The following is a 56533-nucleotide window of genomic DNA, read 5'->3' on the forward strand; positions in this document are numbered from 1 at the left end:
TCCTACAGAATCCATTAGATGCATAGTTTTTATTCCCGAGACCTCGAGCCCATCTCTTCCTGCATCTTCTATTATTTCGGGATCGAGTATATGAATTTCACCATATTGCCATTCCTTGAAGCTTTTCGCCATCCTTGTGACCAAGGTTTTGTCGCCAACTCTCACTCCATGTTTACGGTAGTGAATGCCGAATTGGTTTATTTTCAATTTATTATTGCTATTAGTAGAAACAAACCAGCCTACTGCGAGAGCGGGAGCACTTACGTCTTCAACTTTTAATTTACCATTGGTCATCATTGGCCTAAACTCTTTAAATATAAGATCATCGAATATTCCATTTGAACTTTGTGGGTCTCGTTTTATCTCATCTCCATTGACAAAAATTTTTGAACTTGAAATGATAATGTCATAGGCTGAGAGTCTGCTCTTTATTTTTTCTGCAAGGATAAAATCGTCATTAAACTCAAGTGGCATCGTACCTTCGAGGTATCTTGATATGCTGTCTGCTGAGAACATATTGAAAAGAGGAGGATATATTCCAGATAGCGTAATTTTTGTATATGCTCTAGAATCATCCTCTGGCGTTTGAGGTAGCTCTTCAATCTCCCCCGGAACTGCTTCTGTCAGTGCGTCTATTATTGATCGATTACGATCTATTCTAACCAACGGCTCACAAGAAATGGAAACGTGTAGCTTGGACCCATCTTTTTTTTTCGTTACTACATCAATATTTTTACATATAGCCGCACCACTCCATATGCCAATCCCTCTCCATCCTATGTTATTCTTCCCTTTGAATGAAATCCCCACACGAAGGGCGCCCTCCAACTCTTCAAAGGTCATGCCAACTCCGTTGTCCAGTATACTTACCGATGCGCCATCATTTAGAGCATCTATCCATATTTTTTTCGCTGACCCATCGATGGCATTTTGCACATACTCTCTAATGCAATTTAGATTGTTGGCATAAAGTCCTGAGGTAATCACTTCCATAATAGATGAACCTATATCTGCCCCATCAAACTTCATTTTTTCAACCCGTTTACAGTAGGTAATAGGGGGGTTTTTACTATATAAAGGGGTTCTTGATTATGTGCAGACGTCCATTCTCATGAATGTCCGCCACAGTGAGCGATAAAAGTGCTCACAAAGTAGGCGCACTGTAAATCTTCAACACAAATATTCGGATATTTCTGACCGGAAATCATGCAATAATACAAAAAATCAAAAACAAAGACTCCCCTCCATATATCATGAAGACTCTCTACACGGAAGGTCTCGACAGCGAAGGGTTCGTAAAACTATGTGAGGATATCTTCTCAGCTTTCTACAAATCAAAAACAAAACGTTCATTCCTTTTCGACGACGGCAACACCGACTTTGTTGTCCTAAGCAATAACAACATCGCCGTCGACTGCAAACATCCCGCCAAAGCCCCGGTGGGAAAGCCCGCCGTGGAGAAGTTCTCTCTCGCCATGAAAAAGAAAAAGGTGAAGGAAGGCATCATCGTAACATCCGGTCGCTTCGCGTCCACCGCTCAGAAATACATCGACGAGAACAATCTCCCCGTCACTCTGATGGATCTTGAAAGACTCGCTGCGATCGCGTTCAAGGCTGGCATAAAATTAGTTTACAAGAAAGAAGAGCCCGAAGCCTTCACTATAATATCCAACAGCGACAGGGAGTTCAAGGAACACCTCGCCAAAAAACTGAAACAGGATCTCCAGTGTTCAGAAGAGATAGGTCTGAACCTATCGATCAAGAGAAGGGACATATCGCTCGTATTATTCTACAAGATCGATTACAGAGTGGACGCCGAGTTCACCGCATCCGGTAAAGTCATACACAAGGAGACGGGAGAAGGTTCCTTCTACGTCAGCGAGAGAACGGGGAAGATCGAAGGAGAGGATTTCGCAAAGGTCTATGACATGGCCCCGAGGATGGCCTACGATCCGGAAGGAAAGGACGCGGCCCTCCTGAAGCCGAGGAAGCAGATATTGGACGCCCTGTACGATCGCGTGCAGGACGCCCACACCAAGTACGTTCCGTATATGGCCAAACCCGATAAACTCAGCACGAAGACCTGCTCCCCGTCGAAGAAGGACATCACCATCCAGAACATCATGTGCCTGTACCTCCCGTTATCTGACGTTGAATACGAAATGTTCGGAAAGAGCAGGACCATCCGGTCGCTGGAGAGCAGCTCGGCGGAGTTCAGCGTCATTGAACCAAAAGCATACAGTTGCGACATATGCGGCGGAAAGATCGCAAAGGACGGCGCCGTATGCGTCAAATGCGGTAACGTGACCGACGGAAAACACGGCGTGCGCTGCAGCCGGTGCAGCAAGACCCTGTGCACAAATTGCGCCCTAGCCATCAGTAAATTCCTTGGAAAGAAGGAACCGATCTGCGGCGAATGCGCGAACAAAGAGCCGGGTCTGAAGATAAAGGATTACAAGTGATCCGTTCATAGCTGGTACTGTAAAAAATCAATTAAAATAATGGTCATTATGACAATGAACATTATTTCAGACGGTTCACATGTCGTCAAGGGAAAGTATCCTGAATTCGACGTCGAACCCTTTCAACCCGTAAACTGTTTCGGATTTTTCCCTGAGTTTATGGACATCTGCTTTTTTAGGATCGCGTTTCACTTCCGCCACTACAGCTTTCATGTTCATATCGTTCACGGCAATGATGTCGATCTCGTTCTGCCCTTTCCTGTCCCAATATGATCCTATGCTCGTCAGTCTTTCCTCCTCGGACATCTTCTCTTTGAAGTAATTCTCAAGCACAAATCCGCTGTATTGCGAATAATCGCTTTCTATCATCTCTTTCAAAAGACCATATTCGCCCCTCTCTATGAGCGACCGGTTTCCGCCGATGAATCTGAAGTAAAATCTCATGTAGTTGTCCGAGATGTGCCATCTGATACCCCTGCTGTTCTCTTTGGAAAAGATCGGTTTGTTCCTTGTTATAAGATTATACTCCTTCTCCAGGTTATCCAGGTATGAAATTGATTCCTTTCCTATCGCATCGTTTATCTCTCGGAGGGTATTATTTCCGGTAGCGATCAATTCCAGGATCGAATAATATGTTCCGTAATCCTTTCCGAACTCGGATATGAGAAGATCCCTCCCTTCGGTTAAGAACAGAGAATTCGGGCGGCAGATGCGTTCCAGCATCTTATCAAAAGAGGTCGCTCCAGCATCCATCAGCAGTTCGATGTACATGGGGACGCCCCCGGTTACCATGTAGAGGAAGAGCAGATCATCCGGAGAATATTCGGGATTGTGATCTTTGAGTATTCTTTTCACCACGCTTGGTTTGAAGGGACGGATGTTGAACTTTGAAGTGGCTCTGCCGAAAAGCGGTTCTTTGTATCTGTCGAAGATCCTGACCATCATCGAGTATATGGATCCGCTGACTATCAGATTCACCATGGATGCGGATCTATACGCATCCCAATGTTTCTGTATGCTGCTCGTTATGGATTTATCGGCCCTGTCTAATTCCTGGAATTCATCTATCACGAAGGTGAAGTTGTTCTTTGTACCGTATTCCATCAGCTCTTCGAAAAGGTCGCTGAAGCTGTCGCCTGATATTTTTATACCCAAGTATTTTTTTGTGTCCCTGATCAGCTCTTTACAGAGCATCGCTTCGCTTTTGCGTTCTGCGAAGAAATAAAGGAAGCTGTTTCCCTTTTCGGACTCCAGTATCAGCGCAGTTTTGCCTATGCGTCTTCTTCCTGTTATCACTGTGAAAGTGCCGCCTTTTTTTGACATTTCGCGAGTCTCTTTGAGGATCTCCAGCTCTGTCTCTCTGTCATAGAATTTCATCCGCAATATCTCCCCAAGACCATAATTAACATAATGACCGTTATCATAATGACCATTATTATAAATAAATATTTTCTTGTCCAGCAATACCGAAGTGCGTGAAATGCGCGTGTGCGGCCGATGAGAAGCACAGCATACGTTGCAGCGGGTCATCGGGAAGAAGGAGCCTTGGCCGAAGGTAAGCGACTGCAAGTATTCTCTATACTGGCACTATCTGAATTCTGTTAATTTAATGGCTATTAAATTAATGACCATTAAATTAACGGCCATTAATTTGTTTGGAAAGGGATAGTGATATATCTCTGATTCCAATCTACTGTTAATTCATGATTACGCTCGGCATCGAAGGAACGGCCCACACGCTCGGTGTAGGTGTGGTTGATTCTGAGAAGAAGGTCCTATCGAACGTGATAGACATGTTCAGGCCGCAGGAGGGCGGACTGCACCCGAGAGAGGCCGCCAACCACCATTCCGATGTTGTCTCCGCAGTTATAACAAAGGCCGCGGAAGAGGCGGGCGTATCGCTTAAAGAAATCGACTTGATATCGTTCTCCATGGGGCCGGGGCTCGGCCCCTGTCTGAGAGTCGCGGCGACGGCCGCCCGTTCATTATCTTCAAGGTTAGGGATACCCATAATGGGCGTGAACCACTGCATAGCGCACATCGAGATCGGGAATGCGACAACCGGCTGCGGCGACCCCGCGATGCTGTACGCTTCCGGGGGAAACACTCAGGTCATTGCTTATTCCGACGGAAGATACCGCATTTTCGGAGAGACCCAGGACATCGGCGTCGGGAACATGCTGGATAAATTGGGCCGCGAACTGGGCCTCGGATTCTACGCCGGACCCGTGATAGAGAAGCTCGCCAAGGATGGGGATAGGCTTCTGGATCTTCCGTACTCGGTCAAAGGGATGGATGTCGCGTTCTCCGGGATAATGACCTCCGCTCTTCTTATGAGGAAGAAAGGCCACAGTCTGGAAGACATAGCGTACTCTGTGCAGGAAACGGCCTTCTCGATGCTCACGGAGGTCATGGAAAGGGCGATGGCCCACATCGGTAAGGATGAGGTCCTCCTGGGCGGCGGAGTGGCGCAGAACCTCCGTCTGCAGGATATGATAAGGATCATGGCCGAGGACCGCGGGGCCGAGATGTTCGTTCCCGACAGAAGATTATGCATCGACAACGGCGCGATGATCGCCTGGCTTGGTAATATCATGTACAATTCCCGGATAAGGATGAACATCGAAGATACCGCCGTTAGGCAGAGATTCAGGACCGATGAGGTAGAGGCCGTATGGAGAATGTCCTGATCAGCGGCCGCGCTGTTTCCCTATGATCTTATCCAGATTCAGAAGGAACTCGTCGCATCTCTCCTTCTGACAAGAACCGCCGCTGGCTATCCGGTGTCCGCCGCCCCTTCCCCCAACGGACGCACAGGCTTCTTTCAATGCCGTCGAGAGATCCACTCCCTTATCCAAAAGGTCGAATGTCGCTCTTGACGAGATCTTCGCCATGTCCTCGGAACGGTTGATCCCTATCGTAGGTTTCGAGGGATTTCCAATGAACTGCATCGCGATGCTGCATATCATCCCGGTGAATCCGGAGGCCGAACTGTCGAACCATTGGATGTTGTCCATTTGATTGAGCCCGGCTCTCTGCAGCGACAGCACGGCATCCATTATCTGTTCCTTTGAGGTGTTCTCAAGCTCAGCCGCCTTCGACATGCTCTTCGGGTCTCCCATGCCGGCGGAGACCCCGACGCCGCCGAGACCCATGCGCCCGCATCCGTTCAGAAGCGACCCTAATGTCTCAGCGTCCGTATCCCAATCCTTAAGCTGATATCTTGTGCGGGAGATCTCAAGCATTGTTTGCAGGGAGACTACCTGTTCGACAAGTTTCAAAGCGATCAGGGACGACAGTTTTCTTCTTTCCTTCTCTGTCAGATCCTTGTAGAACTTCTCCCTCCCGATCCCGGCCGCATCAAGCAGACCGGCGACACCCTCCGCGCTGCCGCTTATCCCCGCCAGGTACGGTTCCGTCGAAAGAAAGAGCTCGGAGGTGAGCTGCCCGGAAGGTATCATCGATCCGTCCAGCGTTTTGATATATCCCTTTTCCGATCCTCCTTCGTAAAGGTAGACGTTCAGCCCCTTCAGGCCGTTGATGTGCTGTTTGTCCCCGGCGATCCCGGCGAACGCCACCTGGACCAGGTCCCAATTCTTTTTGTTCATGGTTATCGAGAACAGGAAGGCCATGGTCGCTCCGCAGCCGTCCGTCATTCCGTCGATACCGTAAAGGTGCGGGTTCGCGTGGCATATTCTTTTTGCCTGCTGTTCGGGAGCGTGGTGGTCCAGTACTACAACATCGCAGCTCAAAGCGTCCAGCTGCTCCACGTACGACGCGCCGAGGTCCGTGAGGATGATGCACTCCGAGGGGGTGTTCCTTATCATCTCCATGTTCTGATCGTTCAGGCTTGTCAGAAGGGTCACTCTGAAGGCCTTTCCGGCCCTCAGAAGGGTCTTTGCTATTATTGAGGCCGCGGATATCCCGTCGGCGTCATAGTGAGAGTAGACCTGAATGAAATCGTGGCCGTTGACTATGCCTACGGCATCGGATAAAGTTGTAAGAAGTTTGGAAGGTAGGACGGTATCGTCCATAAGACCCTCACTTGAGCATTATCTCTGCGTTTGCGAGAGAGTATTTCCAGTTTGCGGGAAGAACGCCGTTCCTTTTGTAGTAGCGTTCCAGCCTCCTGATCTTAGCTTCGATCAGGTGCAGTCCCCTCAGGTTGGAGACGTCCCCTCTGTTGTTCTTGACGTGAACGTTAAGAGAGATCGCTCTTCTCATAAGATTTGAAAGGTCTTCCGGAAGATTGGGCATTACTCCCTTCTCCTTCATGATCTCGGTGACGGTCTTCCCCGTTGCCAATCTGACACTGGGTATCCCGTACTGATCCCTGAGTACCAGCCCGATCCTAGCAGAGGTCATTCCCTGCTCGGTGAACTGTACGATGAGGTCCTCTATCTCGGTGGCTGTAAGAGGTACCCACTCCGGGTTCTCGGTTATCATGGGGCGTTGCGAACTGGATCTGCCCTTTCTTCTTGCGTGCATTCTTGCCATATTTTGATTCTCCGATCATTATATATGCGGCGAGGCTAGACACTCCAATTAAGAAGGAGTATTAAAAGATTCACCCTTATATTCACTTTTTAAGGGAGCGTACGACGGAACGCGCCCATGGTACTACCGTATCGTACTCGGACCTTTCGAAAGCGATCCTGTCCGGGACCTCCGAGAAAAGTTCGGAGTCCATCTCAGGCGAGCCGTTCACTTTATCGAGGAGAAGGCAGGCGCAGACCCGGCAGTGGCCGATGTCTTTGATCTCCAGGACCCTGATGTCATATCCCGCCTCTTCCAGGAATTCCCTCTTTGCCGCTTCCTCCGCCGATTCTCCCTCATTGATGCTTCCTCCCGGCATCTCCCACCCTTCGCGTTTCTTGTTGAAGACCATAAGAAAACGGTCGTCATCGAAGGCTACGGCATAAACGGTGGCCAAGTCACTTCCTCTTGATGACCATCATGCTGTGGGCGTTCTCGTACGGCTCCAGGTCCCTGGAATCCAGTATCTCGAACCCTCTTTCCCTCAGCTTGTTCTCGGATGCTTTATAGACCTCGGAAGGCTCCGAAGCGACATCCTCCGACCTGGCCTTGATAGCCACCATTCCCATGTCCGCATTGAAGAAGTCCATGTTGTTCGCGATTATCTCCGCCTGCCGTTTCTGCGCGACGTCAGCATAAACGAGATCCAGCAGCCCGACGGCGAACTGATACCCCTCCGGGTCGGTCGCGTCCCCTAGGATAGGTATCATGTTCGGCCGGGCGGCGCAGGTGTTCACAAGGTCCCTGAACATCCTCGGCGCGAACTCCACGCAGTAGATCTTCCCGTCCACGGCGATGTCCGAGATATGAGACGCGGTTGTCCCGCTGGAAGCACCCAGATACAGGATCCTGCTGTCGCTTTTTATCGGAAAGACCTCGCCGCCAGCTTTGATGTAAGCGGCGAGCTTGCTCTTTCTGGGATTCCATTCCCTGTATTCCTGGCCGGAGACCTTCACAAGCTTCTCCCCGTACACCCTTACTTCGGGGTTCGACGACAGCGTATAGAGTTTGTTGTTCTCGGAATATACTGAACCGCCTGTGCTGCCTACGGGGATCATTGGTTTGTAATGGGACTATGATTTAATAATTACTGTGTATAGAGAAAACAAAAAGGAGTACCCTCAGACTTATATACAAACTATGTGGATTTTCAATAGGTGGACGTAATTCACACAAAGGAGGAAAAATAATGGTTGACTTTAAAGCAAGGACCTCGATATTTGCGCTTATAGTTCTGATAGGCGGCATTATCGGGGCCGTAAGCGTATTCTTGGCATGGATAGATTTCTTTGGCTTTACCCGCAGCGGCTGGGAAATGATAAAGGACATATCCGAAAGCGCATCGCTGAGCGGGATCTCAGATAACTATCCCATGTACATGCCGCTGGTCGTCCTGATATTCTCTATCGGCGGACTGCTCAGCGGACTGTTCACAGTCTTAAAACCGGGGAGAATAGGCGGAGGAGGAGCCACAGTATGCGGGCTTCTCGTGCTGATAGCGGTAATCGTGTACGTTTGGTACTTCAATGACAATAATATCATGGAGTTCTTAGGCACAGGAGCCTACGCCGCCCTCGCCGCCGGCCTGATAATGCTGATATTCGGAGCACTGGGCACGGCGTCGAAGACCGGTACCCGATGAAGGCTGAACAAACGGCGCTAACGAAACCCTTTACAACATTCTTTTAATCTCCAACTCCTACGTTCACTCATGCCCGATGAAAGTACGAAATTCGCCGCTGATCCGGATCTTTTCAAGATAATGATGCTGATCGGCGCCGTCATGGGGATAGGAAGCGTGTTCCTGGCGTGGTTCAGTCTGGATATGTTAGTAGCCAGGTTTGAGTATAACGGGTTCGATTTCTATCTTAAGGGCCTCGACCTCCCCGACGGTTATCCCTCCGCGGGATATTACGCGTACATGCCGCTGGCGGTATTTGCGGCAGCCGCGATCTCGGTGATCCCGGCCGCGCTGTCTTTCACCAAACGCGGGAAGAATGGTGCGGCAGCCGCGACCGTTCTGGGAGCCGTTATGCTGGCGGCGACGCTTCTTTACATCTTCTATCCTATGTCGAAGATGGCGCTCATCAGTTCCGGGGCGGACCTGATAGCCGACATAAGGCTGATGGATTACTTGGGAGCAGGCGTCTACCTGGCGGTCATCGCAAGCATGCTTCTGATCATAGGGGGCGCGATCGTAATGCTGCGCAATAAGGCCGATGCCGGCGTCCAAAAAAGCGAATAAATCAAAAGAACAATATATTGCGACCAACTCTTTCGGTCATGATGGATGTTCTGAGCGACATAGCCGATGCGGTAGAGGAAGCTATAAGGAAGATCCCCGACTCTAAATGCAGAGGAGAATGTTTAGGAATGGGCGCCGACGGGACGTCCACCTCTCAGATCGACAAGATAGCCGAGAACACCGTCCTTGCGTTCATCCAAAAGAACAACATCCCCTTGAACGTCCTGAGCGAGGAGATCGGGTTCGTCGACAACGGCGGTAAAGAGACGCTGGTCCTGGACCCCATAGACGGAACATCTAACGCGGTCGCCGGGATCCCGCTTTTCACGATATCGCTGGCCGTCGGCACAGGATCCCTTTCCGGCGTCCACACGGCATACCTCCGGAACCTTGCCACCGGCGACGTCATAACCGCCGAAAAAGGGAAGGGCGCATATAAGAACGGCATAAGGATCCACGTCAGAAAGGCGGAAATGGACGATCTGTTCCTGATGATCTATCTCGGGAACGGAGCGCACCCGGATTCGTTCGACCTCGCAAAGAGGGTCAAATCGTCGCGCTCGTTCGGCTGCGCGTCGTTGGAGATGGTCCTGGTCGCGGAGGGGGAAGCGGATGGTTTCATGATGCATTCCGAGCGATATTCACGTGCGATAAGGATAGTGGACATCGCGGCCAGCGCTCTCGTGCTGAGGGAGGCGGGAGGAGAGATCTATGATCTCGACGGAAACGTGCTGGATATGGACTTCGACATCGGATGTCATTCCAATTTCATCGCCTTCGGCGACCGGAGAGCGTATGATTTCATCGTCAAAGCGAAGAACGAGATACCCGAATCGCCGATCTACGGCATATGCGCGAACATCGGGATACCGGAGGCCAGAGAGTATGCGAGAAGGGTGATGAAAGCTCTGAGCGGCTGCGATTATGTCCTTGATGAGGGGATCGCCTCCGAACTGGGCATGAAAGGGTACCCCGTCGAGGATATGAAAGTGGACATCATGATAACGATCGGCGGGGACGGGACCATCCTCCGCACCTCTATGCAGAACAAAGCGCCGATGATAGGGATAAACGCTGGGGGAGTCGGATTCCTGGCAGAGGTCCATGTGAACGATATCGAAGAAGGGATCAGGAGGCTGCGCTGCGGGGAGTACGTGGTGGAGGAGAGGTTCAAGATCAGCTCGTGGTATGAGGGAGAATACCTCGCGGAAGCGGTGAACGAAGCCGTCGTACATACGGACTCCATCGCGAAGATAAGACATTTCAAAGTATACGTGAACGACAGGCTCATGACAGAGGTCCGCGCCGACGGGATAATCGTGTCGACGCCCACCGGCTCCACCTGCTATGCCATGAGCCTCGGAGCGCCGCTGATCGACCCCCGCGTCAACGCCGTGGTGGTCGTACCGATGGCCGCTTACAAGTTCGCGTCAAGGCCGTTCGTGGTCCCGGCGGACGCAAAGGTGACGGTGGAGACCGTGATGGACAGCGGATGCATGCTGGTCATTGACGGGCAGAAAGAATATGAGATAAAGGGTAAGACCCACATAGACTTCATCAGGTCGTCGGAGACTGTCAGGTTCATAAGGTTCAACACCGATTTCTATTCAAGGGTAAGGGAGAAACTGGTGAACGCGATATGAGCAGGATCTACGGGGTAAGCGTGGATTTCATCGACGGATTCAATGAATCTGCCAAGTCCACGTACCCGGATGAATTCATATGCTTCCACAGGGAATACGATGGTGTGATCTCCGAGATGATATTGGTGCCTGGGTCCGTATACGGGGAGAGCCACAGCTTCATAAACGATTGGATGTCGCCGGTGGATTTCCATAAATCCGGGTCGGCGCATTCCCACCCCGGGTACAGCAACGAGCCCTCCGACGCAGACCTGGATTTCTTCAATTACATGGGAGGGGTCCATTTTATAACATGCCAGCCCTATGACAGAAGGAGCTGGAAAGCCTACGACTCGAGAGGAAGGGTCGTCGATCTTGAGATCATATTCTGATCACATGCAGCTGCGCGCGATGTCCTTTGCCAGCTCCATCATGCTGACTGCGTATACTCTGTCCTTTGCCTCTGCCGTAATGTCGATGTATTCGGGATCGGCCGCGTTCCTGGAGATGGCGAACCATCCTCCGGTCATGCCGACCCTTCCGCCCTCGATCTCCCAGATATCTTCCGAATCCAGTTCTTTGAGCCTTTCGCCGAGTTTCCTGTAGAAGAGCTCGATGTTGCCCGGACCGTATATCGATTCTTTAAGGACGATATATCTGGGGAATGACGCAAGCAGGTCGCTTATGCTGTTCTCCCCCGACATCCTGGTGAGGATAACGGCGGCGTTTATGGCGTCGGGGCACATCGTCACATCGGGGAATATGAAGGTCCCGTCGGCCATCGCGCCCATTTCCGCATTGTTGTTCTTTATGGCTTCGGTTATCGATTCCAGGTCGTTGTCGGTCCGTATTATCCGTCTTTCGCTGTGAGCTTTCGCATCAGAGGAAAGACCTTCTCCGATCAGATCCCTGAACGCATCGTCCACCACCGCCGAGGCGTCGAAGGGCACCACCGCCGACGACGGCTTCAGGTAAAGCAGCAGCAGCGCAAGAATGCTTTCCGGATCGACATATTTTCCGTTCTCGTCGAAAAGCGCGAGCTTCGTCCCGTCGCCGTTGAGCGCTATCCCTATGCTCCCGAGTTCCATACCGACCACTTCGGCAAGGCCCGTGACGTCGTTCATGCCCACCCCCGGCGGTCTGGGGCTGTACCGCGGGTCGATCTGCGCGTTCATCGTCGTCAGGTCGGCGCCCGCCGACGCCAATATCGCCGGGGCGCACAAAGACGTGCTTCCGCAGCCGCAGTCCAATATCACGGGCGCGTCCACGCTATTCCCGTATTTCTCACGCATCGTTCGGTTATAGTCATCTGCGGCCGTGTCGCAGGCCCTCATGCTTCCGATATCCCTGTATCCCGGAAGAGGCTGGTCCCTCCTGCCGTCCGTTATGATCTGCCGCAGCTGCTCTTTTGTGAAGGCCGAGCCGTCGGGGTTCATGATCCGTATACCGCTGATCCTCCCCTGCTCGTCGGGTTCCCCGACCATCATTACGCAGTCGGAACCCCCGGACGCCAAGGCCGCCGCCGGCGCGGGAACGACGCCCGCATCGCTGACTTCCGCGCCAGCCGAAAGCAGCCCGCTTATAAGTGAGTTCTTTATCATTCTGCTGCTCGGACCGGCGTCGGACCCGACGCATACTGTTCTGCAGGACATCCCGACCGTCTGCCCGATCCTCAGAGCGTTCTCGGCGGTCATGTCTTCCTCAGTTACGGAGCGGAGCATCAGCGCGGGGGCGTTTTTCATCAATATCCTAAGAAATATTCCGGTTGATATTTCTTGTCATGCGGCCGCAATTGACCCAGCGTGAAAAATGCATTTGAGGCCGTTTTTGACCCAGTTTTTCCCCGATTTATTAAAAACTTTTAAATATTCCTCATCTGGATATTTATTCCACTATGCCAGATGGCTAGAGGGTGTGAAAGAGATGGTCATGGAGAAGATAGACATCGTAAAAGCAAAGCAGATCGCACAGAACAAGGGACTCAAGCCTGGAAAGGTAAAGGGGACTTCCGGAGTACAGTTCACCAAAGGGAGCAACGACAGATTATCCGTAATAACATGGGATGAGTTCGAAATGATCCTGAAACAGAGGAAGCTGTCCATATACGAGAGCGGCGGCTGGATGAAGATAATGAAGGCGTGAGCTTTCATATCCTCTTGCGTGCACATGCCTTTGTGTGCACGTACCTCTTTATATGAAAAAGTGAATCAGCCCGTTTAGGCAGGGGTAGTCAAGCCTGGCCAACGACGCTAGATTCAGGGTCTAGTCCTTAGTGGTCCAAGGGTTCAAATCCCTTCCCCTGCACTTATCATATCGATCCGTCCGCCTGTTTGCCGCAATTCAGCGGCAAACGGCCTCCCATATCCTATCCGTTGCCCGCACGGGCGTAAGGTCAGATCATATTGGTCGGGATCATATTTTCATTACCGTCGAGCGCCGGCCGGCCGCCATATGCGCAGACACGTCCTTTTTCCCTGAGCTTATGACGAACCAGAACGCCCCGATATTCTCCTTTTGGGATCGGAATTAAATTGGCTGTTTGTAACAACCCGCAGATGACAGAAGGCTCATATAAAGTGGTTAATTAATGGACGCAGGCGGGGTGAACCCCGCCCTTGTCCCGTTTGATCGTAGGCTTTACGGCCTTCTCGGGCGTATAACGAACATATACACTACCGCCAGAAGTACTACCGCCGCTATCGCGGCAATCGCGGCGATGAGCGTCGTGTTGCCGCCGCCGGGGGCAGGCTCCTCCGTTACCGCGCCGACGGAGATGATTATCATCTTGGTCTTTGCCGGGCTACTGCTGTCTTCCACCAGGATGACCGCCGTTGTCGCGGTTTGCTCCGCCGCTGGACGCTCGCCAGTGATCTCTCCCGTATCCTCGTCGATATCAAGCCATGAAGGGCCGGCGCTGATGTAGAAATAGTACGGGGCCGTCCCGCCCGATACGCCGCCCTGTACGGTTATCGGCTTAACGGTCGTCCCAAGTTTACCAGCTGGCACATTGAAGCCCGCATTGTTTGTAAAAGCAAGGGGCGCGCCGCTGTACTGCGGAGAGAAGTAGAAATCCGGTTTATCCCAGCCCGAAGATGGGAAATGAAGGAGGGACGTAGCGCCGGTCACGTTGGTCTCAGCGGCGATGTAGTTGTAATTTACGCGAAGGTAATTCAGCAATGCGTTCTTGGACACATCAAGCGAGGTCAGTTCGTTGTAAGAGCAGTCCAGCGCCGTCAGCAACACGTTCTTGGACACATCAAGCGAGGTCAGTTCGTTGTAAGAGCAGTTCAGTACCTCCAGCGATGTGTTCTTTGATAAGTCCAGCGAGGTCAGGCTGTTGTGGGAACAGTACAGGTCTCTCAGCGATGTGTTCTTGGACACATCCAGGTCGCTCAGGTTGTTATAACCGCAGTCCAGTATCACCAGCGATGTGTTCTCAGACACATCCAGCGCGTCCAATCTGGTGTAGTGGCAGCTCAGGCTTTCCAACGATGTGTTCTTGGACACATCCAGCGCGTCCAGGTCGTTATAAGAGCAGTCCAGGTATACCAGCGATGTGTTCTTGGACACATCCAGCGCGTTCAGTTTGTTTTCGTTGCAATTCAGCCATTCCAACGCTGCATTCTTGGATAAGTCCAGTGCGGTCAGGTCGTTGTCGTAGCAACCCAGGCTCCTCAGCGATGTGTTCTCGGACACATCCAGCGCGGTAAATTTATTGCCGCCGCAATCCAGCCATATCAGCGCTGCACCTTTGGGCACGTCCAGCGCAGTCAGCTCGTTGTTGCTGCAGCGCAGATATTTCAGCGCGGTATTCTTGGATACATCCAGCGAGGCCAATTCGTTGTAAGAGCAGTCCAGATCGTCCAGCAGGATGTTCTTGGACAAGTCCAGCGCAGTAATGTTGTTGTCGTGGCAGTTCAAGTATTCCAGCAGGATGTTCTTGGACAAGTCCAGCGCAGTAATGTTGTTCATCTGACAGCTCAGAATTTCCAGTTGGGTACAGCCGGACACATCCAGCGCGGTCAGGTTGGCGTTGCCGTTGCAATACAGCCATACCAGCGCGGTCAGGCCGGAGACGTTGAGCATACCGCCTGTCAGACCCTTTACGTCCAGATCCAGATATATTATGCGCTTGTTCGTGGAAGCGCTGCTCCATGTCACGCCCGTCCAGTTGCCGGGCACAGAACTGCCGTCGGCAGGGGCCGCCGTCCAGCCGAGACCGTTATTTGCGATGATGTCGTTGATAACCGCGACATCGCCGGCGTTATAGTCCCCGGCGGCCCCGAGGACCGTGTTCTCTCGGTCTAAAAATGCGGCCGCGGTGATCGCCAACAGCGCAGCAATCATCAGAGAGAGGGCCGCCCCTCTCCATCTGTTCTTGTTTCCTCTCATGCACTTCACATCCGATAAAGGGAATCGACACATACCTTCAGCACGTGTTCTCGCGTTATTAATACCGCGTGCGGCTTTATTAACGTGACTATGCGGAAAATATGTCCGCCCCGTCTCAGCGGCGGTTCGCATTTTCTATTTCCCCTTCAAGCCGGAATAGGACGCTGCGCATACAGCGGAACGGCAGCAGCACCGCGCGCCTGCAGGATATCAGACGCGACTGCCTCTTGCGAACGGACCATCGGTACGCAGATGACAAGATGAGTGTGTGCGGGAGACTTGCCGATGCGGCCGCGAATTTTTCAGCTCTGGGTCTTTGGAAAGCGCTGTGGCTTCGAGCTGAACAGTGATGGCGTTATATGCTTTAGGTATGCCTAAATTTATATACTTTTAGGGAATCCTAAATTCATGGATAACAACTGTGATTGTGATTGTGCAAGCAGCTGTACGTGCGAGGGTAAGTGCACCGGAAACGTTTGCGTGCCCATGGACGAGGACTCCTTCAGATCCGAAAGCGGAGTGCCGCTGGTGACCGCAAGGATCGGCGAGGGCGGTAAGATCGTAAGGGTCTCCGGTAAACAGGAAATAAGGAAATTCCTCTGCGAACTCGGATTCGTTATCGGAGCCCGCGTATCCGTCGTGAACGAGAACTCTGGAAACCTGATCCTGGATGTGAAAGGGTCCAGGATAGCGATGGACAAAGCAATGGCTTCAAAGATATTCTTCACCCCCTCTCTGCCGGAAACGGCGGCTCAAAGGTAACCGGCGGGAAGATGACCGTAAGGATCGCTTTGGCGGGGAACCCTAACTCAGGGAAGACCACGATGTTCAACAGGCTCACCGGAAGCTCCCAGAGAGTCGGGAACTGGCCGGGGGTGACCGTTGAACGTAAGGAAGGCAGACTGAAGGGTGAGGATGACGCTATAATAGTCGATCTGCCGGGGATATATTCTTTGTCACCGTACTCTCCCGAAGAGGTGGTCTCCAGGGATTTCCTTCTGAAGGACAGGCCGGAGGCGGTGATCAACATCGTCGACGCCTCGAACCTGGAAAGGAACCTGTACCTGACCACTCAGATCGTTGAGGCCGGGATCCCGACAGTCATCGCGCTCAACAAGATGGACGCGGTTGCCAGAGAAGGCATAAAGATAGATCTGGGCAAGCTGTCCAAGGCCCTCGGATGCACGATCGTCGAAACGACCGCCCTCAAAGGGGACGGCGTCGAGGAACTTTCCCGCGCCGTCATGTCCGCCGTCGGGACGAAGGCAGATAACGCCCTCAGATACTCAAAGGAGCTGGAAGGATACGTTTCGACGGTCGAGGGTATCCTTCGGGGGGAAGTGCCCGAGGAGGCCGAGAGATGGTACGCCCTCAAGCTGCTGGAGAGGGATGAGAGACTAAAGAAGGACATCGACGGGGACGCCTGGGAGAGGATAGAGGCCGTTGTCTCTTCAATGGAATCGAAGATGGACAACGACGCCGACAGCATCATCGCCGAGGAAAGGTACTCTTTGATAGGGAGGATAGTAGGCGAATCTGTCGATAAGAGCGGCAGCGTAAGGAAAGGAGAGACCCGTTCGGACAGGATCGACAGGATCGTGACCAACCGCTGGCTTGGGATCCCCATATTCGCCGCCGTAATGTTCGCCATATATTTCATCGCGATAGAGACGATCGGGTCATTGGGGACGGACATTCTCAACGGTTACATAAGGGACACTCTGATGCCGTCCGCCGAAGGATGGCTCACCGACGCGGGGGTCGCGGACTGGCTGGTCGGGCTGATCGTCAAGGGGATCATAGGGGGCGTCGGGGCCGTAATAGGGTTCCTGCCGCAGATGATGGTGCTGTTCGTTATATTGGTAATGCTTGAGGAATGCGGGTACATGTCCAGGGTGGCCTTTGTGATGGACCACCTGTTCCGCAGGTTCGGTCTGTCCGGGAAATCCCTCATCTCCGTCCTGGTTGGGATGGGATGCGGCGTCCCCGGCATAATGTCGTCAAGGGCCATCCAGGGTGAGACGGAGAGGAAGATAACCGCAATGACGGTCACATTCATACCGTGCTCCGCAAAGCTTCCAGCCATTGCCCTCATAGCCGGCGCCCTGTTCGGAAAGAGCGCTTTTATAGCGATATCCGTCTATTTTATGGGAATATTGTGCATATTGATGTCCGGAATAATCATGAAGAAGTGGAGGTCCCTCGCGGGAGCCCCGTCTCATTTCATCATGGAACTTCCTCCGTATCACGCTCCGCATGCGTTCAGCGTCATAAGATCGACGCTGGAAAAGACGTGGTCCTTCGTAAAGAATGCCGGCACCTTCGTGCTGCTGGCGTGTGTGCTCGTATGGTTCCTGTCATCGTATGACTGGGGCATCAACAGCGTAGGCGCGGCGGATTCGATGCTGGCCGACATAGGCAACTCTTTGAAGTGGATATTCGTGCCGCTCGGATTCGGGGACGATTGGGAGTTCACCATGGCGACCATCACAGGTCTGCTTGCGAAGGAGAACCTTGTCGGTACGCTCGGAGTGCTATTCAGCCCCGGAGGAGGGGAGGAGCTTTGGGATGTCATAGGCGGCATGCTCACGCAGGCCGGAGGATATGCGTTCCTTCTGTTCAACATGATATGCGCTCCCTGCGTTGCGGCAGTCGGCGCGATGAGGAGCGAGCTCGGGTCCTGGAGAGGCGCCGCGAAGGCGGTCATTTACCAGTGCCTGCTGGCATATGCGATCGCCCTGATATTCTATCAGTTCGCTTCGGTATTCATGGGAAATGGTCTGGGATTGGGGATTGTGCCCGCGGTCATAGCTTTGGCAGCGCTGATCTACATGCTGGCCTCAAAGGACCCCTTCAGCATCTTCAGGAAGGTGAGGCGGGATGCTTAACGCGGCTACGTTTGCGGTAGCGGCCGCCGTTCTCATGGTGATCGCGCTCTCCGCATACTTCACATACAGGTCTCTTAAGCGGGGCGGGTGCTCATACTGCGGCGGGTGCCCTAAAGCCGAGGATCCGGCCTGTGAAGGATGCAGGAAGAGGGAGTGACCTCAGCTCATCAGGATGGACAATATCAGGAACACCAAGATCATGGCGGCAAGAACCGACGCCGTTCTGACCCATTTCCAGTCCTTTTCGGCTACGAGGTGGAAAAGCGTCGTCAGGACGCCTATGAAAGGGGACGCTATCAGCACAAGGGCGCCCAGCCACATGATCCTGTCTCCTACGTCCTGTTCCGAAAGGACCAGCCCCGCCGCGAGAAGGGCGATCCCCGCGAAGAGACAGCATTTCAGGGAGAGGGATGTGGCGTCGCTCATTTTCATAACACACCACCTGCCTCAAGGAATATTATCACCGATATGGCAAGGAGCAGTATCGAGAAGTATCTCCTCATCGGGCCCGCGTCGATCAGCCTAGAGGCCCTTGTGCCGATGATCGAGCCGAGGAATGCGCCCACGGCAATCGCGGCGGCATAATCCAGAAGAAGGTCCCCGTGTATGAAGTAGACGATCGCGCCGGAGAATGCGGTTATCCCGATCATATAGCTGCTTGTCGCGGTTGCGACCTTTATGGGTACGCGCATGTGAATGTTCATCAGAGGGATCTTGATGGTCCCCCCTCCCACGCCGGTCAATGAGGACAGGACGCCGGCGGCGGTACATGCCAAAAGGCCGCTTTTGACGTTCTTGACCTCATATCTCTTAACGGTGTGGTCCTTGCTGTCTGAGTATGAGAAGTTCATACTCCCTTCCCCCTCCGAGTGCTCGATTATCCTCTCTTTTCTGAGGATCATGCTCACGGCGCTGTAGATCAGCACGCAGCCGAACATGAAAAGCAGGACCCAATTCGCGGCATACATGGCAAAGAAAGCACCCGCCATCGCGCCTATCGATGTTGTTATCTCAAGCAGGAGTCCCAGCCTTATGTTGGCGGAGCCGTTCTTCACATAGAACGAAGCGGCCCCGGCGGAGGTGGCGATTATCCCCGTCAGACTCACGGCCACGGCCTCGCTTGCGGAAAGGTCGAACAGAATTGTCAGCACCGGGATGAAGATAATGCCGCCGCCTATGCCGAAAAGGGCGCCGATGGTGCCCGCACCGATCCCTATCGCAACAAGGGCAATGATCAGCAGAGGGTCCATGTTCCTGTGAATACTTCGGAATTATTAATTTTTGACGTGAAATAATATATCGGAAATGAGCATTCAAAGGTCAGTGCCAATAATACTTGCAAGATATTCAGAGATCGGCCTCAAGAGCACGCCGGTCCGCGTTAAATTCGAGAACAGACTGAGAGATAATATGATGTCGATGCTGGCCGCCGACAGAGTGGAGGCGCTGGTAACGAAGAAGGACGCAAGGTTCTACGTTGAGGCGGACGACATCGACGCGGCGGTATCTTCCGTGAAGAGGGTGTTCGGCATATCGTCTCTGTCCGTGGCGGAGGTCTGCTCCTCAGAAATGGAGGACATATGCTCGACCGCCGCGAATTACTCGCTGAGCAGACTTAAGGCCGGAGAGTCCTTCGCCGTCAAGGCGAGAAGGGAAGGTAGCCATAACTATACGAGCCTGGACGCCGGGAGGGAGGTCGGTTCCGCAATATTCCTTGCCAACGAAGACAAAGGCGTCAAAGTTGACCTCACGAATCCGGACGTCACGTTCTATCTGGAGATCAGGAATAATAAAGCGTTCATCTTCGGTTCATACGTAAGATGCCATGGCGGCCTTCCGTTAGGCACGCAGGGGAAGGTCATCGCGGAAGTGCGGAACGAAAGGGATGTCCTTTCGGCGTGGCTGATGATGAAGCGGGGCTGCAAGGCGATCGTCAAAGGGGATAAGCAGCCGCTGCTGGAGAGGTATGACCCGGAGATAAAATACGGGGAAGAGCTGTCTCCGGACATACTGGGTATTGTAAAGGGAATATCGTTGCAGGAGCTGGAAAGCCTGTCAGTATCAGACTATGGGATACCTTTGTTCTTTCCCACCGTCGGCATGAGCGACAGGGAAGTATCTTCAATGCTTGAAGCGATAAAAGAAGAATCGGCCCCGTCCGGAAGGACGGGACAATGAGTTTAGTGTTTTGAAGAGGGTTACTTCCCCTTTCTTCCCTTGGCCTCTATCGAAGGTCTGATCTTTTCGGCGCCTTTGCCCTTGTTCCTAAGGCCGCGTCCCGCTATTCCGGCGGACGTTAGCCCGCGGTATACGCGGTTCTTGTTGGCGCTGTCGCAGATCCAGTTGATCTTCGGGTCGGCCTTGATGACGGGGTGCGCCGGATCGACGAGTATTATCTCATACCACTCATGCTGCCCGTCCGCGCCCACCCAGTACGAGTTGAGCACCTCTAAGTTGGGGTATCTCTTCGCGGTCCTTTCCTCGGCCATTCTCTGGAGGCTCTTTCCGGTGGTTATCTTGTTGATACCTTTCCGCTTCGCCCTCCTTCCGGCGGTGATGGCTCTCTTTCTGAACGAACCTTTCCTTACTCTGCCCCTTACCACGACGTAACCCTGTTTGGCCTTGTAACCGAGGGCCCTTGCCCTGTCAAGCCTCGTGGGCCTCTCGACCCTGATGAAGTTCTCTTCTCTCCTCCATTGGATCTTTCTCTCGTGGTTGAGCTCTTTCAAATAGGTCTTGCCCGGGTTTTTCCAGGCATCCCCAATATAACTGTACATGCTTTTCCCGTTCACCGGGCGCGCATCCTGACCTTCGTCACTCATTTTCTCACCTTTTTCGGATTCACCCCGGAGGGCACATTTCCGCCAGAACATTGAGTTCTGTACTACCGTCCATACAAATGACCTATTTAAAGGTACTTTCGTTAAAGGCGGCAGGTGCGGGCTATAAATACGCACAGTCAGATTCTGTGTCTTGGTACTTACAAGGAGGAGAAACCATGGAATTTAAGAGTAAAATGCGAGAGGACAGATCAGGAATATCTACAATCCTTATCGTCATAATCGTCGCCGTCATTGTTGTCGTGGCAGCCGCCGCGGCATATGTGGTCTTGTCCGGCGATGACAATAAAGAGGAGACTGTAAAAGAGACTGTGGCACCCGGGTCGTTGATGATATATGAAATTTCTGCGTTCGGAATGGTAGTCGGAGGATTTACGATGGAAGTGATCGGACAGAACACTGATGAATATTTCATGAAGACAACAACGACCTATACAGGTCTATTGACGACATTCGAATATTCCTTAGAATCTAAAGGTATGGATGAGGGTTGGAAGAAGACAGGCACCACTCAAATCGATACGGTCTACTACGGCAGAAAGAACGTAGACGTATGGGAACTTACTGAAGGCGGGGTCACTTCAAAGTCTTATGTCGATACCTCAAACATAGATTTGTTATACAAGATGGATCTTATAATAGACGGAACTCCTGCTGTGGCAGACTTGAAACAATATGAGTTTAAGTGGCAGACCTCATATGAGGAGTCGGAGTCAATAGGCATGACCTATGAATACTCTGGGACATCAACTGACGGGAGCCTGTATACCTGCAAAGTGGTATGCGTCGCAGACTGCACAGGGGGCAAATACGGAGTAATGTATGACATTGGGGGCGGCAAATCATATTTCCTCAGCGACAACCCGCAAGGATTACCCGCGGACGCTGTGAATAAAGGCACCACAAGCACTATCGGTTCTCCATTAGACGGCAATGTGCTCGTCCAGCAGTGGGTATTCGAGGGTTTGGGCGGAGATATCCAATTTTACTATGACCCTGTGACGCACATCGTGTACAGATTCATCATTCAGGATGAGGATGGAAATCTGATAACCTTTAATCTTAGCAAGAAGCCTTGAATAAATGCAGAAAATACCTTTCAAACAACTTTCTTTTTTTATAATTCTCTCATCGAGCACGGCTTTTTAATAACACAACAGATGGGCAGACTACTTATACGCACTGTCTGATTTGGCCTTGGTACTTGCTACAAGGAGGAGGAACCATGGAATTTAAGAGTAAAATGCGAAAGGACAGATCGGGAATATCCACGGTCCTGATCGCTATTGTTGTAATAGTCGTGGTGGTCGTGGCTGCCGCAGCGGCGTATGTCGTCTTGTCTGGTAATGACAACGACGACGGAGAAAAAGAAGCCATAGCTCCCGGAACGGTGCTGGAATATGATATGTCATTATTTGGGGTCGTCGTTTTCGCGACATATAAGGTGGACATCGTTGGACAGAATGCAGATGAATATTTCATCAAGGTCACTCAAACCTTTGTTGAAGGGGGGTTAGAGTACTCTGCCTACACAGTAGATTCGAAAGGAATACCAGATGGAGCGACGAGGACCGGCACCACTCAGCTCGATACTATCCACGGCAGTAAAACTGTGAACATATGGGAGCAAACCGAGGACGGAGAAACTGTGAAATCCTATGTCGATCCCTCGAACCAAATGTTGATGTACAAGCAAGAAGGAATGGCGGAGGGGCTTCCTATAACGCTCGATCTGACGAAATATGAACCCGTCTGGCAGACCTCGTACGAGGAGTCGGAGGCAATCGGTACGGTCTATGAATACACAACTATAGTCGGAGGACACAGCTATGACCGCGACATGGTATGTGTCGCAGACATCACAGGCGGCAAGTATGGGATGTCTTTTGATGTGTCAAACCTCCGCGACACCGACGATGTAGGTAAGTTATGCTACATCTCCAACTATCCGGAGGGGCTACCGGCGGACGCCGTTAAAGTCGGAGGGATAATCACCATTGGCGCGGCGAATTACGGCAATGTGCAGGTCGAGAAGTGGAGTATGTCCGTGACGAATGAATCCGGAATAACGATAGGTGCATCGTTCTACTGTGACCCTGTGACCCACACCGTATATAGGGCCGTGTTCGATGAGAGCGGAACGCCGATTACATTTGAACTCAAATAAACCCACATGAATTGGGAGTAAACAGCTTCTCAAACACTTTATTTTTTATATCTCTTATGTGGCGTATCAAGCAGGGCCCACTCTTGCTTTGATAAACAGTTCTTCTGACAGTAGCGACGAACCGTCCAGAAGCTGAGCCGGAGACGGAGGCTGAAGGATGTTCGAACGGACATTTACGAGGGGCTTATAAACACAGCCGCCCATTTGCGATGGGTGTGTCGCAAGCGGCATGCGATCCAAGCAGAAAATAAACTTAAAAAGAGGCATATGTGTGATTGAAGATAGAAGAGAATGGTGGTTTATTTACATTATAACCGTTTTCACTGCTCTGACAGTCTTCTTTACGTTTATGACCTATGTCTCATTTTATTTTATTCTTTTGGCGTTTATTTTTATGTTTGTGGTTTTTGTCACAGACTGGGTTACGTTTGATATGAGCTTTTATAGCTGGTTTAACCAAATAATAAGAGAAGCTGAAGGAAATACAAAGAAAGGAAAAAAAAATAGATGGGAATGGACAATGGAAATTGAAGGATATAGAAAAGATGGAACCACGATAAAAAGAACAAAGCGGTCCATTTGGATAGCAGGGACAGTAGGGACAATGATATGCATTCTTTGTTTAGCTCTGATGATCTACCTTATCCCTCCGGCACTGTTTTGACGAAGATAAAATGATATGGGGGCGCTCCCCCTTCATCCGATGGCTTTCTTCATTGATTCTATCCCTATATAAATAACAAATAAGATACGGGATTGAATGGCCGTCGCAATAGTCTGTCCGAAGCATTCTATAAATCCCGCATTATTGGCTATGCTAGCCGAAACCACATCGGGGAAAGTACTGAAGATCATCGGCAGTAAAAAAGAGAATGATATCACAGGATACGATGAGGCGATCATCGTCTATCAGTACTCTTTATCGTCCATCAATAGTGACTTCATAAGATTTTGTGAGAAAAGAAACAACTTAAAGAAGGTGACGCTGGTGATTGACATACCGGTGTTCCATATCGAAAAGAATCCAGAATGGATGAATAATGCAAAGGAATTGATATCGTTTTTCAGTTCTCAATATAAAGAAAGAGAGGTAAGAGCGGCTGTAATGAACGTTGGCGATCTGGATGTATTGGTTCAGAGGAAGTACGCAGATGAGTTGGAGGCAAGGTTCTTAGCCGTGATGAACAAAACCGAATTGTCAAGGTGTAATGTGGCAATTGTGTTCAATGCAAGATCTGATGAGCGTAAGGAAATAAGCGAAACTAAGGGAAGCATAATCGCAATTGTCCTTATAATCTTAATGTCCTTCTCTTTAATTATTCGTATTATACGTCATCTCTCTCATGCGCTGTGGATGGGTATAATGTGTTCTTTAGTGCCTATATTTATTATATTGAGATATCTGGGGCGCCGGGGTGATCAATTTGCGTATTGGAACGGAGATATTTTTTTCCACCCACCAATAAGCCGGAAACCATGAAACCCAGTTACCAAAATGTTTGGGGGAGTTTCCTTTCAATCAAAAGAAATCTTCGAGTCTGGGACTCTTCGAGGCGGTCTTCGGCGCGGCAGCCTCCTTCTTCTTTTTCTCCGAGGTATCCCTCGTTCCGTGATCGACATCGAAGAGCGTTGACTGCTGGCTCCCCATCATGAGGTCCTTCTCCCCCCATCCGAATACCTCGGTTATTCTGGAGGCTGTCTGCGCCAGCCTTTCCGCATAGTATCCGAAGTCCGGGTCTCCCTCGAAATCCGCGCCGCTCACATAAGGTTCGACCTCCTGCGGCACTATATTCCCGTTAGTGACTATCCATGATACTTTCATTCCCGGTATGAAGTCGTACCCTTTCTCGATCAGCTTCTTGGCGGCCTGCACATTGCTCATTCTCTCCGGATTCTCGTAAACGTTCAATCCCCTGCAGGTCCTGGAGATAACAAGCTCGGACACATCGACCTTCTTGGCAAGCGTATCCCTGATGACCTTTTTGACCAGAGCTACCGCGTCCTCGTTCTTCTCGTCAAGTATCTTCTCGAACAGCTCCATCAGAAGGCGGCTCTGCAGCTCGAATGAATCTGACCTCCTTATCTCGTACCCTCTGACCAGAAGTTCCTCCGACCTCACGGGCCAGACCACTCTCCCCACATATCTCTTCTTCTTTCCGTGGGAGAAGAGGGGCTCCAGCAGCTTTTCGAACTCCAGCGTGCCGCCTTCCGTGGAGAATCTCTTCGCCATCCCTTTACCGAAATCGACGGAGCCGTCCAGATCGTTCACGGGAGACTGCATGAACACGGAGTCGGTGTCGGAATAGATCACGGTTATCCCCTCCTTCCCGACCTCACCTATTATCCTCTTAACGTTATCCCTCGCAAAAGCGGTTATCGCCGCGCCGATGTTCTTGTCCGTGAAACGGTAGAAGGATGATGCGAAAACGCCGTAGAAGGTGTTCATCAGCACCTTCACGGCCTCCTGAAGGCCGTTGAGGTATCTTCGTTCCACATCATCCGATGCGGATCTCATCCTTTCTTTGATCTCATCCCTTTGGCGCATAAGGTCGCTCAGTATCTTCGGGAGGATACCCACTCTTTTGTCCGGGGACAGGAACCTCGCGCCGGAGGGCGCCGAAATGGTGCCCTGGGGGGAAAGAGTGGTGAAGCATATGTTCTTCGCTATTATCAGCGAAGGATACATCGATTTGAAATCGAGCACGCATACCCAATGATAGAGCCCGGGGTTCATCGTGTGGACGTATCCTCCCTCTATCGGGTCCCCCGATTCTCTCCTCCCGGTCATCGGGACGCCTACTTTCTGTCTGTCAGCTTCCCTGATGAGAAGCGAATCCGCAAGCTGGGAAGAACCGGCATTGAGCGCGTCGTCAAGCGGAAGCTTCGAAACGGTAGAAAGGTCCATGCCTTTCCTCACGGTACCTATCTTCAAAAGGATCTTGAGGGCAAGTTCCGCATCCTTTATGCAGTACTCTATCACCTTCTCCCGGTTGTTCTTCCATTCCTCGTCCATTTTCTTGGGATCCACGTCAAGCTTGGACTCTCCCAGCACCTGAAGCGAAATGGCGTTCAGGGTCTCCTGCTTAGGCCGCAGCTCGCGCTTCGCGGCCCACCAAGCGTCCACCACGATGCGCCCTTTAAGTCTCCAGAATCTCTCGTTGACCACCCGCGGTTGCCCCATATCCCTCCCCCATGGCAGCGCGTCCTTCATTTTGTTGGCCTGGGCCCTTTCCATGATCTTTCTGATGTCATAATTATCGATGTTGTATCCCGTTATGATGTCTGGGTCTTCTTTTTTTATCAGTTCTGCGAACTTGGTTATGATGTCCTTTTCGCTACCTGTCAGAGGCTCACAGCTCCGGTATGCTCCGTCCTCCTCGACGACCGAACATATGGTGTAGATGAAATCATGCTGGATGCTGTTCTCGATATCGAACGAAAGGAACCTCAATCCCGGATCGAACGACTCTATGTTCTCGAAGGAGGACATCCTGAAGATTATGTCCGTGGCATACGGGCCGGTCGCTCTCTCGCCCGTCACCCTTATGCATGAGCCCATGTCATTATCGTAGACGAACCGGTGGTGGAAGGGGATGTCCGCCGCGAGTACGACGTACCCTTTCTTTTTCCATTCGTTGCGGTACTCCGGGACCTTCCAGGGATATTTGACCGTCGCTTTGAGCACCTCGTGGAAAGAACCTTTGTAGAAAAGGCGGTCCCGTTCCGTCTTCAGCACCTCCGGGTCCCTTGTCAGGACCGTTTCGGCATCGTCCTTGGGGTCGACTATGAAGAAGTAAGGGTCGAACCCGTAGTAAAGGATGGTGACGGACTTCTTCTCTCTGGTCTTTCCGAACAGCTCCACGAACACATCCCCGTTCGCATCGCTGCTGTATGATGCCGTTATGAGTCTTACGTCCATCATCTCCATGCTATCACTTGTTCGCCACTATCCGGACGACGTCCCCGTCCTGGAGCACATAGTCCGCTCCGACCGTCCTTTTTGTCCTGGCGTTGATCGCTCTTATGAATTTGTCCCCGAGTTCCGTGTGTACTTTGTATGCAAGGTCCCTTGCGGTCGAGCCTCTGGGGACGAGGAAGCAATCCGGCAGAACGCGCCCGAAATGATCGGTGTATTTAGATTCGTCCTCCACAGGATACACCGCAATGAGGTCCAGAAGCTTGAAGACGCAATCTTCCAGACATGCCTGCACCCCTGTGCCGTTTTGCTCTTTCATTTTCTCTGCCATGTAATCAAGGGCCTTTTTCTGCCCTTCGGTGAGCGCGACGCCGGGCTTGACTGTAAAGCCAGTATTGCCGGGAACATAATCTATGAGCCCCGCGGCTCCGGCCTTCTTCAGTGCGAGTTCCGTCTCGGCAAGAGTGGGGACGGCTTTGTCGCCCATTTTTCTCAGTTTGTCAAGGTTCTCGGGGGGAGAGATGTCCGCTTTATTCATTGCGATGATCATAAGTTTGGATATCTCCCTTATCCTGATGCATAGTGCCAGCAGCTTCTCGTCATCCCACAGGGTCGGGTCCTGCGGCAGCTCCACATGTCTCAGGGCCTCTTTGATCTGCCCCTCCGTCACGTTCAGTCCGGCAAGTCTCTCCTGCAGTATGGTCTCCGGTTTGCTTCCCTGCATCTTTGCCTGTCTGGCTATTTTGCTCAGACCGTTCTTTATTATCTCCCTCATCCAAAGGGCTATCTCCCTTCTCAGGAACACGACGTCCTCCGCGGGATCGCACCCGCCTTCAGGGACAACAATGCCTTCAATGTTCGTGGTCCCGCTTGCGTCCACAACGTTGATGAACGCATCCGCCTGCCTGAGGTCGTCCAGGAACTTGTTGCCCAGCCCCTTTCCTTCCCAGGCATCTGGAACAAGGCCGGCCACGTCCAAAAGCTCGATCGGTACCATCCTTGTTCCGCCGATGCACGCGGAGTTGTGGGGCGTGCACTGAACCCCCAGATCCCTGCACGGACACGGCGTCCTGACGTATGCGATGCCCTTGTTAGGCTCTATCGTTGTGAAGGGATAGTTCGCGATCTCCACCGGCGCCATCGTCGCGGCGCCGAAGAACGTCGATTTCCCGACGTTCGGTTTTCCTACTATGCCGACCTGCATATGATCCTATCTGTATCGGGTTCAGGTTGTTATACATTTACTGCCGGCCGCGCCGCGGCGGACTTGCGTCTTATGCGAATGAGAAATAAGGGTGAGGGGACTCGCCCCTCTGAAAAGGTTGGGTGCCGTTCAGATGCCGAAGAACTCTTTGACCTTCGGGCGGAACAGATAGTACAGTATCAGCACGATGACGAGCAGGGAGATCGCGAACGGGAGCACGAACACCGCATCCAAGCCGTCTGCCGTGATCACCAGATACATTGAGTACAGCATGAGGATCAGGCCTATCCCGTACAGGAGCACCGCTATGTACCATGCGATGGACCATCCCCGCCAGATCGAGATACCGATTATCAGCAGTATCAGGGCGCCGATGATCCCGCCGTATCCGATGAATTCTACGCTGCCTATGTATTCCGCAAGGTCTACGCCAAGGTCCGCGAATATCGTGTCCGCGAACAGCGCCAGCGCCGACATGACAAGTATCAATACCGCCGCCAATATAGTGAAGAATCCGATTATTGCAATCAATATGGGTCTGCTTTTGCCTTCCATGATAATCCATTGGCCAACAAGTTTATATAGATTCCTCTCACCCCGTGCGGTTTCCCCACATATCCAGCCAAAAAATTACATTCAGATAAGCTCTTCCTCCGGCAGACCGAAACATGGCCGATATTACCCTTTAAATCCCCCGCTGCACAGGAATATAGAATTGGCGATATCCGCGATCTCAGCCGGCCGGAGATCTTCTATCCTCGATTCCAGAAACGGGACGTTCCAGCCTTCTTTGATCATACCGGCCGCTCTTAGAGATGTTCCTATCTTCTTTCGTCTGTGGTTGAACGTGGCCTCTGTTACCCTAAAGAACGATCCTTCATCGAACACCTTGAACGGGGCGGGTCTGGGCATGATCTCGACTATCGCCGAATCAACCTTCGGCTGAGGTTTGAATCTGGAACTCGGCACCTTTTCCAAGATCCGGCAGTCCGCTTTGTAGAACAGGTTCACCGTAAGCCGGGAGTAATCCGGGCTGCCCACGTCCGCGGTCATCCTGTCGGCGAATTCTTTCTGTACCATGACGACCCCCCTCTTGAAATCATGTTCCAGAAGCTTGAATATTATCGGCGTGGACACGCTGTAGGGGAGATTGCTGACGAACACGTCGAAGGGAGGGAAGGGGACCTTGACCGCATCCCCTCTTATCAGGCAAAGTCTCCCGCCGTATTCTTTCTCTATGTGGCCGGCCAATGCGTCGTCGATCTCGATACACGTGACGTCGCCCGTGCGTTCGATGAGCCTTGACGTCAATATGCCCAGTCCCGGTCCGATCTCCAGCACTCTGTCTCCGGGGGATATCTTCGCAAAATCAACCTGGCGGTCTGCGACGCGGTCATCTGTGAGAAAGTTCTGCCCTTTGCTTTTCTTAGGGATAACGCCGGTCTCGGCCATCAGTCTGCCGGTCTCTCCTCTGTTCATTTGGACACGAAGAGATAGCGTTTCATGCTGTTGTCGGTCAGTTCAAGCACGATCCGCGCAGATATGAGCTTCTCCGGGTTCTTGATCACCGCGCGTTCGCTCAGGTCCTTGAAGTCCTTGAAGTGTCCGTTCTTTGCGCGCTCGTCGAGTATGGCCATCATGGTCTTCTTGCCGAGGCCCGGAAGCTCTTCCAGCAGGTGCTTCCTCATGGATATCGGTTCCGCCTCGTTGAAGAATCTTATGAACCTCTGCTGGTTCGCCAGAACGATCTCGCTGACGCAGTATTCCAGCTCGGCTACCGCGCCGTGCGTGAGCTCCGACGGCCCGACGCGTCTTTTCACATGGTCGATGGCGGTCCTCTTTGCGGCGTCCTTACCGATGTATACCCTCTCGCCGATGTTGATGACGGCGTCCGGTTTAGGGACGAGTTCAAAAAGTTTGAACTCATCATCGCCCAAAGCATAGCACAGCGGCTCCTTCTTTGAGAAATTGCCGCTCGGCACGCCCTGCGAAAGATAATCCAGTATGTATGCGAATTCTTCCACCGTGATCCCTCACAGAGAATAGTATTACAGATATTTACCCACTACCTCGATTATCTGGTCAATGGTCTGGGGTTCGATCGCAAGTCTTTCTTTCGAGAAGATCGCCCGCACGTCCTCGGGGTATTGGGGGAGAAGGTCCGCTATCTTGACCGCGGCGAACTCGCTGACGCCCTCTATGGCGCTGACCTCCTCTACGATCTTCCGGGAGTTCTCGGCCGACACGGAGCATACTGTCCGCGCGTGCTCCATAGCAGCCTTTTGTGTAGTAAGAAGCTCTCTCTTTTCATGCTCTTCCGAGAGAAGGTCCCTGACCTCGGCCAGTGTTATGTACTGATCGGACATAGGATCACCGTCGAAAAGTGTTCATTCCCTGTTCCTTACAAGGTGCTCAGGGCGCGCTACGACCATCTTGGTCTTGTTGCCGTCCTTTACATTGATCTCATACGCGGCCCCCCTCGGACCGATGACGACGCCGGTAAGCCCATGGAATCTGGAAAATGGCATACCTTTGTGAACGCTGGGATCAATGATGATGTTGACCTTCTCTCCTGCTTCGAACTGCTGGAAAGCCTTCGTTATGGGCGAAAGTCCGTGCGCCCTCGGTTTTTTCTTCAGGAGCTGGCGGGTCTTTGTCCTTGTTCCTCTGGATGCCTGCATCTTAATCCCTCGTTGGTTCTTGGTAATTGATCGCTATCACGTCGAGCGTCTGCACGGCGCATCGTATGCCGAGCGCGTCGGAGAAGTTCGGCGCAGTCCTTCCCTCGTCCCCGGAAACGAACTCCTTGACATATGTCCCGGATTCCGTGTTCAGAGTCAGGTCGAACACATCATCGCCTATCATCTCCGCCTTGACCCATAGGATCCTCCTTTTTCTCACAAGGTCGGCACGTCTGTGCTCCACCCTGCGTGGCGTCCTCTGGTCAATGTGGACATTCTCGAATGATAAGGCTACCTCATTTACTCTTTCTTTATTAACTTTACCCTCAGCTTTGACCCTAACCTTGTATGTTTTGTCGGGGTCAGCGCCTTTGTACTCCTGCACGGCACCGCGGGGAACGAAGTGCAGACAGGTATATCCGGCAAGATCTGACGCGTTAGCCCTCTTTTCAAGCTCGTCGAGGTCGATATCCCTTACCCGAGGTCTGCTTATCTCCAGCACGAACGGCCTCCCTTCGCCCAGCATGCAGGCGTCTATGTCCTCCCGCCCCATGCCGTGGAAGAAATGCTCCTCCCCTCCGGACATCTCCAGCGCTATGTCGCCGATTATCTCCTGCACGGACGTTTGGTACATCTTGCCCGTGTCGCTGCATCTGGCACACCCTCTGCCTTTGCAGGCCCTGCAGGGCCATATGGTCTGGGGTATCTCGCGGCTGTATTTGTAATACCTTCCGGCGATGAAGACCGGAGCGATATCCAGCGTGACGTCCGCGAACCTGGTGTCGACGCAGGCCACTACCTGCGGATTCTTGAACTCGACCGGGCGGTTGATAAGGGGAAGGGCGAGCTTTCCGATCTCTCTGTTGAGCTCCGTCTTGATGGATTCGGTATTCTCAAGCCCGTACGTCTCCCAGAGGGCTTTCTCTCTGTCGGAGATCTCCGGCTCTACTCTGGAACCGACGAGGAAATTGTCCGAACGTACGCCGTTTACGCTTTCGGCCACGGCATTTGCGAACCTGTCCATAAGATCGAACACGTTCTCGCAGAGGCCGCAGACGTCCGGGGCCGGGATATCCTTTCCGTTCACGGACAGAGCCTCTCTGATCATCCTGCCGCGTACGTCGTTGGTCATCCCCGTCCCGATTTTTCCGAACATCCTTCCGAGGCAGCGGTCGCACAGGCCGCATGATGCCGGCCCTTCCGCCTTATCCAGGATCTCCAAGGTCCAGTCTTCCATAGCATTACGCTCACAGGTCAAAACCCATCTCGGCGATCCTGAGCCTTGGGCGCTGGCTTTCCAGATAATGGTATACGGTGGCATGCTCGCTTCCGTTCAGGATGAGTTCCACCGCATGTTTTGCTACCGGAAGGCTGATGGAATTCCCGATCAGGGATACGGTGTTCCCGTACACCGACATGTAGCAGCCGGTAAGCTCCTCTATGATCCTTCTGGTCTTTCCGCCGGTGCCTATAAGCCTTCCTCTTACCCTCCCCAGCTGGTTGGGTCTGCTCCCGGCAACATCCTTCAGGTCTATCGTTTCGAAGTATTCGTCATCCTCGAAAAGCCGTACCGCTTTGTCAGGGTTGAATCCTCTCCCTATTGCTTTGATCACATCCATGATCTTGAGGGCCATAAGGGGGTCGGTGCCTTCGGCCTCTTCATTGAAAAGGACCAGTCCTTCGGCGTCGATATCCAGCTTTATCCCGGATGTCTTTTCCAGCATCTTCTTTGTTTCGCCGCTCTTTCCTATGAGTGTACCGACGCGGTCATTCGGTATTTTTACAGACCTCATTCCTCATCCTCTCCGTCGTCATCCGTACCGTTCAATATTTCATCCATTATCTTATCGGGACTTATCACGTCCGCCCCTCTGTTCCTGAAGAAACGGTTGACGTTGTTGATGTCCCTTATCAATAGGTCCTTGGCGTTGAAAAAGTCATTGGCCATGGCCTGTCCGCAGTCTATCAGTATAGGCTGGCCTTCCCAGACCAGCACGTTGTACTCGCTGAGATCCCCGTGTACAAGGTGGGCGTCCTTCCACCCGTCTATGATGAAAGAGAGGACCTCGTCGTACATCTCCGTCGGATCATCCAGCGTAACATCCTTAAGCTGGGGGGCCGGACCGCTCTCCCCGCCTATGTATTCCATCAGAAGGCAGTTCTTGTCAAATGTTATCGGCTCCGGCACGGGCAGTCCCGCCTCGGCGTATCTCTGGAGGTTCTTGAACTCCTTGTTGGCCCACGCGTAGATCAGTTTCCACCGGTTGCCGGCAACACCCCTGAACCTGGGGTCGCCCTCGATATATCTGCCGACGTTCTTGAAGGTCGACGTGGAGGTCCTGAAGATCTTGAGTGCGACCGGGTCCCCGTCCTCGTCCGTAGCGTAGAAAACGTTCCCTTCCTTTCCGGTGGAGATCGGATACTGCACAGTGTCGATGAAACCGCTTTTCATGAGCTCATAGATGGTCATCAGAGTCTTCTTGTCAAAGACCTCTCCGTCCGTCTGGCGCTCGTCACCCGTCTTATTGGTCTTCAGGGCGTCTACGCGCTGTTCAAGATAAGAGAATTTCTCGTCGTAGGAGGGCAGTCAGAACACCACCGTTTTCAAAAGATGTCCAGGGCCGCCGGCACCTTACCCTTCTTGCTGAGGTTCACCGCCTGGGTCCTGGTATATCTGAACCTCACGTCACATTTGTCGGGCTGGAAATCCCAGAGCGAGACGATCAGCAGGTCCCCCTCGCGTATCCACATCCTCTTCTTGATCTTGCCCGGGATGCGGCCTACTCTGGATACTCCGTCCTCGCACATCACCTTTATCTTTGATGCACCGAGCAGCTGGTCGGCTATTCCGAACATCTCGCCTTCTTTTATGTTCGGCATACGTACGCGTGATACGTCTTCCTCTGTGCTCTCAAACGGCTCTTCTGCGGGCATTTGATGATCTCCGTGCAGGCCATGTAACATTAATCTCTTTTAAATGTTATCCTAAGACGCATAAACTTTTTATCAAAACAATGCGGGTCCGCAACAAAAAACTATTTTAACCATATCAATAATGAGCGCCGTAAGCTCTGATAGTGTAGCGGCCAATCATTCAGCCCTTTCGAGGCTGACACCCGGGTTCGAATCCCGGTCAGAGCACATACCCCTTTACGATCTGAAGAGTTTCTTGCGGTACGCGTCGCTTTTCTTTGCGATCTCGTCCACGTTGTCCCTGTTAACGATATGCACCTCCGGCAATTTCTTGGGATTCGACGTCAGCATGGCCTTCATCAGGTACGGATCGGAGAAGTCCTTCCTTTTCAGTTTCTCCCTGTCCCAGTTCCCGATGAGGTCGAAGACCGCTTCTATCCCTTCATTATAGAACTCCTGAGCTAACACCGCCGCGACCGTGCAGTCCCTGGACATCACCGCGACGTTTGATTTCCTGACCGCGAAGTCGCAGCCGTTGAAGGACATAGCCAGACCGCCTCTGTCCTGTATCGTGTCCAGCGCATGGATGTCGGTTATGTCCCCTCCTATGAACGCCGTACCTTCGAAATCGATCTCCGTCCTTCTCCTCAGGTCGATGAGGAAGTACGCTTTCTCGTTCGCTCCGACCGCCCTCATGTTCCTCATCATCGCCGAGATCGGCAGTTCCCTGATCTTTATGTTGAATATGTCATCCAGGGTCCTTATCATATCCACTTCGTCCTGCTGAAGCTTTACGGGGACATCCAGCTCATACTCCTGTCCGGGCATCCTCAGGCCGGTGATCTTGCGCGACATCTCCCTGAGGGCCTTTGCGTCCTCTCTGCTGATCTTGTTCTCATCGAATGAAAGGTTCGTAAAGTCGACCACGCCCAGAGGGAGGCCGAGTTCGTCGCAGACATTCAGGACGTTATGCTCGTAAGACGTAGTTGTAATGAATGTGGGCATGGTGTCCATCAGATGCCCCATGGCCCTCTTCGCTTCAGGCAAGAGCCTCAGCGACTCGCCGCAGTGTTTCATCGCCGCATAGTCGGTCATGCCGAACGCCTTCAGGAAGGGCGCGATGAACCTCATGACATTACCGGAACGTCCGTCCGACCTGTTCAGCACATAAGCGACGATATCGTCGTATCTCGCTATGAGATCGTAGAACTTGTCGCCTTTGGCTATGAACCTCTGGCACAGGTCCCTGGAACTGTTGTTGGACTGAAGGAACCCTTTGCAGCTGCATACGAGCTGTTTGTCATGAACAAGACCTAATTCGGCAAGGGGGTCGTACTCGTTCATGTAACACCTCAGAGAGATCTCTCGACCTCGGAGGTCACATCATACGGTTTCATCAGTACTTTGCCGTCCTCCACAAGCCTCTTTTCTTCGATCCTTACCTTGCCGCCCGCGAACAGCCCGATCGTCGAAACGATAAGCGGCAGTTCCCGTCTGGCTCCCTCTTCCCTGATCTTCTTGAAGAGCGGCTCCTCCGCGCCCTCCGCTCTTATCACGTCCTCCAGCGATGAGGAGGCGACCTTCCTATCCAGGTCTTTCCAGAGGGTGTCGAACCCGCGGCCTCTGATAGGGAATCCGCAATATGTCAGCGCGGCGCCTCTGTCCCACTCCTCCGTGCATATGTGGATCATCGCGCCGTGCCTGTCCGCTTTGTCTCTTATCAAAGACCATATGACCTCCTCCCAGGTCCCTTTCGGACCGTCCGGGAGCGCGGGGTGGAGGTTGATCATATCGTACTCCCTGCAGGTGTCGTCGTCCATCCAAAGCATGTATCCGGCGAGCACGCCGAGGTCGAATCCGTATGTGCCGGTGAGTTCTCTAAGCTTCTTCCCGTATTCGTTCCTCCAGGCCTTCTCGTCGCTCTTGCGCAGATCGGGAAGGAACTCCTTCCATGACAGCTTTATCAGAGGTATGCCGTAACTTTCGACCAGATCGAAGAACATCTTTCTCTGTTCCTTCTTGGGGTTCGGCTCCTCTTCGTTGTTCCAATTGCAGAACACAAATGATATTTCCACATCCAGCTGTCCGCGTTCCTTTTTGTCCATGACCGTTTTCAAAAGATTCCTGGAACCAGGACCTCTTCCCGTAGAGAACCACCCCAGCCTGAGCATGATATCATTCAGCCTAAGGAGATGACAGTATATTTCTTTATACGTCGAATATGACCGTCACCGACGGTTCGACGGCATCCACGGACATCATGTGGAAGGTCACGGCCTTGATCTCCGATCTTATGCGGTGGCGTTCCCTGTCTAGATTCTCTCCCTTTCCGGTGCATATCACCCTGCCGCCGTCGAACCTGACGGCAAGATCGCACAGCACGACCCCGTCGCAATCTTCGAGGAAAAGCAATTCCGACAGGAAGGAGTACAGCCGATCCTCCGGGCCATCCCCGGATACCGTTATCTCAAAGGTCTTGACTGGTCTGATCCCGGAAAGGTCGACGGTCTGATCGAAGAGCGCATAGCCCGCGTTGGCGAAACACTCTTCCAGCGTCCCCCCGTAGGCTTTGACCATAAGGTCCGCGGTATGGTCGATCAGGTCATATCTTCTCATGTTCCCCGATATGGCGGAGGGGTATATGGTGTTGCTGTCCTCCTTCCATGTGCGTAAACCTTAATACGAATCACCCGATTTGTCCGTCCATGCGCATAACCATCGTCGGTTGCGGTTCCATCGGTTCCAAGCTTGCAAAAGCAGCCGATGCGATCAGCGAGGTCAAAAGGATCTATCTTCTGGATAAGAGTAAAGAGGTCGCCGAAAGTACGGCGGCGGGGCTGAAGAAAGCGATAGTGATAGATTCTGTCGAGGATGAACTTTACCATTCCGACCTCGTGATAGAGGCGGCCTCACAGGAGGCGGCGAAGGAGATCCTCCCGAAGGTCGTCTCGAGAGGCGTGGACATAATGATAATGTCCGTCGGTTCTCTTGTCGACGATGACTTCAGGAACATGGTCTTTGACAAGGCCAGGACGGCCGAGGCGAAGGTATACATCCCCACCGGCGCGCTGTGCGGCTGCGACGGACTCAGATCAGCATCCGTCGACGAACTGGATGAGGTCGAACTGATAAGTATGAAAGGTCCGAAGAGCCTTCTGGGCGTGGAGTACATGGAGAGCAGGGGGATAGACGTGGAGAAGATCACCGAGAAAACGACCATCTACAGCGGATATGCCAGAGAGGCGGTTAAGCTGTTCCCGAGGAACATCAATGTGGCCGCGACGGTAAGCCTTCTGGGCATAGGATTCGACAAAACGAAGGTCACGGTAGTGGTGGATCCTGAGATAAAGAGCAACTCCCATGAACTGAGGATCAAAGGGAGATTCGGGGAGATGAACTGCCACACTTACAATGTTCCGGAGCCGGACAACCCGAGGACATCGCATCTGGCGACCCTTTCGGCGATAGCGGCATTGAAGAGGATAGTCCGCAACGAGTGGTTCGGCGTCTAAGCAAACCTTTTAGCAGACATTATCTTATTATTGAATATGGAAAGGTCACGTGCCGAAAGGCTGATCTCAAATGCGGAAGGTCTCGATGCGATAGTCATACTGAATGACGGAGACCCGTTCCTGGATTCCACGTTCTGGTATCTGACGGAATTGACGGGGGGATCGTTCGAAGGTTCCATGGCGGTCGTCCGTAAGGACGGGAGCCTGGATGTCATTGTCAGCGTCCTGGAAGCGGAAACGGCCGCGGCCAGCAAAGGGGATGTGCGCGTTTACCATGACCGCGAAGAAAGGGATGGTTATCTCAGGGAAGCGCTGAAAGGCGCCTCTAAAGTTGGGTTCAACACCCACAACGCATCTTATTCGATGGTCGAGTACGTAAAGAGGACTGCCAAAGGGATCGATGTGATAGACGCCGCGCCGGCGGTCTTATCGACGGTCACTGTGAAAGATGACAAGGAGATAGAGCTGATAAGGAAGGCGTGCGGGATATCCTCGCGGGTCGCAGGGGAGATACCGGACGTGCTCTCAGAAGGCGTGACAGAGAAAGAAGCGGCTTTCAGAATTGACGCGAGGATGAGAGAGCTCGGCGGAACGGGTAACGCATTTGATACCATATCCGCATTCGGCGCTAACAGCTCGAAGCCGCATCATTCCCCCACCGATAGGAAGCTAAGTAAAGGCGACACGGCGCTTTTCGACTTCGGCACCAAATTTGACAGATACTGTTCGGACATGACCAGAACGGTCTTTCTGTCGAGGCCGCCGGAGATCCTGGAGCGGGCGTACGAGACAGTTCTGGAGGCTCAGGCAGCGGGGATCGAGAGATACATGGACGGAGCGCCGGCCAAGGATGCGGACCTTGCCGCAAGGGAGGTTATCGACAGAACGGAGTTCAAAGGGAAGTTCATTCATTCTTTTGGCCACGGTATAGGCATGGATGTGCATCAGGGCATATCAGTATCGCCAAGATCTGAGCACATCCTGAAAGAGGGGAACGTCGTTTCGGCAGAGCCCGGGATATACATCCCGGGGGTTGGCGGAATTAGGATAGAAGATACCTGCCTGATAACAAAGAACGGATGCGAAAGGCTCACCGATTTCGACAGAAGGATCACATTTGTCTGAACGGCCGAATCATCCCCCGACAAGAGTTTTATCCGGCTGCCTGATGTACCAGCTTGTAATTGGCACTTCGGCCGCCCGCTTTGTCTGTGATCAAAATGCCCTTTTCGATAAGATCCTTAATGTCGCGCAAAGCAGTGTCGGCAGAACATTTTGTTATCTTTGCCCATTTTGAGGTTGTCAGGTTTCCGGAAAAGCCATCAAACAGTTTGTTGATCATGAGACGTTGGCGCTCGTTGATCACGACATCCTTATACTTTTCCCAAAACGCCGCTTTCAGCAGGATGTTCTGCATACTCTCCTCCGTTTCCTTCAGGGCGCTCCTGAGAGAGCTTAGAAACCATGTGAGCCACTCTGTGATGTCGCTTCCGCCGTGTTGCGCCTTTTTTAGTGTTTCATAATACTCGCTGCGCCGAGAAAGAAGTTGGTTCGACAGGCTGTAGAAACGTTCCGCAGATTTTTCGCTACGGGCAAGCAATAGATCTGAGATCGCCCGTGCGATCCGTCCGTTACCGTCGTCGAAAGGGTGGATGATGACAAACCAGAAATGTGCGATAGCAGACCTCAGCACGTCGTCTATGATGATTTTATCATCATTGAACCATGAAAGGAACTTGTCCATTTCTGCTTTCACATCCTTCGCGGCAACCGCCTCATAATGGACTTTTTCCTTTCCTATAGCGCCCGAGACCACCTGCATCTCTTCGGTCCGGTACTTCGCCACTGTGATCTTGTTCATTCCGCTGTATCCAGTCGGAAAAAGCGCGGCGTGCCATCCGAACAGGCGCTCTTCCGTCAGCGGACTTTGATAATTTTGCGTGGCGTCAAGCATCATTTCGACGACGCCCTCCACGTTGCGGGACGTTGCGACAAGCCCCGCCGCATTTATTCCGAGACGCCGGGCGATAGAGGAGCGGACCTGCTCATAATCCAATCTTTCACCTTCGATTTCCGATGACTTCAGCACATCAAGCGTCAGATTATCAAGATTTTTTTCCTCTTTCGATGAAAAACCGAATGAATGGACCCGCCCAAGGATCTTACCCTGCAAAAGGCGGACCTCGCCTAACGGAACACTCAGGGCCGCATTCTGCCAAGTGAAATCCGTCCAATTCTCGTGTTGATAGATATATGTGGGCATCAAAAATGGTCATGCGGTAAATATATAAAACATTTTCCGCATTTTTGCGGTGAATAATTATGATATATACCGCATTTTTGCGGTGAATGACCAAGGTTTTCACCGCATATCGACTAAAGAATGTTGCCGAATTATGCCGCCAGTGTCAGAATCGCCAATGGTTCAGAACGCTTTTTCGATGGTGATAGGCTGGCGGTCGCCTGCATGTTCCATCGACGAGCAGTCTTCAAGGATCCTGCCGATCTTCGCCACGGGGTAACGCGATACCGGCAGGCCGTCCTCCCCGCTCAAAGGAGTGGGTCCGAAAAATAAACACAGCGCGCCGACCTTCGGCCAGTAGGCGATGTCTCCCGTCTCTAATTTCGTGACAAGTTCTTCCGGGTCGGCGTAGTCCACCGGCATCTCGAAGTATATCTGGTTACCCAGCATGTTTATCCTGGAGGTAAAAGGTAAAGAGAGCCAGAGGGCGTTGGAGATATCCGAGTCATCAAGTTCGGCAAGATATTCGCCGTTCCTCGTCCTGATCCGGATCCTGCTCATCGCCGCCAGCTCGTTGATATTACTTTCTCTCGAAAAGCTGTCTTATCTCTCTGCCGACGACTTCGAGCTGCAGATTCTTCTCGTCCTCTTCCATCCTCTTGAGGTTGACGAGGCCGGCGGCCCATTCCGCACGCCAGTCATCCTTGAATTTGCCGGATTCGATGTCGTTGAGCAGGGATTTCATTCCCTTCTCGGCCTCTGCAGTTATCACTCTGTCCCTCCTGGTGAGCCCGCCGTATTCCGCGGTGTTGGAGACAACATGCCACATCAATTCGAACCCGCCTTTGTTGATCAGGTCGGTGATAAGCTTCACTTCATGCAGCACTTCGAAATAGGCCATCTCCGGAGGGTATCCTCCCTCGACCAATGTTTTGAATCCCGCTTTGATGAGCGCCGTAACTCCTCCGCAGAGGACAGCCTGCTCTCCGAATAGATCGGTCTTGGTCTCGTTATCGAAGGTAGTCTCGAACACTCCGGCGCGGGTCGCCCCCAGTCCTTTGGCAAGTGCCAGAGCGATCTTCTTTGCATTTCCGGTGGCGTCCTGATGTATGCAGACGAGCGCCGGAACGCCGAATCCCTGGAGGAACACTTCTCTTTCGATGTCGCCGGGGGATTTGGGTGCCATCATGATGACGTCGATGTCCTTCCGCGGAACGATGAGCTTGTATGTTATCGCGAATCCGTGGGCGAACTCAAGCGCGGCGCCCTCTTTGAGGTTGGGTTCCACATACTGTTTGTAGAAATCCGGCTGTACCTCATCCGGGAGCAGCATCATAACGACATCCGCTCCTTTGACGGCGTCGGCGAACTCCGCCACTTTCAAACCGTCTTCCTTGGCCTTCTTCCAGGACTTGCCGTCCTTCCTCACTCCGACGGTCACGTCCAATCCTGAATCGTGGAAGCAGAGTGCCTGCGCTCTTCCCTGTGCCCCGTATCCCAGCACCGAGACCTTCTTTCCTTTGAGGACATTCAAGTCCACATCCGAGTCGTGGTAAATGTGCATTTTTTCCACCTTTGGCTTAGAGGCTCAACTCTTCGGTTACACTAATACTTATCGCAGGCATGGCTCTGGCCTCCGGCAGAGCCAGCACTGGGCCGCCCCAGCAGCACTCGGGCCGTGGCTCCGACAACCCCCGCGCGAACCTGTGAAAACAGCGGTTCCTGATTGTTCCCAGCGGCCTCTCGCCCGCCCGTCTGGACGGCGGGAGCCGCCCTGGGCAAACCCCCGTCTCGCATACGATGCGCTCACAGTGCCTGAGTCACAGTGAGCAGAGCCCGATGTAAACACTCAACCCTGCTAGAAGGGCATGCGGCGCCACGCCCCCGCGCATCATGCCGGCATCCGGGGGGTTCGGCACAACACGTTGGGGAGTGGGGGGGGAGAGGAGGCGCGGGGGATCGCGGCGACCCGTGTGGCCGAACCGGACCCCACGGAGCGGCCCGCCAGCGGCACGATGGACAGGCGTGCCATGCGGGCCGCGGGACAGGCGTGCCATGCGGGCCGCGGGACAGGCGGCGGCCACGTCGGGGGATGTTCTCCCCATTGGGGCCAAGAGGCGACACCCTGGGAAATCTGGGGGGCTGTGCCAAAAGATTGATTTCCTATAAACCATATAGCATAACTGGGGAACATAGCCGGGGTTGAAATGAAAATATCTACAAAGGGGAGATACGCTCTCAGGATCATGATCGATGTGGCCGAGAACAGCATGTATGGAAAAGTCACGGTCAAAGAGATCTCTAGGCGGCAGGACATATCCGTGAAGTACCTGGAGCAGATTGCGAACGTCCTGACGCGTGCGAACCTGTTGCGGAGTGAGCGCGGGTCGCAGGGCGGGTATGCGCTCACCAGGCCGCCGGATGGGTACACGGCGGGCGAGATATTGCGCACAATCGAGGGCAAGTTCGCCCCTGTGGCATGTCTAGAAGATGAGACTAACCAATGCAAACGCGCGGACATCTGTAAAACGGTTAATTTTTGGAACGGGCTTTACAAGGTGATCGATGAGTATCTGGACTCCGTCACCCTTCAAGACCTGGTCGCGCAGAGCGCAATAGGCATAGGGCCGGAGTTCGACAGCAGGCGCCCCCAATCGTCGTGAACAGTAGAGCAGAGCCAAGCTCATCAGGAACGGAAAACCGTTGCATCGTGCGGCTAACGTCGCGTTTTCTCTTCGGCTTAAATCATAGTATTTATATAGGAATTATATGTTATACTGCAAGCGGGAGGAATTCTAACGAAGGAGAAAAACTACAGATTCGAGACCAAACAATTGCACATCGGGCAGGAAGACCCTGACCCGGCGACCGACTCGAGGGCCGTGCCCATCTACGCGACTACCTCATACGTGTTCAAGGACTGCGCCCAAGCGGAAGGGAGGTTCGCTCTGAGGGAGGGCGGCAACATATACGCAAGGCTCATGAACCCGACATCGGATGTGTTCGAAAAACGCATAGCAGCCCTCGAAGGGGGCGCGGCCGCCATCGCGACATCTTCCGGCGCGGCCGCCATCACGTACGCGGTGCAGAACATAGCGCTCGCGGGCCACAACATAGTGTCGGACAGGAGGGTCTATGGCGGCACGTACAACCTGTTCGCCCACACGCTCAGGGACTTCGGCATCACGGCGAAATTCGTAGACGGCGACGACCCGGCGAACTTCGAGGAAGCAATCGATAGCGGCACAAGGGCGTTGTTCATAGAGACGCTGGGCAATCCTAACTCCACCATCGTCGACGTGGACGCGGTAGCGGCCGTGGCGCACAGACACGGCATACCGCTCATCGTCGACAATACATTTGCGACGCCGTACCTGTTCCGCCCGATCGAGCACGGGGCGGATGTGGTCGTCCACTCGGCGACAAAATTCATAGGCGGGCACGGGACGGCCCTGGGCGGTGTGATAATAGACGCGGGCAGGTTCGACTGGGCGTCGAACGACAAATTCCCGGGGCTCTCGCGGCCGAACCCGAGCTACCACGGAATCGTGTTCACCGACGCGGCAGGGGACATCGCATACATCGTGAAGGCCCGTGTCACTTTGATGAGGGACACTGGCTCAACCCTCAGCCCGTTCCATTCTTTTCTGTTCCTGCAGGGGCTCGAGACTCTGTCGTTGAGGATGGAGAGGCATGTGCAGAACACGTTGAAAGTGGTCCGATACCTGTCGAGACACCCGCGGGCGGAGAGGGTGAACCACCCCTCGCTCGAGACTCACCCCGACAGAAAGCTCTACGAGAAATATTTCCCTGACGGGGCGGGCTCGATATTCACCTTTGAGATCAGGGGCGGTGAGAAGGAGGCGAAAGATTTCATCGACAGGTTGGAGCTGTTCTCGTTGCTCGCCAATGTCGCTGACAGCAAATCCCTCGTCATACATCCAGCGAGCACGACACACTCCCAGCTCAGCGAGGCCGAGATGCTAGAACAGGGCATAAAACCCAACACGGTGAGGCTGTCGATCGGCACAGAACACATCGACGACATAATGAACGACCTGGAGCAGGCCCTCCAATGACGGGCCGTCGGTTGGGGATACGGACATGACGGAAAGGATCGCGAAAAGCATCACCGACCTGATTGGCGGCACCCCGCTCCTGGAGCTTTCCAAGTATGGTGCTCTGAACGGGATCGGCGCACAGGTCGTCGCCAAACTGGAGTACTTCAACCCGCTCGGCAGTGTGAAGGACCGCATAGGCCTCGCGATGATCATTGACGCAGAGGAGAAAGGGTTGCTGAAACACGGTTCTTTGATCATCGAGCCCACGAGCGGGAACACCGGGATCGCGCTGGCTTTCGTTGCGGCGGCGAGAGGGTACAGGCTGACGTTGACCATGCCCGACACAATGAGCGCCGAGCGGCGCGATATGCTCAGGGCGTTCGGAGCGGAGCTTGTTCTGACAGATGGGGCGAAGGGGATGAGGGGTGCCATCGCCAAGGCCGACGAGCTGCACAGGGCTGCGACGGGTTCCGTGCTTTTGGGGCAGTTCTCCAACCCGGCCAACCCGGATATACACAGGACAACCACGGCACAGGAGATCTGGAGGGACACAGGCGGCAGGGTGGACATCCTCGTCGCCGGCGTCGGGACAGGAGGGACGATAACAGGGGTCGGCGAGGTGCTCAAGGAGAAGGACCCTGACATCCAGATCGTCGCCGTCGAGCCATCGGGTTCGCCAGTGCTTTCGGGGGGAGGGGCAGGCGCACACAAGATCCAGGGCATAGGGGCAGGGTTCGTGCCCGACATTTATAACGGGGACGTCGTGGACGAGGTGTTCACAGTGGATGATGGGCAGGCATTCGATGCAACGAGGCAGTTAGCGAGAACCGAGGGATTGTTCGTCGGGATCTCATCCGGCGCGGCAGCATATGCGGCGGCCGAGGTCGGGAGGCGTCCCGCAAATAAAGGCAAGAGGGTAGTGGCGATATTCCCAGACGCAGGAAGTCGGTACTTGTCAACGGGGCTGTTCGACCAATCCTGAAAGGCGTCATGGCAATCGCGTCCCCCCCCCCTGTGCCCCTTAACACTTCCTGCGTAGAGGGGAAGTATCCCGATGAGGAACCCCCCGCAAGGCTCAAAGGGAGGGGGGAGTATCGCGCCCTTGAAGTTCCAGATGCCATTGGGCATGTATAGGGCGCACTACAACCCCTGCGGGCCGAGGGGAAGCCACCGTGCCCGAGGGGCCCCTTTGCCCGTGATTCCTGATCATCGGCGGGGCACGGGCTGGAGATGATATGCTACACGCACAGTAGCGTGCGCCCGCTCGAACCCCATAGGAGCCAAGGATACCATGTCGGAAAACCGTGAGTATTTATTAAAAATACGCTATCGTGAGGCGGGCTGAATGTTGAGGCGATGGATATGCCGATAGAAAGCGATGGGTCACATGAAGCATTTGAGACAAAGGATGCCCACTCCGGGAGCTCTTCATTGAGGTTGAGCTATCGCCCCCCTTATCGTTGGGAGCAGATACTGGATTTTCTCGGAGGCAGGGCGATAGCTGGTGCCGAGATGGTCAAGAACGGCGAGTACCTGCGCACGGCTCGTTTAGAGACAGCCGATGGAAGCTCTGTATCCGGTTGGTTGCGGGTGATCCACAGGCCTGAACAAAACGCGTTGGCCGTCACGGTTAGCGAGGCCCTGACCCCCGTCTTACCTAAAGTGTCGGCAAGGGTGCGGCATCTGTTCGACCTGTGTTGCGACCCTTACGAAATATACGGGGCGCTTCAGGCGATGAACGAGATCCGACCCGGCGCATGTGTCCTAGGGACCCGGTTGCCGGGATGCTTCGACGCCTTCGAGATGGCGGTGCGAGCGATCCTCGGGCAACAAATAACCGTCAAGGCGGCAGGCACATTGGCGGCGAGGGTCATCGACAGATACGGCACGTCGATCCAAACGGGGATAGAGGGGCTGACGCGCATCTTCCCCGCCCCGGAATCGGTCCTCGCGATGGGCGACGATATAGAGGACAACCTCGGCACGTTGGGCGTCACGGGGGCGCGGTCAAAGACTATCCGCGAGCTGGCGCGGCTGATGGCGGAAGGGGAGGTGGAGCTTGGTCTTCGCGCTCGGCCGGAAGAAGAGATGAAGAGGCTGATGGGTATCCGCGGCATTGGGAATTGGACGGCGCAGTACATAGCGATGCGGGCAATGGGGTGGACGGATTCTTTCCTCGAGACGGATGCGGGCATAAGAAAAGCGCTCCCTGGCTACTCGCCGAAGGAACTGCTGGGCATTGCGGAGGCGTGGCGGCCTTGGCGCAGCTATGCCACAGTCGGCCTGTGGGACACATTATGAAACGAGGGGGGGGGACATGTACTACTCAACGACATACAGATCGCCCGTCGGCATGATCAAACTCGCTTGCAACGACGGCAAACTTGTGGGGTTGTGGACGGAGGGGCAAAAATACTACGGCGGCACCATGCCGGAGGCCATGGTGGAAAACGACGACATGCCGATTTTTGGCATGGCCAAAGAATGGCTGGACAGGTATTTTGCAGGTGAAAGGCCCGAAGTCGCCGAACTGCCGTTAGCCCCCATCGGCGGAGAGTTCCGTCAAAGGGTATGGGGTATTCTGCGTGGAATCCCATACGGCGAGGTCATCACCTATGGCGACATCGCTAGGAAAACAGCGGCAATCATGAACAGGGGGAGCATGTCAAGCCAAGCGGTAGGCGGGGCCGTCGGGCATAACCCCATATCCATCATCATCCCCTGTCACCGGGTGGTAGGGTCAGACGGCAGCCTGACAGGATTCGCCGGAGGCGTCCGAATGAAGGCCTGGCTGCTTGAACTGGAGGGGGCGGACATGTCCCGCCTGTTTGTCCCATCGAAGGGAACGGCCCTTTAACGTGGCCCCGGCGCCCATGCGCCCTGAGAAAGCGGCGGGGGAACATCGGGGCCGGCTAAAAATAGCCCGATCCCATAGGGCCATGCGGGGGCGTCCAAGTCGCGCTCCGGCTCAGAGGCGCACGATGCTTATCGCAGGCCCCCGCCCCTCAGACGCCATAGGGCGGGCCGTAGCCGCCCATCAGCAGGAAGTCCCTAAGATGGACGCCCACGACCCCCTCGTCGTTGCGCTCCGCGTGCCTGTCCATCGACACGACGTACTTCGGGAAGCTGTCCCCAATCTCCTTCAGCGGGCCGAACTCGCGCCCGTACGCCTCGTCGGTGGGTAGCTCAAGGCACACCTGCACATAGACCCTGCGCCCGTCGGCCTTCTCGGCGACGAAGTCGACCTCCCTATTGCCGAGCTTCCCTACGTACACATCGTACCCCCGTCTCACCAGTTCCATGTAGACTATGTTCTCAAGGATGCCCTGTATGTTGTCGGCCCTGAACCCGCGCACCGCGTACTGCAGGCTGTGGTCGGACAGGTAGTACTTGTCGTTGGTCTCGAGCAGGCGTCTGCCTTTGATGTCATAGCGTTGCGCACGCTTTATGAGGAAACCCTCCTCCAGGTACCTCAGATAGTTGACGATGGTCTCCGGATCCGTTCCCTTCCTGCCTTGGCTTTTCAGGTAGTTAGCGATGCCTGACGGGGACACCAGGTTGCCCACGTTGTCGTAGATGAACGTGACGATTTTGTCCATGAGCTGAGGGTTCTTCACGGAGTTCCTTCTCACGACATCGCGGAACAGCGCGGTGTTGTGGATCTCTGTCACAATGCGCATCGCCTCATGCATGGAATAATCGAACATCGAGACCGAGGGGAAGCCGCCGAGCCTGATGTACATGTCGAGATCTGAGCCGCCCGCGATCACTCTCTCTTCCCTGAAACGGACGAACTCCTTGAACGATAGCGGATGCATGCTGAAACTGATCGTCCTGCCGCCCAGCAACGAGGAGTAGTCGCTGTCGAGCAACCTCGAGTTCGAGCCTGTGACATAGATATCTGTGTTCCTCAGCCTGATCGAGTTGACGGCCTTTTCCCAGCCTGTGACCTCCTGGATCTCGTCCAAGAAAACGTAATGCCTTTTTTCGTCTTCTAAACGCCCTTCGAGTACTTCGCCAGTTCGACATAGCCTTTGATGTCGAAGAATTCCGACGTCTCGAAGTTCATCTCGATGACATGGCCATGGTCGGCCCTTTCTGATATCTCCTTCTGGATGAGTTTAAGGAGCTTGCTCTTCCCGCTGCGCCTGACGCCTGTGATTACCTTTATGAGTGGTTTGTCGATGAACCCCCTTATCTCGTCTACATATGCCGGTCTGTCTATCAGGGGCTCGTCTTCGCTCATATGCTCACCCATTGAACGGTACGGCGAGCACATATTTATTATCAGCGAAAAATATCGGTATAACACTAAATTTTTTTTGATCAATTCTAAAAATATCGGTGTTACACTAAATTTTTTTATGAAAAAGCTCCGAAAAACACCAGCATCATTTGATACAGCAAATACGGTGATCGGGGGTCAGGTCTGCGGAATCATTCAATTCTGCAACCGACGATTGCAGAATTGTGCTATGGTACAGAACACGGCCGCCTGAGGTAAAGTGTCAGCCTCCAGGCTCCATATGAGCCTGGAAGCCGTTAAGGTGTTTCAGAATTTGCAGCGCCCTTTGACCAGCGGCTGAGCCGGGTTCGCGGGGATCATCGGGGTGATGTCCTCCTCGCAATCCACCATTATCTCCACCAGGCAGGTCTTTCCGCTGTCGAACGCTGTTTTGAGAGCGTCTCTTATCTCTCCGGACCTTTCGACATGGATGCCCTTCGCCCCGAACGCTTCGGCTATCTTCACGAAGTCGGGATCGGCCCCGAGCTTGGTGTTGCTGTATCTCTTGTCCCAGAACAGTTTCTGCCACTGCCTGACCATACCCAGCCATCCGTTGTTCAGCAGACAGATCACCACAGGGAGATCCTCCGCGACCGATGTGGCGATGTCCTGCATGACCATCTGCAGTCCGCCGTCGCCGGTTATCGTAATGACCTTCTTGTCCGGACAAGCGGCCTTCGCGCCTATCGCGGACGGAAGACCGAAGCCCATGGTGCCGAAACTGCCTGATGAGATCAGCTGTCTGGGACGGTCTATATCAAGATAGTGCATCGCCCACATCTGGTTCTGTCCCACATCCGTCGTGATGATGATGTCGGGATCCTCTCTGGTGATCCTGTTGATCTCGTACATGATCTTCTGCGGGACGATAGGATTGTTGTCGTAGTTGTAGTCGCATTTGCAGCGCCTCTTCAGCTCCTGGATGTTCTTGTCCCATGCGGGGCGGCTGCCTGCGCACCCCTCAAGTTTTTCGATGAGCATGCGGACGGCCTTCTTAGCGTCGCCCTGTATGTTGATGGCCTCCCTCTTATGCTTGTTGAACTCCGTGGCGTCGATGTCAATGTGGATGACCCTGCTCGATGCCGGAGGAGCGGTCTGAGGGCTGTAGGTCCTGTCGGAGAACTTCGAGCCGACGGCGATTATCAGATCGGATTCCCTGAACGCATGAAGCGAGCACATCTTGCCGTGCATACCGAGGGATCCCATGCAGAGGGGGTGTGATGTCGGGATGGCCCCGATTCCCATCAGCGGCGTTATCACCGGTATGTTCGCCATCTCGGCCAGCTTCACGATATCGGGGCTGGCATTGGCTCCTATGACCCCTCCGCCCACCAGCATGACCGGCTTTTGGGCCTCTTTGATCCATTGGACGGCCTGATCTATGCTGGAATAGTCCTCTTTAGGAGGCTTTGTTCCGTATGTCTCGTTGCAAAGCGATTCGTCCATCTCGGCGTTGACCTGATCGGTGGGGATGTCAATGTGGACCGGGCCCGGCCTTCCTGTCTGACAGACCACCCAGGCCTCATGTATAGCGTGCGGGAGCCTGTTCAGGGACAATACTCTGAAGTTGTGTTTTGTTATGGGCATCATCAGGCTGTATGCGTCGACCTCCTGGAAAGCGCCGAGTCCTAACGAACCGGTGCCGACCTGGCCTGTTAATGCGATCATCGGTATCGAGTCAGCGTACGCTGTGGCGATACCTGTGACAAGGTTCGTAGCTCCCGGGCCGCTGGTGGCGATGCACACGCCGGGGAAGCCGCTTGCTCTGGCGAAACCGTCCGCCATGTGAGCAGCGCACTGCTCATGGCGTACGAGGACGTGCCTTATCGATGATTCAAGCATTTCATCGTAGACGGGAATTACTACGCCGCCCGGGTACCCGAACATTGTTTCAACTCCTTTATCCTCCAGCATTTTGAGTAGCGCTCTAGATCCTTTCATGAGTATACCTCACCTCAGTATCAAAAAACCCTTTCTTATAATTGATGTATGAATCGCCGGACCCCGCAGCCGAAACACGTAAGATTATTTTATTCGTAGGTGATTAGGCACTGAGGTATACGGTGTCTGGAATAAAGGTCGGGATAAACGGTTACGGCACGATCGGCAAGAGAGTCGCGGCCGCAGTAAGCAAACAGGACGATATGGAGGTCGCGGGGGTAACGAAGACGAGACCCACTTTCGAAGCGCGGACCGCCGTCGATAGAGGGTTCGATCTCTATGTCCCCGAGGGGAGTCTCAAGACCTTCGGCGACGCCGGGGTCCCGGTCAAGGGAACGATCAAAGACCTTTACAAAGCCGCAGATATAATCGTGGACTGTACACCCGGCGATGTGGGGGAGACGTACAAGGCCGAATACGAAGCGGCGGGGAAAAAAGCGATCTTCCAGGGCGGGGAGGACCACAGCCTTACCGGCATATCCTTCAACTCCACCGCCAACTACAGCGAGTCATGGGGCGCTCAGTTCTCCAGAGTGGTATCATGTAATACGACGGGGCTGCTGAGGACCCTGAACCCGATAGACAGGTCGATAAAGATAAAGAACGTCCACGCCACACTCATCAGGAGGGCGGCGGATCCCGGCGACAGCAGGAGCGGCCCGATAAACGGGCTGGAACCGTCGGTGAAACTGCCCACCCATCACGGGCCGGACGTGAAGAGCGTGATGCCCTGGCTGAACATCAGCACGATGGCCGTCAAGGCGTCCACGACCATCATGCATCTCCATACGGTCGCGGCCGAGCTCGAGAGGGAATCCAAAACAAGCGAGATATTGGACATAATGCGCGCATCCCCCCGCGTGATGCTTGTGAACAGCGGCAGCGGAGTGAAAGGCACGCCCGAGATAATGGAGCTGGCAAAGGATCTCGGAAGGGACAGGTCCGACATGTACGAGGCGGTAGTATGGGAGGATGGCGTGAAAGTGGTCGGTAACATGCTTTATTATTACCAGGCCGTGCACCAGGAAGCGGACGTCGTGCCGGAGAACATCGACTGCATAAGGTCCATGTGCAAACTGCAAGAAGACGCAGCCGCATCAATATCTAAAACGAACAAAGCTCTCGGAATAAAAAAGTAAGGGTGAGAACACGAGAGAATTCAACACCCTGGAAGATTTCAATTTCAAGGACAGGACGGTCCTGCTGAGAGTGGACATAAACTGCCCTCTCGATAAAAAGACGCTAAAGATACTGAACGACGCGAGGATAAGGAGCATCATTCCCACCGTAAGGGAATTGGTCGGGAAAAGGGCCAAGGTCGCGATCCTTGCGCACCAGAGCAGAAAGGGCGCATGGGACTTCATCGGCCTGGAGCAGCATGCCGCTCTGCTTTCTAAAAACCTCAATGCGCCGGTCCGGTATGTGAACGATATCATCGGAGACGAGGCCAAGAGGATGATATCGCAGATGGGGCCGGGAGATGTTCTTCTGCTGGGAAACGTAAGGGAGCTGGAATGCGAGGCCGTCACGGCGGAGATGAGCCAGCACGCCGAGGCGGAACTGGTCGCGGAACTTCTCCCCTTCATTGATTACTATGTTTGCGACGCGTTCGGGGCGTCACACCGCGCGCAGTGCTCTCTGGTGGGGTTCCCCGTCAAGCTGCCCTCGGCGTCGGGGAGGCTGATGGCCAGGGAGCTGTATGCCCTCGAGACGATATTCGACAAGCCGAGGCGGCCGTCCGTATTCATCCTGGGCGGGGCGAAGTTCGGGGATGTTCCCTTTATGATAGACAGCGTCCTTAAGAACGGCGTCGCCGACACCGTGATCGTAGCGGGACTTGCGGGGAACGCCTTCCTGCTGGCAAGAGGCGTCGATATAGGGGAGGCCAGCAGCAGGGTGCTCGCCGGCGAGCTTACCGAAGAGAATTTCCAGGCGGCAAGGGACGTCCTCAGCAAATACGGTCAGAAGATACTGCTGCCGGTGGACGTCGCGGTGGAAAGGGACGGCAGGAGGGTCTGCGTGAACACGGGAGACATGCCGACGCCCGAACCGGCGCTGGATATCGGAGATCAGTCCATAGAGAAATTCAGAAAGGTCATACTTTCCTCCAAAACATCGTTCATGTCAGGCCCCGCAGGGATGTTCGAGAAGCCAGGATTCGAAGCGGGAACGAAACAGCTCATGATGGCGATGGTCGAAAGCAAAGGACTGTCGGTCCTCGGCGGGGGACACACAGCGGGCGCCGCGGAAAGGTTCGACCTGGCCGACAGGGTGGCATACGTAAGCACGGGAGGCGGCGCACTGGAGACATTCCTTCTGCATGAACCGCTGCCCGTGATAGAGGCCCTGAGATACTCAAAGGAGAGGTTCGGGCCGGTTCACTGATCCTTCGGGCACGCGGGGCAGATGGAGGCGCGCTTCATTCTGGATAATGCTTCTTTTATACGTTCGACAGGTTCCGTGACCGTCATGCGTATGTAGCCCTCGGCCGAATCTCCGAATCCCGGCCCCGGCGTCACTATTATGCCGATATCGATCATCATCTTCGTGAACTCATCCGACCTCATACCGCAGTCGAACCAGACGTAGAACGTCCCTTTCGGCATGGTCACATCGAATCCGAGTTCCCTGAGGCCGTTCACGAGGACCTCCCTTCTTTCCGCATAGATGTCCATGTTGTTCTTTATAACACCAGGCAGCGCCCCGTCTTCCGGGTACATTTCGAGGGCGGTGATCCCCGCTTTCTGTATGAAAATGGGGGCTCCCGAATCTATCTGGCCTTTGCACTTCTTGAGCCCTGATATCAGATCGGGGTGGCCGACGGCGTAACCCAGCCTGAACCCGGTCATGTTGAACGTTTTAGAGAAGGATCCGAACTCGATGCAGTCCGGTCCCGCCTGAAGCGCCGACGGGGCGCGGTAGTCGTCGTAGCACATCTCCGAGTAAGCATTGTCGAAACAGAGTATCGTGCCCCTTTGCTGGCACCAGTCGTATACTTTACGAAGGTACGCAAGGTCGCATGTCGCCCCCGTGGGGTTGTTGGGATAGTTGATATAAAGCATCTTCGCGCCGGTCGGGCATTCATCTACATCAAGCAGCCAGTTCTTTTCCTTTCTGAGAGGTATGAGTACGCATTTCGCCTCATTGAAGAGCACGGACGCCCCCGAGTATACGGGATACCCAGGGCTCGGCGCAATGATGGTCTCTCCCGGATTCACGAAAGCCTGGGATATATTGAAGATCGCCTCCTTGGATCCCAGGGTTATACACACCTGCCTGTTTGGATCGACGTCTATGTCGAACCTCTTCTTATACCACTTTGCGACCGCTTCCCTGAGGTCCCTCTCGCCGGCCGAGCTGGAATATTTCTGATTCTCGTTCGATTCGGCAGTTATCTGCAGTGATTTCACGATCTTGTCCGGGGTCTGGAGGTCCGGGTCCCCTATACCGAAATCGATCATATCCATTCCTTCCTGTCTTTTGACCGCCGCAAGCTCTTCCAATCTAACAAATAGATAAGGCTGAAGTTTTTTGAGCCTTTCAGACTGCTCATAGTTCACCATAGTGTTCACTCTTCCGTTATGCTGCCTTCATATATCAGCACCGCAGGCCCTTCCATGTGCACATGTTCGAGGCCCTTTTCAACAGTTACTTTAAGCCATCCTCCCGGAAGGCGCACGTCTATAGGCTCGTCGAACGGCACCATGCCGTTCAGCGCGGCGGCAGTGGCCGACGCGCAAGCGCCAGTGCCGCAGGCCAGCGTCCAGCCGGCCCCCCTTTCATGCACCCGGATGTATATGTTCCCTTCTTTGATCTTGCAGAATTCGATGTTCGTTTTCTTGGGGAAGAAGGGGTGCTCCCCGAGCATCGGTCCAAGCTTCTCCATATCGTTGTTGCTCAGGTTCGAGAAGGTTATGAAATGGGGGTTGCCCATCGATACCGCATTCCCCTTTATGCTGTACCCCTCTACCGCAAACGGCTGGTCTACGAATCTGCCGTCATAGTCTATCGGGATCGATCTCCCGTCAAGTACGGGGGCGCCCATATCCACCATCACGGTGGTGACCTTCCCGTCGTCCAGGAACACCTTCGCGGTCTTCACGCCCGCGGGGGTGGCGACCGTGAATATCTCTTCGTCCACGATCTTGAAATCATACGCATGCTTGGCAAGGCATCTTATCCCGTTGCCGCACATCTCCGCTTCCGAACCGTCCGCGTTGATGACCCTCATGCTCACATCGGCGCCTTTACCGGGAAGGAGGAACACCACCCCGTCCGCGCCGATGCCGAAATTCCTGCTGCACCACAGTTTGCATCTCTCGCTGTCTATCTCAACGTCTGTGTTGATCCCGTCGATCAATATGAAATCGTTCCCTATTCCGTGATATTTCCAGAACTTCATCTGATGAGCCTCTCCGGTATCCGCTGGTGTCTCCACAGCTCCTCTATCCGCTCGGAATCCCTTATCAGTTCGGCCTTCCCGTCGTTGACGAGGACCTCTCTGCAGAGGGGGCGGGAGTTATAGTTGCTTGACATTGAGAACCCGTATGCGCCCGCATCATATATGACAACGATGTCCCCTTCTTCGGGATTCGGAAGCACGCGGTCCCGCGCAAAATAGTCGCCGGTCTCGCAGATGGGGCCGACGACATCGTACTTCGCGGTGCACGCCTTCCCGAACTTGTTGCCTATCTCCACATGATGATATGCTTCGTACATGGCAGGCCTTATCAGTGTGTTGAACCCCGTGTCCACGCCGACATACTTCTTAACGCCAGCGTCCTTCACGTCGACACACCTCGTCAGCAGGACGGCGGTATCGCATACGATATATCTGCCGGGCTCAAGTTTCAGCGTCCTCACGTCCGTCTCTTCAAGCACCATCTCTGTAAGATTCGCGGCAAGCTCGCCGATGTCCATCTCGGGCTCATTCGGACGGTAGGGTACGCCCATACCGCCGCCCATATCTATGAATTCGAGGTCGATCCCGTTATCTTTCAGCTGATTGGTCATTTCGACCAGGACCTCCATGACCTCGGTGAAAGGTTCGCTGGACTGGCCCCCGGAGCCTATGTGTACGTGAATGCCCCTCGGTTCGAAGCCGAGTTCTTTCGCGCGGAGGTAGGTCTTGATGACCTCCTTCCTGGGAATCCCGAATTTCGAGCCCTCGGCGCCGGTGATGACCTTTCCGCTGTGTCCCGAGCCGACGCCGGGAGTTATCCTGAACGATACGGGGAGCCCCTTCTTTATCTTGGCCAGCCTTTCAAGTTCTGATGCCGAATCAATGTTGACCATGACGCCGAGGCCGGTCACCGCTCTCAGCTCTTCGTTGCTTATGTTGTTGCCCGTGAATATTATCCGGTCGGGCGTGAAGCCCGCCTTCAGGCAGGTCATGATCTCTCCTATGGATACGGCGTCGATGCACGAACCCTCGCTCTCAAGTATCTTCAGCACCGCAAGGCTTGAGTTCGCTTTGCAGGCGTAGTGTACCTGGGTTCTCATGTGCTTTGAGAACGCGCCGTAGATGTTGCGGTAGTTCTCCCTCAGCCTTTTCTCCTCAATGGCATACACAGGGGTTCCGAATTCTTCCGCGATCTCCGTCACGGGTATGCCGCCGAACAGCATCACGCCGTTCCTGCTGTCAAAGTCCCTCATCGGATCTCCCCCTGACAAATTTGCTGTGCAGTATCTTCACGACATCGATCGCCTGGGACATTGGAACGACGAAGTTAAGGGAAACGTCGGAAGCGCCCTCGGAGATCATCTGCACACTTGCTTTCGCTTCCTTGACGGCGGTGAATATATCAGCCGACACTCCGTATTTCGAAAGGAGGTTGTCCCCCACGGCGCACACAAGCGCCACATCGCCCTTGACCTCGATCCTCTCTATGTCCTCCGGGTCCAAAGTGTTCAGCCTGGCCAGAATGGATTTCACATCGTTGTTGTGCACGAGGAAGGCGACCGTCGAAAGGGATGTTGATATAGAATAGATGACAACCTCGTTCTCCGCTATCTTCTCGATTATGCGCGCCACCATATCCGGGTGGAAGGCGATCTCCGCCGAACTTATCGCTATCACGGAAAGGTCGGTCTTGAGCGCGACGCTCATGAGCATGTCGTCCTTCGGCTTTCTGAGATGGTGTATTATTGTTCCGGGCTCATCAGGCTTGAACGAATTCCTCACTTTGAGAGGAATGTGCTTCATCCTTACCGGTTCTATGGTCCTGGGGTGAAGGACCTTGGCGCCGAAGTATGCGAGCTCCGCCGCCTCGCCGAAATTCATCTCGTCGATCTTCACCGCATCCGGCACTATCCGGGGGTCGGCGGACATGAAGCCGTCCACATCCGTCCAGATCTCCAGCAGGTCCGCGTTCATCGCGTTGGCCACAACCGCCGCGGAATAGTCGCTTCCCCCCCTGCCGAAGGTAAGCGGCAACCCGTCCTCCTTTATGCCGTAGAACCCGGTGATCACGGGGATCACGCCGTCATCGACGTAAGGTTTGACCTTCATCATCATCGCCGATTCGGTCTTCTGCAGGTTGGCGCTTCCGGAGAGGGGCCTCCCCTCCGCACATATCCCGCAATCCTCCGAAGTGAGCGCGACTGTCTTCTCGCCGGCCCCCCTC

General features: G+C 53.7%; 59 protein-coding genes and 2 tRNA genes (2 of these 61 cut by a window edge). 26 read left to right on the forward strand and 35 right to left on the reverse strand.

The annotated features are described in order from the left end of the window. A protein-coding gene (locus FWG96_03760; protein MCL2032368.1) for an ATP-binding protein crosses the window boundary here: on the reverse strand, nt 1-1029 show its 5' portion. It extends 801 nt beyond the left edge of the window; 1029 of the gene's 1830 nt are visible here — the first part of the coding sequence; it begins with the start codon at nt 1027-1029; its stop codon lies beyond the left edge, outside the window. 224 nt (nt 1030-1253) lie between these two features. Here FWG96_03760 and FWG96_03765 point away from each other — a divergent pair, with 224 nt between their 5' ends. Then, a complete protein-coding gene (locus FWG96_03765) occupies nt 1254-2462 on the forward strand; it encodes a restriction endonuclease (GenBank protein ID MCL2032369.1) in 1209 nt (402 codons plus the stop codon). Nucleotides 2463-2537: 75 nt separating this feature from the next. Here the strand turns inward: FWG96_03765 and FWG96_03770 are convergent, their stop codons facing one another. Continuing rightward, nucleotides 2538-3839, reverse strand: coding sequence for an ATP-binding protein (locus FWG96_03770; protein ID MCL2032370.1), 1302 nt, complete (start codon nt 3837-3839; stop codon nt 2538-2540). A gap of 326 nt (nt 3840-4165) precedes the next feature. Here FWG96_03770 and FWG96_03775 point away from each other — a divergent pair, with 326 nt between their 5' ends. Next, the gene (locus FWG96_03775; protein MCL2032371.1) at nt 4166-5152 is read left to right on the forward strand and encodes a bifunctional N(6)-L-threonylcarbamoyladenine synthase/serine/threonine protein kinase; all 987 of its coding nucleotides are present in this window, start codon (nt 4166-4168) and stop codon (nt 5150-5152) included. On the opposite strand, the gene FWG96_03780 is transcribed toward FWG96_03775, so the two are convergent. The 4 genes from FWG96_03780 to FWG96_03795 form a co-directional block, all read right to left on the reverse strand. Then, nucleotides 5153-6496, reverse strand: coding sequence for a DHH family phosphoesterase (locus FWG96_03780; protein ID MCL2032372.1), 1344 nt, complete (start codon nt 6494-6496; stop codon nt 5153-5155). Between the two features lie 7 nt (nt 6497-6503). Continuing rightward, complete coding sequence (locus FWG96_03785) at nt 6504-6959, reverse strand: 30S ribosomal protein S15 (GenBank protein ID MCL2032373.1); 456 nt, start codon at nt 6957-6959, stop codon at nt 6504-6506. An 82-nt stretch (nt 6960-7041) separates the two neighbouring features. Then, nucleotides 7042-7395 carry an NUDIX domain-containing protein gene (locus FWG96_03790; GenBank protein MCL2032374.1) on the reverse strand — a complete coding sequence of 118 codons (354 nt, stop codon included), beginning with the start codon at nt 7393-7395 and terminating at the stop codon, nt 7042-7044. A 1-nt stretch (nt 7396) separates the two neighbouring features. Then, a complete protein-coding gene (locus FWG96_03795; protein ID MCL2032375.1) occupies nt 7397-8056 on the reverse strand; it encodes a fibrillarin-like rRNA/tRNA 2'-O-methyltransferase in 660 nt (219 codons plus the stop codon). A gap of 131 nt (nt 8057-8187) precedes the next feature. Between FWG96_03795 and FWG96_03800 the strand changes: the two genes are divergently transcribed. From FWG96_03800 to FWG96_03815, 4 genes are all read left to right on the forward strand, one after another. Beyond that, the gene (locus tag FWG96_03800; protein ID MCL2032376.1) at nt 8188-8640 is read left to right on the forward strand and encodes a hypothetical protein; all 453 of its coding nucleotides are present in this window, start codon (nt 8188-8190) and stop codon (nt 8638-8640) included. A gap of 69 nt (nt 8641-8709) precedes the next feature. Continuing rightward, nucleotides 8710-9243, forward strand: a complete 534-nt coding sequence (locus FWG96_03805; GenBank protein ID MCL2032377.1) for a hypothetical protein — start codon at nt 8710-8712, stop codon at nt 9241-9243. 38 nt (nt 9244-9281) lie between these two features. Continuing rightward, entirely contained in the window at nt 9282-10886 is a 1605-nt protein-coding gene (locus tag FWG96_03810) for an NAD(+)/NADH kinase (protein MCL2032378.1), read from the forward strand. Next, nucleotides 10883-11257: a Mov34/MPN/PAD-1 family protein gene (locus FWG96_03815; protein MCL2032379.1), complete on the forward strand. Its 375-nt coding sequence runs from the start codon at nt 10883-10885 to the stop codon at nt 11255-11257. The genes FWG96_03810 and FWG96_03815 overlap by 4 nt, the downstream gene beginning before the upstream one ends. Here the strand turns inward: FWG96_03815 and FWG96_03820 are convergent, their stop codons facing one another. After that, nucleotides 11258-12607, reverse strand: coding sequence for a phosphomannomutase (locus FWG96_03820; GenBank protein MCL2032380.1), 1350 nt, complete (start codon nt 12605-12607; stop codon nt 11258-11260). A gap of 181 nt (nt 12608-12788) precedes the next feature. Between FWG96_03820 and FWG96_03825 the strand changes: the two genes are divergently transcribed. Then, the gene (locus tag FWG96_03825; protein ID MCL2032381.1) at nt 12789-13007 is read left to right on the forward strand and encodes a hypothetical protein; all 219 of its coding nucleotides are present in this window, start codon (nt 12789-12791) and stop codon (nt 13005-13007) included. Between the two features lie 78 nt (nt 13008-13085). Further along, nucleotides 13086-13169, forward strand: a tRNA-Leu gene (locus tag FWG96_03830). A 333-nt stretch (nt 13170-13502) separates the two neighbouring features. Here FWG96_03830 and FWG96_03835 read toward each other — a convergent pair. Beyond that, a complete protein-coding gene (locus FWG96_03835; protein MCL2032382.1) occupies nt 13503-15257 on the reverse strand; it encodes a leucine-rich repeat domain-containing protein in 1755 nt (584 codons plus the stop codon). A 408-nt stretch (nt 15258-15665) separates the two neighbouring features. Between FWG96_03835 and FWG96_03840 the strand changes: the two genes are divergently transcribed. Genes FWG96_03840 through FWG96_03850 form a run of 3 tightly spaced genes read left to right on the forward strand, consistent with a single transcriptional unit; the run spans nt 15666 to nt 18302 of the window. Beyond that, complete coding sequence (locus tag FWG96_03840; GenBank protein ID MCL2032383.1) at nt 15666-16019, forward strand: ferrous iron transport protein A; 354 nt, start codon at nt 15666-15668, stop codon at nt 16017-16019. A gap of 11 nt (nt 16020-16030) precedes the next feature. Further along, the gene (gene feoB / locus FWG96_03845) at nt 16031-18145 is read left to right on the forward strand and encodes a ferrous iron transport protein B (protein ID MCL2032384.1); all 2115 of its coding nucleotides are present in this window, start codon (nt 16031-16033) and stop codon (nt 18143-18145) included. Continuing rightward, entirely contained in the window at nt 18138-18302 is a 165-nt protein-coding gene (locus FWG96_03850; GenBank protein ID MCL2032385.1) for a hypothetical protein, read from the forward strand. The genes feoB and FWG96_03850 overlap by 8 nt, the downstream gene beginning before the upstream one ends. Before the next feature lie 2 nt (nt 18303-18304). On the opposite strand, the gene FWG96_03855 is transcribed toward FWG96_03850, so the two are convergent. Together FWG96_03855 and FWG96_03860 are read right to left on the reverse strand one after the other, a co-directional pair. Beyond that, nucleotides 18305-18577: a DUF1634 domain-containing protein gene (locus FWG96_03855; protein ID MCL2032386.1), complete on the reverse strand. Its 273-nt coding sequence runs from the start codon at nt 18575-18577 to the stop codon at nt 18305-18307. Further along, nucleotides 18574-19395 (reverse strand): sulfite exporter TauE/SafE family protein, encoded by an 822-nt coding sequence (locus FWG96_03860; protein ID MCL2032387.1) that lies wholly within the window; start codon nt 19393-19395, stop codon nt 18574-18576. Before FWG96_03860 ends, FWG96_03855 begins: the two co-directional genes overlap by 4 nt. A gap of 73 nt (nt 19396-19468) precedes the next feature. On the opposite strand from FWG96_03860, the gene FWG96_03865 reads away from it, so the two are divergent. Beyond that, nucleotides 19469-20323, forward strand: a complete 855-nt coding sequence (locus FWG96_03865; protein ID MCL2032388.1) for a THUMP domain-containing protein — start codon at nt 19469-19471, stop codon at nt 20321-20323. 20 nt (nt 20324-20343) lie between these two features. Here FWG96_03865 and FWG96_03870 read toward each other — a convergent pair whose 3' ends face one another. After that, nucleotides 20344-20967 carry a 50S ribosomal protein L15e gene (locus FWG96_03870; protein MCL2032389.1) on the reverse strand — a complete coding sequence of 208 codons (624 nt, stop codon included), beginning with the start codon at nt 20965-20967 and terminating at the stop codon, nt 20344-20346. Nucleotides 20968-21143: 176 nt separating this feature from the next. On the opposite strand from FWG96_03870, the gene FWG96_03875 reads away from it, so the two are divergent. The 4 genes from FWG96_03875 to FWG96_03890 all read left to right on the forward strand — a co-directional run bounded on the left by FWG96_03875 (nt 21144) and on the right by FWG96_03890 (nt 24632). Beyond that, entirely contained in the window at nt 21144-22064 is a 921-nt protein-coding gene (locus FWG96_03875) for a hypothetical protein (protein ID MCL2032390.1), read from the forward strand. A gap of 146 nt (nt 22065-22210) precedes the next feature. Then, nucleotides 22211-23152 carry a hypothetical protein gene (locus tag FWG96_03880; GenBank protein ID MCL2032391.1) on the forward strand — a complete coding sequence of 314 codons (942 nt, stop codon included), beginning with the start codon at nt 22211-22213 and terminating at the stop codon, nt 23150-23152. A 271-nt stretch (nt 23153-23423) separates the two neighbouring features. Further along, nucleotides 23424-23816, forward strand: a complete 393-nt coding sequence (locus FWG96_03885; protein MCL2032392.1) for a hypothetical protein — start codon at nt 23424-23426, stop codon at nt 23814-23816. 96 nt (nt 23817-23912) lie between these two features. Continuing rightward, the gene (locus tag FWG96_03890; GenBank protein ID MCL2032393.1) at nt 23913-24632 is read left to right on the forward strand and encodes a hypothetical protein; all 720 of its coding nucleotides are present in this window, start codon (nt 23913-23915) and stop codon (nt 24630-24632) included. 39 nt (nt 24633-24671) lie between these two features. Here the strand turns inward: FWG96_03890 and FWG96_03895 are convergent, their stop codons facing one another. The 11 genes from FWG96_03895 to eif1A form a co-directional block, all read right to left on the reverse strand. Next, entirely contained in the window at nt 24672-27080 is a 2409-nt protein-coding gene (locus tag FWG96_03895; protein ID MCL2032394.1) for a DNA polymerase II, read from the reverse strand. Between the two features lie 4 nt (nt 27081-27084). Next, a complete protein-coding gene (locus FWG96_03900) occupies nt 27085-28272 on the reverse strand; it encodes a redox-regulated ATPase YchF (GenBank protein MCL2032395.1) in 1188 nt (395 codons plus the stop codon). A gap of 129 nt (nt 28273-28401) precedes the next feature. Continuing rightward, entirely contained in the window at nt 28402-28827 is a 426-nt protein-coding gene (locus FWG96_03905) for a hypothetical protein (protein ID MCL2032396.1), read from the reverse strand. A gap of 123 nt (nt 28828-28950) precedes the next feature. Further along, nucleotides 28951-29751 (reverse strand): 16S rRNA (adenine(1518)-N(6)/adenine(1519)-N(6))-dimethyltransferase RsmA, encoded by an 801-nt coding sequence (gene rsmA / locus FWG96_03910; GenBank protein MCL2032397.1) that lies wholly within the window; start codon nt 29749-29751, stop codon nt 28951-28953. Further along, nucleotides 29748-30296 carry a DUF655 domain-containing protein gene (locus FWG96_03915; GenBank protein ID MCL2032398.1) on the reverse strand — a complete coding sequence of 183 codons (549 nt, stop codon included), beginning with the start codon at nt 30294-30296 and terminating at the stop codon, nt 29748-29750. Before FWG96_03915 ends, rsmA begins: the two co-directional genes overlap by 4 nt. A 24-nt stretch (nt 30297-30320) precedes the next feature. Further along, nucleotides 30321-30638 carry an RNA polymerase Rpb4 family protein gene (locus FWG96_03920; protein ID MCL2032399.1) on the reverse strand — a complete coding sequence of 106 codons (318 nt, stop codon included), beginning with the start codon at nt 30636-30638 and terminating at the stop codon, nt 30321-30323. A gap of 21 nt (nt 30639-30659) precedes the next feature. Further along, nucleotides 30660-30953, reverse strand: a complete 294-nt coding sequence (locus tag FWG96_03925; GenBank protein MCL2032400.1) for a 50S ribosomal protein L21e — start codon at nt 30951-30953, stop codon at nt 30660-30662. A 1-nt stretch (nt 30954) separates the two neighbouring features. Then, nucleotides 30955-32190: a tRNA pseudouridine(54/55) synthase Pus10 gene (locus FWG96_03930; protein MCL2032401.1), complete on the reverse strand. Its 1236-nt coding sequence runs from the start codon at nt 32188-32190 to the stop codon at nt 30955-30957. A gap of 10 nt (nt 32191-32200) precedes the next feature. Next, on the reverse strand, nt 32201-32746 hold the full coding sequence (locus tag FWG96_03935; GenBank protein ID MCL2032402.1) for a KH domain-containing protein: 546 nt from the start codon (nt 32744-32746) through the stop codon (nt 32201-32203). After that, complete coding sequence (locus tag FWG96_03940; GenBank protein ID MCL2032403.1) at nt 32743-33423, reverse strand: serine protein kinase RIO; 681 nt, start codon at nt 33421-33423, stop codon at nt 32743-32745. Before FWG96_03940 ends, FWG96_03935 begins: the two co-directional genes overlap by 4 nt. A gap of 134 nt (nt 33424-33557) precedes the next feature. Beyond that, on the reverse strand, nt 33558-33887 hold the full coding sequence (eif1A, locus tag FWG96_03945; protein ID MCL2032404.1) for a translation initiation factor eIF-1A: 330 nt from the start codon (nt 33885-33887) through the stop codon (nt 33558-33560). 134 nt (nt 33888-34021) lie between these two features. Between eif1A and FWG96_03950 the strand changes: the two genes are divergently transcribed. After that, nucleotides 34022-34094, forward strand: a tRNA-Glu gene (locus FWG96_03950). Between the two features lie 9 nt (nt 34095-34103). On the opposite strand, the gene FWG96_03955 is transcribed toward FWG96_03950, so the two are convergent. From FWG96_03955 to FWG96_03965, 3 genes are read right to left on the reverse strand one after another with little or no spacing between them, the layout of a single operon-like run. Continuing rightward, the gene (locus tag FWG96_03955) at nt 34104-35210 is read right to left on the reverse strand and encodes a hypothetical protein (protein ID MCL2032405.1); all 1107 of its coding nucleotides are present in this window, start codon (nt 35208-35210) and stop codon (nt 34104-34106) included. Nucleotides 35211-35218: 8 nt separating this feature from the next. Beyond that, nucleotides 35219-36037, reverse strand: coding sequence for a phosphoribosylglycinamide formyltransferase (locus FWG96_03960; GenBank protein MCL2032406.1), 819 nt, complete (start codon nt 36035-36037; stop codon nt 35219-35221). A 37-nt stretch (nt 36038-36074) separates the two neighbouring features. Continuing rightward, nucleotides 36075-36482, reverse strand: coding sequence for an archease (locus FWG96_03965; protein ID MCL2032407.1), 408 nt, complete (start codon nt 36480-36482; stop codon nt 36075-36077). Between the two features lie 89 nt (nt 36483-36571). Between FWG96_03965 and nadX the strand changes: the two genes are divergently transcribed. Both nadX and FWG96_03975 read left to right on the forward strand, forming a co-directional pair. Continuing rightward, nucleotides 36572-37378 carry an aspartate dehydrogenase gene (nadX, locus tag FWG96_03970; protein MCL2032408.1) on the forward strand — a complete coding sequence of 269 codons (807 nt, stop codon included), beginning with the start codon at nt 36572-36574 and terminating at the stop codon, nt 37376-37378. Nucleotides 37379-37414: 36 nt separating this feature from the next. After that, the gene (locus FWG96_03975; protein ID MCL2032409.1) at nt 37415-38503 is read left to right on the forward strand and encodes an aminopeptidase P family protein; all 1089 of its coding nucleotides are present in this window, start codon (nt 37415-37417) and stop codon (nt 38501-38503) included. Between the two features lie 28 nt (nt 38504-38531). Here the strand turns inward: FWG96_03975 and FWG96_03980 are convergent, their stop codons facing one another. From FWG96_03980 to ilvC, 3 genes are all read right to left on the reverse strand, one after another. Then, nucleotides 38532-39641: a Fic family protein gene (locus FWG96_03980; protein ID MCL2032410.1), complete on the reverse strand. Its 1110-nt coding sequence runs from the start codon at nt 39639-39641 to the stop codon at nt 38532-38534. Nucleotides 39642-39803: 162 nt separating this feature from the next. After that, nucleotides 39804-40181 (reverse strand): cyclophilin-like fold protein, encoded by a 378-nt coding sequence (locus tag FWG96_03985; protein MCL2032411.1) that lies wholly within the window; start codon nt 40179-40181, stop codon nt 39804-39806. Nucleotides 40182-40200: 19 nt separating this feature from the next. Continuing rightward, the gene (gene ilvC / locus FWG96_03990; protein ID MCL2032412.1) at nt 40201-41184 is read right to left on the reverse strand and encodes a ketol-acid reductoisomerase; all 984 of its coding nucleotides are present in this window, start codon (nt 41182-41184) and stop codon (nt 40201-40203) included. Between the two features lie 643 nt (nt 41185-41827). On the opposite strand from ilvC, the gene FWG96_03995 reads away from it, so the two are divergent. The 5 genes from FWG96_03995 to FWG96_04015 all read left to right on the forward strand — a co-directional run bounded on the left by FWG96_03995 (nt 41828) and on the right by FWG96_04015 (nt 46538). Then, nucleotides 41828-42283: an Rrf2 family transcriptional regulator gene (locus FWG96_03995; GenBank protein ID MCL2032413.1), complete on the forward strand. Its 456-nt coding sequence runs from the start codon at nt 41828-41830 to the stop codon at nt 42281-42283. Nucleotides 42284-42454: 171 nt separating this feature from the next. Then, complete coding sequence (locus FWG96_04000; GenBank protein MCL2032414.1) at nt 42455-43699, forward strand: O-acetylhomoserine aminocarboxypropyltransferase/cysteine synthase; 1245 nt, start codon at nt 42455-42457, stop codon at nt 43697-43699. Nucleotides 43700-43724: 25 nt separating this feature from the next. Next, a complete protein-coding gene (cysK, locus tag FWG96_04005; protein ID MCL2032415.1) occupies nt 43725-44663 on the forward strand; it encodes a cysteine synthase A in 939 nt (312 codons plus the stop codon). Between the two features lie 380 nt (nt 44664-45043). Continuing rightward, entirely contained in the window at nt 45044-45982 is a 939-nt protein-coding gene (locus FWG96_04010; GenBank protein ID MCL2032416.1) for a hypothetical protein, read from the forward strand. Nucleotides 45983-45998: 16 nt separating this feature from the next. After that, nucleotides 45999-46538 carry a methylated-DNA--[protein]-cysteine S-methyltransferase gene (locus tag FWG96_04015; GenBank protein MCL2032417.1) on the forward strand — a complete coding sequence of 180 codons (540 nt, stop codon included), beginning with the start codon at nt 45999-46001 and terminating at the stop codon, nt 46536-46538. A gap of 148 nt (nt 46539-46686) precedes the next feature. Here FWG96_04015 and FWG96_04020 read toward each other — a convergent pair whose 3' ends face one another. The 3 genes from FWG96_04020 to ilvB form a co-directional block, all read right to left on the reverse strand. Then, a complete protein-coding gene (locus FWG96_04020) occupies nt 46687-47499 on the reverse strand; it encodes an ATP-binding protein (GenBank protein ID MCL2032418.1) in 813 nt (270 codons plus the stop codon). Between the two features lie 176 nt (nt 47500-47675). Further along, a complete protein-coding gene (locus FWG96_04025) occupies nt 47676-47927 on the reverse strand; it encodes an AAA family ATPase (protein MCL2032419.1) in 252 nt (83 codons plus the stop codon). Nucleotides 47928-48233: 306 nt separating this feature from the next. Further along, entirely contained in the window at nt 48234-49907 is a 1674-nt protein-coding gene (gene ilvB, locus FWG96_04030) for a biosynthetic-type acetolactate synthase large subunit (GenBank protein ID MCL2032420.1), read from the reverse strand. A 122-nt stretch (nt 49908-50029) separates the two neighbouring features. Here ilvB and FWG96_04035 point away from each other — a divergent pair, with 122 nt between their 5' ends. After that, nucleotides 50030-51046 carry a type II glyceraldehyde-3-phosphate dehydrogenase gene (locus FWG96_04035; GenBank protein MCL2032421.1) on the forward strand — a complete coding sequence of 339 codons (1017 nt, stop codon included), beginning with the start codon at nt 50030-50032 and terminating at the stop codon, nt 51044-51046. A 70-nt stretch (nt 51047-51116) separates the two neighbouring features. Further along, nucleotides 51117-52292, forward strand: coding sequence for a phosphoglycerate kinase (locus FWG96_04040; GenBank protein ID MCL2032422.1), 1176 nt, complete (start codon nt 51117-51119; stop codon nt 52290-52292). Here the strand turns inward: FWG96_04040 and FWG96_04045 are convergent. The 4 genes in view from FWG96_04045 to FWG96_04060 are tightly spaced (at most 5 nt apart) and all read right to left on the reverse strand, a layout consistent with a single transcriptional unit that may run on beyond the window. Further along, nucleotides 52286-53470: an aminotransferase class I/II-fold pyridoxal phosphate-dependent enzyme gene (locus FWG96_04045; protein ID MCL2032423.1), complete on the reverse strand. Its 1185-nt coding sequence runs from the start codon at nt 53468-53470 to the stop codon at nt 52286-52288. The two genes, FWG96_04040 and FWG96_04045, sit on opposite strands and share 7 nt — an antisense overlap. Before the next feature lie 5 nt (nt 53471-53475). Further along, on the reverse strand, nt 53476-54309 hold the full coding sequence (gene dapF, locus FWG96_04050) for a diaminopimelate epimerase (protein ID MCL2032424.1): 834 nt from the start codon (nt 54307-54309) through the stop codon (nt 53476-53478). Next, nucleotides 54306-55562: a diaminopimelate decarboxylase gene (gene lysA, locus FWG96_04055; protein ID MCL2032425.1), complete on the reverse strand. Its 1257-nt coding sequence runs from the start codon at nt 55560-55562 to the stop codon at nt 54306-54308. The genes dapF and lysA overlap by 4 nt, the downstream gene beginning before the upstream one ends. Next, nucleotides 55549-56533, reverse strand: partial view of an aspartate kinase gene (locus tag FWG96_04060; protein ID MCL2032426.1) — the 3' portion only. 389 nt of this gene lie beyond the right edge of the window; the window shows 985 of its 1374 coding nt (coding positions 390-1374); its start codon lies off the right edge, out of view; it ends in the stop codon at nt 55549-55551. The genes lysA and FWG96_04060 overlap by 14 nt, the downstream gene beginning before the upstream one ends.

It is taken from the genome of Candidatus Methanoplasma cognatum, from assembly GCA_009777615.1.
Taxonomy (GTDB): domain Archaea; phylum Thermoplasmatota; class Thermoplasmata; order Methanomassiliicoccales; family Methanomethylophilaceae; genus Methanoplasma; species Methanoplasma cognatum.

Coding starts and splice junctions, on each gene's coding strand:
- FWG96_03870 (MCL2032389.1), bottom strand. CDS start 20,967: ATGAGTGACGAAGGTCAGGATGCGCGCCCGGTGAACGGGAAAAGCATG.
- FWG96_03825 (MCL2032381.1), top strand. CDS start 12,789: ATGGTCATGGAGAAGATAGACATCGTAAAAGCAAAGCAGATCGCACAG.
- FWG96_03855 (MCL2032386.1), bottom strand. CDS start 18,577: ATGAAAATGAGCGACGCCACATCCCTCTCCCTGAAATGCTGTCTCTTC.
- FWG96_03900 (MCL2032395.1), bottom strand. CDS start 28,272: ATGCAGGTCGGCATAGTAGGAAAACCGAACGTCGGGAAATCGACGTTC.
- FWG96_03800 (MCL2032376.1), top strand. CDS start 8,188: ATGGTTGACTTTAAAGCAAGGACCTCGATATTTGCGCTTATAGTTCTG.
- feoB (MCL2032384.1), top strand. CDS start 16,031: ATGACCGTAAGGATCGCTTTGGCGGGGAACCCTAACTCAGGGAAGACC.
- FWG96_03770 (MCL2032370.1), bottom strand. CDS start 3,839: ATGAAATTCTATGACAGAGAGACAGAGCTGGAGATCCTCAAAGAGACT.
- ilvC (MCL2032412.1), bottom strand. CDS start 41,184: ATGCACATTTACCACGACTCGGATGTGGACTTGAATGTCCTCAAAGGA.
- FWG96_03835 (MCL2032382.1), bottom strand. CDS start 15,257: ATGAGAGGAAACAAGAACAGATGGAGAGGGGCGGCCCTCTCTCTGATG.
- lysA (MCL2032425.1), bottom strand. CDS start 55,562: ATGAGGGACTTTGACAGCAGGAACGGCGTGATGCTGTTCGGCGGCATA.
- ilvB (MCL2032420.1), bottom strand. CDS start 49,907: ATGAAAGGATCTAGAGCGCTACTCAAAATGCTGGAGGATAAAGGAGTT.
- FWG96_03985 (MCL2032411.1), bottom strand. CDS start 40,181: ATGAGCAGGATCCGGATCAGGACGAGGAACGGCGAATATCTTGCCGAA.
- FWG96_03775 (MCL2032371.1), top strand. CDS start 4,166: ATGATTACGCTCGGCATCGAAGGAACGGCCCACACGCTCGGTGTAGGT.
- FWG96_03820 (MCL2032380.1), bottom strand. CDS start 12,607: ATGAAAAACGCCCCCGCGCTGATGCTCCGCTCCGTAACTGAGGAAGAC.
- FWG96_04020 (MCL2032418.1), bottom strand. CDS start 47,499: ATGCATCCGCTATCGTTCAAGGAGTTCGTCCGTTTCAGGGAAGAGAGA.
- FWG96_04010 (MCL2032416.1), top strand. CDS start 45,044: ATGCCGATAGAAAGCGATGGGTCACATGAAGCATTTGAGACAAAGGAT.
- FWG96_03890 (MCL2032393.1), top strand. CDS start 23,913: ATGGCCGTCGCAATAGTCTGTCCGAAGCATTCTATAAATCCCGCATTA.
- FWG96_03940 (MCL2032403.1), bottom strand. CDS start 33,423: ATGACCATCTATGAGCTCATGAAAAGCGGTTTCATCGACACTGTGCAG.
- FWG96_03995 (MCL2032413.1), top strand. CDS start 41,828: ATGAAAATATCTACAAAGGGGAGATACGCTCTCAGGATCATGATCGAT.
- FWG96_04045 (MCL2032423.1), bottom strand. CDS start 53,470: ATGGTGAACTATGAGCAGTCTGAAAGGCTCAAAAAACTTCAGCCTTAT.
- FWG96_03880 (MCL2032391.1), top strand. CDS start 22,211: ATGGAATTTAAGAGTAAAATGCGAAAGGACAGATCGGGAATATCCACG.
- FWG96_04015 (MCL2032417.1), top strand. CDS start 45,999: ATGTACTACTCAACGACATACAGATCGCCCGTCGGCATGATCAAACTC.
- FWG96_03850 (MCL2032385.1), top strand. CDS start 18,138: ATGCTTAACGCGGCTACGTTTGCGGTAGCGGCCGCCGTTCTCATGGTG.
- FWG96_03815 (MCL2032379.1), top strand. CDS start 10,883: ATGAGCAGGATCTACGGGGTAAGCGTGGATTTCATCGACGGATTCAAT.
- FWG96_03780 (MCL2032372.1), bottom strand. CDS start 6,496: ATGGACGATACCGTCCTACCTTCCAAACTTCTTACAACTTTATCCGAT.
- FWG96_03935 (MCL2032402.1), bottom strand. CDS start 32,746: ATGAGGTCTGTAAAAATACCGAATGACCGCGTCGGTACACTCATAGGA.
- FWG96_03765 (MCL2032369.1), top strand. CDS start 1,254: ATGAAGACTCTCTACACGGAAGGTCTCGACAGCGAAGGGTTCGTAAAA.
- cysK (MCL2032415.1), top strand. CDS start 43,725: ATGACGGAAAGGATCGCGAAAAGCATCACCGACCTGATTGGCGGCACC.
- FWG96_04025 (MCL2032419.1), bottom strand. CDS start 47,927: ATGAGCGAAGACGAGCCCCTGATAGACAGACCGGCATATGTAGACGAG.
- FWG96_03955 (MCL2032405.1), bottom strand. CDS start 35,210: ATGAACGAGTACGACCCCCTTGCCGAATTAGGTCTTGTTCATGACAAA.
- FWG96_03965 (MCL2032407.1), bottom strand. CDS start 36,482: ATGAGAAGATATGACCTGATCGACCATACCGCGGACCTTATGGTCAAA.
- dapF (MCL2032424.1), bottom strand. CDS start 54,309: ATGAAGTTCTGGAAATATCACGGAATAGGGAACGATTTCATATTGATC.
- FWG96_03925 (MCL2032400.1), bottom strand. CDS start 30,953: ATGCAGGCATCCAGAGGAACAAGGACAAAGACCCGCCAGCTCCTGAAG.
- nadX (MCL2032408.1), top strand. CDS start 36,572: ATGCGCATAACCATCGTCGGTTGCGGTTCCATCGGTTCCAAGCTTGCA.
- rsmA (MCL2032397.1), bottom strand. CDS start 29,751: ATGAACAGAGGAGAGACCGGCAGACTGATGGCCGAGACCGGCGTTATC.
- FWG96_03920 (MCL2032399.1), bottom strand. CDS start 30,638: ATGTCCGATCAGTACATAACACTGGCCGAGGTCAGGGACCTTCTCTCG.
- FWG96_03975 (MCL2032409.1), top strand. CDS start 37,415: ATGGAAAGGTCACGTGCCGAAAGGCTGATCTCAAATGCGGAAGGTCTC.
- FWG96_03875 (MCL2032390.1), top strand. CDS start 21,144: ATGGAATTTAAGAGTAAAATGCGAGAGGACAGATCAGGAATATCTACA.
- FWG96_03805 (MCL2032377.1), top strand. CDS start 8,710: ATGCCCGATGAAAGTACGAAATTCGCCGCTGATCCGGATCTTTTCAAG.
- FWG96_03895 (MCL2032394.1), bottom strand. CDS start 27,080: ATGGAGATGATGGACGTAAGACTCATAACGGCATCATACAGCAGCGAT.
- FWG96_03840 (MCL2032383.1), top strand. CDS start 15,666: ATGGATAACAACTGTGATTGTGATTGTGCAAGCAGCTGTACGTGCGAG.
- FWG96_03810 (MCL2032378.1), top strand. CDS start 9,282: ATGATGGATGTTCTGAGCGACATAGCCGATGCGGTAGAGGAAGCTATA.
- FWG96_03960 (MCL2032406.1), bottom strand. CDS start 36,037: ATGCTCAGGCTGGGGTGGTTCTCTACGGGAAGAGGTCCTGGTTCCAGG.
- FWG96_03930 (MCL2032401.1), bottom strand. CDS start 32,190: ATGGAAGACTGGACCTTGGAGATCCTGGATAAGGCGGAAGGGCCGGCA.
- eif1A (MCL2032404.1), bottom strand. CDS start 33,887: ATGCCCGCAGAAGAGCCGTTTGAGAGCACAGAGGAAGACGTATCACGC.
- FWG96_03785 (MCL2032373.1), bottom strand. CDS start 6,959: ATGGCAAGAATGCACGCAAGAAGAAAGGGCAGATCCAGTTCGCAACGC.
- FWG96_03980 (MCL2032410.1), bottom strand. CDS start 39,641: ATGCCCACATATATCTATCAACACGAGAATTGGACGGATTTCACTTGG.
- FWG96_03905 (MCL2032396.1), bottom strand. CDS start 28,827: ATGGAAGGCAAAAGCAGACCCATATTGATTGCAATAATCGGATTCTTC.
- FWG96_03795 (MCL2032375.1), bottom strand. CDS start 8,056: ATGATCCCCGTAGGCAGCACAGGCGGTTCAGTATATTCCGAGAACAAC.
- FWG96_03860 (MCL2032387.1), bottom strand. CDS start 19,395: ATGGACCCTCTGCTGATCATTGCCCTTGTTGCGATAGGGATCGGTGCG.